This window comes from Francisella sciaenopsi, assembly GCF_045862875.1.
Classification (GTDB): domain Bacteria; phylum Pseudomonadota; class Gammaproteobacteria; order Francisellales; family Francisellaceae; genus Francisella; species Francisella sciaenopsi.
On sequence record NZ_BTHG01000001.1, the window covers coordinates 1 to 57,671 of the forward strand.

Below are 57,671 nucleotides of genomic sequence, written 5' to 3' on the forward strand. Positions count from 1 at the left end.
AATGAATCTGTAAATAATGAATCTGTAAATAATGAATCTGTAAATAATGAATCTGTAAATAATGAATCTGTAAATAATGAATCTGTAAATAAGAAATCTGTAAATAAGAAATCTGTAAATAAGAAATCTGTAAATAAGAAATCTGTAAATAAGAAATCTCATAAAAATTTCACAGATTTGTTCGCTAAAAACTCATCAGATGCTATTAATTTGAGAAATATTAAAAAAGTTCTTAGTCATATTTATAAGCAAGAAAATGCAGATAAAATTATAGAAGTTATTGTTGATATAACTTCTAAAAATATAACAAAGGATATAACTTTTAATAATATAAAGAATTATTATAGATATCTAAAAGTTAAAGAGAAAGTCGAGGTTTATTTAGTAGCTTATGAATTATTATTTAGTTATCCAAATTTTGCAATTTTAGTACATAACTGTAAAGGTGATAATATAGATCACAAGAGAAAAATGAAAAAAGGATATTTTCCTAAGAATATTCAAGGTTCAGTTAAAGACTATAGTGAAGCCAAAGCTTTAGATGAGTATAAAAAAGGGTTGAAAATAAAACCAAAATATATTTCAAAAGCAGTCTTTTTATTTGAAAAATTACCAATAAGTGAATTAGAAAAGTTAAGTTTTTCCAAAGTAGGTGATATTTTAAAAAATATTGATCGATTATCTACTATAAACGATAATGACTTACTTAAAGATTTAGTATTAGATGATATAGGAATAGAAATAGAAAAATACTTTACTTGTGAAACAGAAGAAAGTTATCTTTTTTGTAAAAGAAAAGCTCTGAGTATGATTGCTAAAAAGATTTTAAATAATGATATTAGTTTTCCATATGAAGAAATTATTTGTATATTTATTGAAAATATTCAGAATAGTGTTCTTTTTTTACAAAAGAATCAGTACTTTTGGAAAGAGATCATAGAATACTTTATTAAAGAGAAATCTTTTGAGTTATTGATAAAGCAAATTTATGAAGAAGTAGACAAAAAAAGCTACTATGGATTTCAGCTTGTAGATATTTTAAGGATACTATCTTTAGTTGAGTTTTACTTAGCAATCCATAATGATTGTAAGCTTAATTTTACTGAATTTAAGAATCTAAAAAAATGGAAAGATAACTTTAATAGTAATTTACAAAATAGGAATACTAATCTGAATTTTAATTATAAAGATAGTGAATTTTATCTTTTTGAGTTAAATGCCAATTTAGATAAGCAAAAAATTGCTAAAATAGAGGAGCAAATTCCTGAAACGCCTATACCTATAGATAATGACATTAAGGATAAATTTTTGATAGAGCAAATAAAAGAAGATTTTGAATCTTTGTTTACCACAGAGATAGAAGGCTTTAAGAATCTTTCTTAGCTATATTTTCTGAGACTAATTTAGCTGTTTCTTGAATAATTTTTTCATTACTTAGAGCTTTTACATCACTAGGGTTTGTATATAGAATACTTAGAGCAAAAGGCGGTTTATTCTGTGGCCAAATTATCGCTACATCATTAGTAGCCGCATACTCTCCACAAGTTCCTGTCTTATCACCAATTGTCCAATTTTTAGGCATACTATACGCTATTCTATTTGCACCAGTATTGTTTTTTTGTAAATATCCTATGAAGATTTCACGATGTTTTTTATCTAAAATATTACCAAATGCTAGATTATAGATATCTTGAGTTATAGATTTGGGCGTTGTTTTGTTGATATTACTATCTGGTTTTGTATGATTGATTTTAGGCTCATCATTTTTGATAATAGTATCTTTATCTCCAAGTTTTATTATAAATTTGTTGAAGTTTCCTAAGCCTCCAATCTCTCTAACAAGAATATTTGCTGCAGGATTATCACTTAGAATAGCTGCATAATTGAGCTGTGATATTGTCAAAGTTTTACCAATATTTTTGCCTGTTACTGGAGCATAACCTAGAGTACCAATATCGTCTTGTGTTATTAGGATCTTTTTCTCCAAAAAACCTTTGTGTTGCATATCATACTCTAAAACGGCACCAACTAATAAAAATTTAAAAACACTACAGATTGGGAAGTGGTAATTTTCATTGTAGCTGATATTAGTTTTATCATCTGTATTGACGGTATATATACCGAGTTTACCATGATATTTATCTTCCAGATTCTTAAAAGAGTCATCTAGAGTAGTGTTTGCTAGTAAAAATGTTGGAACTAAGGATAAGGATGTAAATAGTAGACGTTTCATTTGAGTTTAACATATTGTCATGAGTCAGTAGTTAGAGTTTATAGAAGAGTTATTCTAAACAAAATGCTATCTAGCAATTATTTGTGATACTCTCAAGATATATTAAACAATATATTCAAATTTTAGTCGCCATGGTAAATTCAGGAAAGGATTTTATTACGAAATCTATCTTCTTCCTCCTGCCATTCTCATGCCAATTGGTGCTGCTGCTTGCGTAATTCTATTAGCATTGATATTTTGTTGTATATAATGATCAGTTTTCTCTCTATCTATATTGTCCCATGTTCTGTTAGCAGCATTATCTAACCCATAATAAGGTCTACGGAAGAAATATCCACACTCATAAGGAATATAGCTATATGATGAGTAATTGTTATAATATTGAGAACAGTAACCTGAATAATAATTATTTTCTAATTGATCGTTATCATTACTACTACTATTAGTTTGATTTGAAATATTGATGTTATTATTTATGGTAATTTCATTAGAATTTGAAGGCACACTAACTACATTTATACCTCCAAGATCGAGCTTTTTAGAGTTTTTAGTTGGTTCGTTAGAAAAAGTTGGTACTCCATTATCATCTTTTTCATATATCTCAGAGGCAAAACTATAGCTCAGAGCAAGCCAAAAAATGCTAACTAAAAATATCTTATTTTTCATTTATTACTTACCTCTATAAACTAGTCTTCTTTCTTTGTTAGTTCTTTTAATATTATTCCAACAACTATGCTAAATATTATAAATCCAAAAGTTAAAGCCATTACAATTCTCATCCAAATAGAGTGTTAGTCATTGAGATAAATCGTTTGTTCAAGCAATGTGCGAGTATCTTTAGGCAACTCTTTTAAATTTATTCTAATAAGTTAGAAATAAATAATTAAAATTTAATCAAATTATCATAGAACCTAACTTTCTGATCTTTTTATAAAAATGCTGCAAATCTTTTATTAGTATATAATATACTATATAATCTTTGTTTAAAAAAAAGTTCGTTATAAATGAAATTTTCTAAAGTATTGTTTTACTTATTTACTATATCATCAGTCACTTCATTGACATCTTGCGAATCAATCAAAGATGCTTATCAAACTTATTATAAAAATATAGGAAGTTCCGATATTACTTCAAAATCTACATATACTTGCTCGAAATATGAAGTTGGTAGTGTAATTAAAAATAGTTTTGGAAATAGCTATACTCTTGTTGTAGGTAATATTTCTATTAGAGATGGATATGTTATTAACTTATTAACAAAAAATATATCTTTTAATTATGAAAACCATAATATTAATCATGTTTGTACCTCTCATGTTACAGATATGAGTTATTTATTTGATGGTGCTGAGGAAATAAGTTCGAATATAACTGATTTTGATACATCGAAAGTGAAGAATATGAGTTATATGTTTGCTAATACTAGAAACTTCAATCAGCCTATTGGTAGTTGGGACACTTCTAAGGTAGAAAACATGGATCATATGTTTTATAGAGCAAGAGGTTTTAATCAGCCAATTGGTAATTGGAAAGTATTTAATGTTAAAAATATGGATTATATGTTTGCTGGAGCATATAAGTTTAACCAGCCTATAAATGGATGGAATGTTCTGAATGTATTAGATTACTCTCACTTTATTTCAGCAACATCTGCATTAAATCCTCAGTATAAGCCTAATTTTGTAGTTTATGACTTTTCAATAGGTTTAAAAAAATAATAATCATATCTCGCAAAAACAAATTATTTATATTCTTAAGCATAAAAATTTCTAAAAGATAAGAGTTCTTATAGGGTATTTTTTATAGGAAAAGAAATTATTTTTGTGACTTCTCTTTGATAACTATACCAATAGCTATACTAAATATAATTAATAACCATATTAATGACATACCAACTTTCATCCAAATAGAGTGATAGTCATTGAGATACACTGTTTGCTCAAGCGAAGCACGAGTATCTTTAGGTAACTCTTTTACAATTATTCCATCTGGATTGATAACTGCTGTAATACCATTACTTGTAGTTGTAAGGACATATTTGATATTCTCAATAGCTCTTACTTGAGATATCTGTAGCTGTTGCTCACGTGCTATGGAGTCACCAAACCACGAGTCATCACTTATTATAGAAATAAGTCTAGCGCCTTGTAGTTGATCTCTAACTTGCTCAGGATATGCAACTTCATAGCAAATAAAATTAGCAATAGGTGAGCCAAAGGCTGTCATAATGGGTTGTATATTATCACCTGCATTAAAACTACTAAGACCAACACTATCTACATATCCAAAAAACTTAATTGGAAAATATTCACCAAATGGGACTAAGTGATGTTTATTATAAACGCCTTCACCTTTGCCAATAATGATAGAACTATTATAAATTTTGGTTCCAACAGTTGATTGATCAGCACTCAAAGATCCTATAAGCATAGCATTATTATTTTTATTTGCAGACTCTGTCAAACTCCTAAAATATTCACTCATGAACTGTCGATAATTAGGGATAGCATTTTCGGATAGTATTATTAAAGAATCTTTGTATTTAGATGCAGCTTGTTGATAGTACTTTTGCATTTTTGCAAAGTTATCACGATCCCATTTAAATCCTTGGACAAAATCGCCTTGAATTAAAACCACTTTTTGAGGTTGATTCGTTAGCGTTTCAGGCTGACTGTATCTGATAAGATAACCACCTAAATACAATGCTACTATAATAGTTACGACACCGATTGTCTTCTTAGTAGAAGTGTTATCACAGATGAAAAAAACTATTAAGCAAGCAATCAAAGCAATTATATAACTTACTAGATAGACACCGCCAATATTTGCATACCAAATCAAAGGAGATTCTGTCTGTGAGTAACCAAGTGAAACCCAAGGAAATCCGCCCCATAGTAGGTTCGCTTTGACAATCTCAAATAGTGTCCATAACGCAGGATAAATTAATAATTTAGCAAAATTATTAGCTTTGCGCGTAAGGATATAACTAAATGTACCAAAAGGTATTATATGTAAGAAGCTAAGTAAAATCACCAATGCAATAGCAGCAGATAGTCCAGCGGTTACTGATTCAGTAAATAGATGAATACTTATATATACCCAAGATATACTAGTACCAAAAAAGCCTATTCCAAATAACGCAGATGTAAAAAATGCGTCACAAATTCTAGCAGATCTATTCAATAAATAAAAAAAAGCTACTAGAGCTATAACGGCTAATATATCAATACGAAATGGAGCAAAGGCTAATGTAAGTAGTGCACCGCTTAATATTGGTGGAATAATTTTTAGAATAATCTTTTTCATTACTTCTTAAATTTTTCGACTAAAATTTTGATAATTTTTCTATTATCGGCTTCTTGTACTATAAAATTCAAGCCATCAACAACAATACTATCATCTTTTTCTGGTAATCTTTCTAAAGTCTGAATTATCATCCCAGCGATAGTATCATAATCACCATCATCATCTATCGAGGTTGCAAAATATTCGTTGAAATCTTCTATTGAAGTCGTAGCATCAATTATAAATTTATCATCAGCAATCTTTACGATATTTTGACTAGAAATATCAAACTCATCTTCTATATCACCAACAATTTCTTCTAAGACATCTTCAATAGTTATTAATCCAGAAATTGCACCATACTCATCAACAACAATGGCAATATGATTTTGACTATTTTTAAAGTCTTTTAGCATTGCATTAAGTTTCTTTGTTTCCGGTATAAAAATAGCAGGGCGAAGTATAGTTTTTATATCTTCTGCTTCTAATTCTTCATCATCAGAAGATTCAATTTCTTTTTCAAAAATTAGTTTTAGTAGGTCTTTTGAATGTAGTATACCTAGTATCTCTGATTTATCCCTACAATAAACTGGCAAACGAGTATGGCTTGAGTTTATAGTTTTTTTTAGGATTTCATTAATTGACATCGACATATCTATAGCAACTATTTTTGTATGAGAAATCATAATGTCACCAACATCTAAAGATGATATTTTCATAGCACCGATTAGCATATTCTGTGATGTTTTATCAATAACCTCATTATCAGCTGCTCTATTAATAGCATCAATAAGAGCATCTTCGCTTTTTATATTAAAAATGCTTGATGTAAGTCTTTTTATAAAATGATTATTTTCTGCCATTTTAATTCTCTTGTTCAATGTATGGATTGGCTATTCCTAACTCAGCTAGTAACTCAATCTCTAAATTTTCCATTTCCTCAGCTTCTACATCATTAATATGATCATAACCTAGTAAGTGTAATAATCCATGGATAAAAATATGTTGCCAGTGTGCATCTAATTTTTTATTTTGCTCTTTGGCTTCTTTTTTGAGTACTTCTGGAGCTATAACAATATCTCCCCAAAAATCAGCAGCTATATCTTCAGGCAAGCCTTCAGGTTTCTCAAATTCAAAAGAGATAATATTTGTCGGCTTATCTTTATTACGAAATTGTTTGTTAATTTGCTGTATTTCTTGATTTGATACAATACTTATATTTACTTCAGCTTGTGAAATATTATGCTTATTAGCTACGAGAGCAAAACATTTTTCTAGTAAATCTTGATTAGGTATGGGGTGCTCGTCATCATTAATGACATTTAAGTTTAGACTATCCATTTTTAGTATTCTCTTCATGCTTGTCATAAGCATTTACAATTTTTTGAACTATTTGGTGGCGTACAATATCAACTGATTTTAAATAACTAATAGCTACACCATCAATATTATCAAGAATTGATAGAGCATGTCTTAAACCAGAAGTTACATTCTTAGGTAGGTCAACCTGAGTGATATCTCCTGTTATGACAGCAGTAGTATTAAAGCCAATTCTTGTTAAAAACATCTTCATTTGTTCTTTAGTAGTATTTTGACTTTCATCAAGCACTATAAAAGAATCATTAATAGTTCTTCCACGCATATATGCTAAAGGTGCTATCTCGATGGCTTGTTTTTCTATTAGTTTTGTAACTTTTTCGACGCCCATGAAATCAAACAATGCATCATACATTGGACGTAAGTAAGGATCAACTTTTTGAGCTAAATCTCCTGGCAGGAAACCAAGCTTTTCACCAGCTTCAACAGCAGGGCGGACTAGCACTATTCTTCTAACTTCACCTCTTTCATAAGCAGACACAGCACAGGCAATCGCCATATATGTCTTACCAGTACCTGCGGGACCAACACCAAATGTAACAAAATTATTTTTGATATTATCAAGGTAAATTGCTTGGTTCTGTGTACGTGCTTTGAGTTTTTTACTTCGTAATTGAACTTCAGCTTCTTCAACTTTTTTTTGAGCTTTATTACTTGAGTCTATTTTTTCTTTTGCAGTAGCATTTAGGATCGTTGTGATTTGCTCTAGATCAAGTTCAGTATTTCCAGCTAAAATTTCAGCATAACATGATTTTATAAATCTTTTTGCTTGAGTATTATTAGCGCTTGATTCACTTGTTATTTCAAATTCATCAGCACGGTGTTTAATTTCAACACCAAAATAATTTTCAATTGCACGAATATTTTCATCAAGGTTGCCACAGAGTAGCATCATGGCATCGTAATTATAAGGCTCTAGAACAAATTGAGTTTTATTCATAAATTAAATAAGTTCTCCTCTAAGAGAGTTTGGTAAGCTTTCTGTTATTTTAACCATAGCAAACTGACCAATCAAAGACTTATCTCCTATGAAATTAACAATTCTATTATTTTCTGTTCTACCAGCTAGAACATTATCATCTTTTTTAGATGTACCTTCAACTAAGATTCTTTGCTCTGTACCAACCATTTGTCTAGAAATGATTTGAGCATTACTGTTTAATAAATCTTGTAGTCTTTTTAGTCTATCTTTCTTTACTTCCATTGGAGTATCATCTGGTAAGTCAGAGGCTGGAGTGCCAGGACGCTTGCTATATATGAAGCTAAATGACTGATCAAAATTCACATCTTTTACTAGATCCATAAGTTTTTGGAAATCTTCTTCAGTTTCACCTGGGAAACCAACAATGAAATCAGATGAAATAGTAATGTCTGGTCTTATTGCTCTTAATTTTCTAATTTTTTGTTTGAATTCTAAAATTGTATGATTTCTTTTCATATTTATTAGAACTCTATCTGAGCCATGTTGCACCGGTAAATGCAAATGATTAGCTAGTTCAGGTACACTACCGTAAGCATCGATCAGATTTTGTGAGAACTCAACAGGATGAGAAGTTGTAAATCTAATTCTTTCGATACCATCTATCTCAGCGATGAAGTGAATTAGTAATGCTAAATCTGCAGTTTCGCCATTTTCCATTGGACCTAAGTAGTGATTTACATTTTGTCCTAATAAAGTAATTTCTTTAACACCTTGTTCTGCTAGAGCTGCACATTCTCCAAGCACATCTTCAAATGGTCTGTTAACTTCTGGACCACGAGTATATGGTACTACACAGTATGAACAGTATTTATCACATCCTTCCATAATTGATACGTATGCTTTAGCACCTTCAGCTTTTGGTTCAGGTAAAAAGTCAAATTTTTCAACTTCTGGGAAAGATATATCAACTTGAGATTCTTGAGTGCTTTGTTTCCTCTTAATCATCTCAGGTAATCTATGAATAGTTTGAGGACCAAATACTAGATCTACAAATGGAGCTCTTTTGATAATGTTTTCACCTTCTTGAGATGCAACACAACCACCAACACCAATTACTAAATCTTCTTTTTTCTTTTTAAGATTTTTCCATCTTCCTAACTCATGAAATACTTTTTCTTGGGCTTTTTCTCGAATAGAACATGTATTTATTAATATTATATCTGCTTCTTTGTAGTCATCAGTTTTAACAGTATGAAAATGCTCATCTAATACTTCATGCATTTTTTGCGAGTCATATTCATTCATTTGGCAACCTAAAGTTTTTATAAAAACTTTTTTTTGTTCTTTCATTGATCTGAAACCTTTATAATTTATGCTGTTATTTAATTTATTCTCTAAATACTAAAAGTTGTTTATAGTAAAATGCTCGCAAATTCTATCATAAAATTTAACTAAAAGCACGGCAAGTCTCTAGACTAATGATTATCATTAATGCAAAATACTCGGAGTCAATTATTTTATATTCTCATTTGTAATGAAACAAAATCAGTTTACTGAAGATAGTATTTGGCAATACTGTATTGAACATACGAGTGATTTATCAGCTAACCTTAATCTTTTAAATAATTCTACAAAAGAGTTTGTTCATGGTGCTCAGATGTTATCAGAAAAGGTAGTAGCTAAATTATTACAGTTTTTTGTATTTACATCTAAAGCAAAAGTTTGTGTAGATGTCGGCACATTTACTGGAATGTCAGCTATTGCTATGGCAGAAGTATCAGCTAATACAAAAGTGTATACAATTGATAGAGCTAATCAATCAGGTGAAGTTATAGCTAAAGAGTTTATAGCAAAGTATCCTAATATTGAGTATTGTCAGGGTAATGCTATTGATATATTACCGACTCTACCAGATCAGATAGATATAGCATTTATTGATGCTGATAAAAAACAAACGCAACAGTATTTTGATATTTTGATTGATAAACTGTCTGATAAGGGAGTTATCATAGTAGATGATATACTTTGGCGTGGTGAGGTAATAAATCCTCAAGATAAACGAGCAAAAGCATTAGATGATTTTAATAAATATGTAGGTCAAAAAGATGATTTAGAAACATTAGTTTTACCTATTCGTCATGGGATTAATATTATTAGGAAAAAATATAAAGGGTTTTAATAGTGGCAAAATTATATTTTAGATATTCAGCAATGGATGCGGGTAAAACATTGGATCTCTTAAAAGTAGCTTATAATTATGAGGATAGAGGTAGAAAGCCTTTAGTCTTAACTTCAGCGATAGATAAAAGAGCGGGCTTAAATAAAGTTAAATCACGGATAGGTATAGATCAAGATGCTTATTCATTGACGGATCAAGATAACATCTTTGAGTTTGTTAAAGATTATAATCAAAAACACAAAGTAGATTGTGTCTTAATTGATGAAATACATTTTTTTACCCAAGCTCAAGTTTGGCAACTTTCTGATATTGCAGATCAGCTAGATATACCAGTTATCTGCTATGGGCTACGAACTAACTATTTAGGTCAACCTTTTGAAACAGCAGCTTTATTGCTTGCAATTGCAGATACTTTAGAAGAGGTCAAAACTATCTGTCACTGTGGTAAAAAAGCTAGTTTTAATATGATGGTGCAAAATGGTAAAGCTATAAAAGAGGGTAATCCAATAGTTGTTGATGATGATTCTCTAAAAGATATCGATACACGATATGTCTCGGTGTGTCGCAAGCATTGGAAAAAAGGTGAGTATCAATAATTTTATTCAATAAGCATTAGAATGTGCTGGGCGTTTCTTACGCCTAGCTGAGCCGCTTTTTTATAGTAATACATAGCTTTTTCTTTATCGTAAGGTACACCATTTTGCTCTTCATTATAATACAAAGAAGCCAGCTTATAATAAGCAGGACCATATCCTTTGTCGGCAGCTTCATTGAAGTAGTTAAGAGCTGTTTTATACTCTTTTACATTGTAGTAATATTCGCCAGCATAATACATAGCATAAACATCACCATCTTTTGCTGCTTGTTCTAATTTGTATAATTGTCTGAAGTCTCCTTTTTGAGCAAATATTTGCATTCTTTGGATTTTTTCTTCATGAGTTAATTGAATTCTATCAACGGGAGTCTTAGATTTTTCAGTTTGATTTATTTTTTCTTTTGTAGGCTTATTTGAATTATCTGATTGCTGTTCTGGAGCATTCGCTAATTTTGGAGTTAGAGAAGATTCTTTGACTTTTATATTTTTAATTGCTGCAAGAGTACTTTGTTTAACTAGTTTACTTTCATTGTTATAGAAAAGATAAACAATACCTTCATATTTGTTGCTATTTGCTTTTTCGCCAAAGTCAAACCGTAAAGATGACCTAACATCTATATATTTTGATAATATTAAAAAATCATCAATATAACTATAGTCTAGATTATCATTAGTATTTAATAGCTTCATATCTATAGATGCTTTTAGTGTATCTGAATAAAATTGTTGTAATTGACCTTTATTTACTTTTGAGAGATTTAAATAGATTAATCCATTAAGATTAGTTATTTCTTGTTTTGGTGTTGATAAGGCAAATTCAATTTTTTTCTGTACTTGTTCAACTCTTCTAACATTTTCTAGTTGCTTTTTACGCAAGTTTTGTTGTATTTCGATACGTTTTAGTCTTTCACTCTCTAGAGTTTCTAGTCTTTCTTGTTTAACTAGATTCTCAACTTTTACTATTTCCTTTTTAGCTAGTTCAGCTACCTTAGGATCCGAGCTGTATAATAATGTTTGCCATAGCATTAGAGCCCTATAGTTATCGCCTTTGTCTGTAAAGTTACGGGCTTGAACAATTATCGCTGGTTCATAACCATTAGCAGCAGCTATTATAATGTATTTATCTAGGGTTTTATCATTCTCATTAGGTAATTTACCATCTTTATAAGCTAGATATATTTCATATAATATTTCTGGATCAGTAGTTGATATTAAATTGTTATTAGAATTAATAATATTTGCTAAGTCTACTATTGAGTTCTTATAACCTAAGTCATACGATTTTTTGAAGTATTCTATAGCTTTTTTATTATCTTTATTAACACCTAAACCATCTTTATAAAGAGTTCCTATTTGATAAAAAGCTTGAGGATAATTTAAAGAAGCTGATTTTTTATAGTACTTATAAGCATCAAAGTAATTTTTTTCAGTTCCAAGTCCATATTGATATGAGTATCCTAAATAGAAAAAGTCTTGAGCAGTAGCTTCATTATTATCAACGATCTCTTTGAGAATACTAAAAGCATTGTTATAACCATTGGTATTATGATTTTTGATATCTGTGATAGCAGCATTATATTCTTTGAGAAACTTGTTATGTCTATAATCTAAGTAGCTATTTATACTGTAGACACCACCACTGATCACAGCTACAATCAGTAGAGCACCAAGAATATTTTTTCTATTGGCTCTAATATGAGTAAATTTTTTAGGTTTTTTTGAAGAGTTTTCTAATTTAGACATTAATTATTATTTTGAGTAAATATATCCATCTATGCTATATGATAGCTTTATATTGATTTTAAGACAATTAGAGATTATCTTCTTGCTCATCTTGATTAATAATAAGTTGTTCTTTTTCTTGTTGTATTGTTTGAGGATCTTCTAAAGAGATTTTACCAAAATGGCCAGCTCTAAAATCATGGACAATATTTTTAGCTGCTTGTTTTACATTGTAGTTGGTTTTTGTGGCAGAAATATCTTTAATTATTTCTTGAGGATGTTTTTCTAAGAAATCTTGCTCAGTTATGAAATTATATCGCGATAAGAAATTTTTTGTATTTTTCTGTTTGAGAAAGTCTATAAGATAGTATGCAGTACCTTCGTAGTCCATAGCTGTATCACGAATAGAGCCTATACTTGCAATTCTATAACCACTAGCTTCACTTTTAGGACTAGGGAACATAATTCCTGGAGTATCAAAAACCATGAAATTTTTGCTAATATCAATACGCTGTTGAAGTTTAGTTACAGCGGGTTCATTTCCTGTCTTAGCAACTTTACGACCTGCAAGCTTATTTATCATTGTGGACTTTCCAACATTAGGTAATCCAAATATAATAGCTCTTGTAGGTTTTAAGACAGTTCCTCTTGAAGGACATTTTTTCTGAGCTAAATCAAGTATTCTTTTTACTATATTTTTATCTTGTAAGGTATTAACTGCGATAGCACTTCCTTTGTAAAAATCAAGCCACTGTTTAGTTATTTGAGGATCAGCTAGATCACTTTTTGACAAAATTCTTATTATGGGTTTGTCACCAACAATATCTTCTAAAACATGATTACTACTAGAGTCAGGAATACGTGCATCAACTATTTCAATAGCAATATCAGTGGAAGGCATTTTTTTGCGAAACTCTTTGGTAGCTTTATGCATATGCCCAGGAAACCAATGTAACATTGTGGATAAAAAATATAAATTTGGTTAATATAGAGTGTGATTTTACCCATTGGAGAAACTATATGCAAAGTTATATTATAAAAGGTGCCAAAATTTATGCTCAGAATGGTTTTGAACATAAGGATATTGTAATCAAAAACAATGTTATAAGTGCTATAGATGAAGATATAAAGGCCGCTGAATATAATTTGCCTGTAATAGAACTAAGTTCTGATGATTATGTAATTCCAGGGTTTATAGATATTCATATACATGGATCAATGGGCGCAGATGTTATGGATGCTGATATAGATGCGTTACAGACAATATCAAAATCACTATATAAGCAGGGAGTTACAAGTTATCTTGCTACAACAATGACAGCTTCAAACGACCATATTTTAAGAGCGATGAATGCAATCAAATCTTATAATTTGCATCAACATAGAGATAGTTCAAAAATTGTTGGGGTTCATTTAGAGGGTCCATTTATATCTCCTGGTAAAATTGGAGCACAGAATCCAAATTATTTACAGCAGGCAGATGTTGCTAAGATGGCAAGTTGGCATAATGCTTGTAATAATTTAGTCAAGAAAATAACAATTGCTCCAGAAATAGAAAATGCTAAGCAAGTTATAGATTTTTGTAATAATTATAATATTGTCAGTTCGATTGGCCACACAAGCTGTACTATGGCACAGGCTCTAGAGGCGATAGATCATGGATGTTCGCATGCTACACATTTATTCAATGCAATGAGTCCTATAGATCACCGTAACCCAGGGGCTGCTACGGCTTTACTGATGTCAAAAAAAGTTTTGGCAGAATTAATAGTTGATGGCATACATCTTCATCCAGATATGGTCAAGTTTACTTATGAAATCAAAGGTAGTGATAATATTGCCCTAATTACGGATGCAATGTCAGCACAATGTGCCGGAGAGGGTATATTTGATCTTGGTGGTCAAAAAGTAATTGTTAAAGATGGTCAAGCAAGATTAGAAAATGGTGTGTTAGCAGGAAGTGTGTTAACAATGAATAAGGCTTTAGAAAATTTTATTAAATTTACAAACTGTAGCTTACATGATGCAGTTAAGCTGACAAGTACAAATCAAGCTAAATCTCTGGGTTTTAAGAAAGGTGAGATCAAAGTTGGTTATGATGCTGATTTTGTGGTTTTAGATAAGTATTATCAAATCAAACAGGTTTTTAATTAGAAGATGAATTTTTTAATAATAGATACTTCGAGTAAATGCTGTTCTGTGGTGTTATCCGTAAATGGTCAAGTATATAACGACACTAGAGAAATTCCTCGTCAACACAATAAATATGTACTAGAAATGATTAAAGGTGTATTTGATAGTGCTTGTACTGATATCAAATCGCTAGATTTTATAGCTTATGGTATTGGACCAGGTAGTTTCGTCGGAGTAAGACTTGCAGCAGCAGTCTCTCAAGGTTTTGCAGTCGGTTTAGATATTCCTGTGGTAGGATTCTCGAGTATGTTTGCGCTAGCCAAAAGTACACCAACAACATCAGAAAAAGTAGCTGTGATTCTTGATGCTAAAATGGGTGATTTTTATTTGGGACTTTATAATTTGCAAACAAATCAAATAATTTCTGAGAATGTTTATAAACTTGAGGAATATTCGAAAGAGCTATATTTAGGTTATGAATTGGTTGGGGAATCTGTTGCTGAGCTAGAAATAATTAATAAGGATTTTAAGATTGATGTGGGTAACATTGTAGATCATGTCCTTGACAAGTACCAAAAGCAAAAATCAAGTCAAAGTTTAACTCAAGAAACCTTTCCTGTTTATTTGAGAGGGACTAGTCACTGGAAAGCTAAAGGAGAGTGATTTTATGTGTAGATGGTTAATGTACCATGGTGATAAAATTAAAATGAGTGATTTGTTGGTAGATCCTGAGAATTCGCTCATACACCAAAGTATACATTCATCTCAAGGAGCTGTTTCTGTTAATGGAGATGGTTTTGGTATTGGTTGGTATACAAGTTTACATAAAGAACCAGGAGTTTTTAAGGACTCATTACCAGCTTGGAATAATCAAAATTTGATATCTATAGCTAAACATATCAAAAGTAGAAACTTTATGGCACATATTCGGGCAAGTACTATAGCTCCAACATCTCGAGTAAATTCTCATCCGTTTGTATTTGATAATCATCTTTTTATGCATAATGGCTCTATAGGTGATTTTGATGATATTCGTCAAGAGATTGAGCAACATATTAAACCACAGTATTTTAAAGCAAGATTTGGATCTACTGATTCAGAAGCTATTTTTCTATTGGCTTTGTCAAATGGTATGGATGATAATCCAACTTCAGCTATAGCTAAATCTATTGAGCAAATAACTAATATCCAAGCTCGAAATGGTCTAAAAGAAAAGGTTAAAGCAAGTATCGCATATTCAAATGGGCATACATCCTATTCGCTAAAAATGTCTACCATTGGTAATGAACCATCATTATACTATATAAGTTATAAAGATATTATAGAAACTCTAAAACTGTCAAAAAAGCAAAAACTCAAAACTGGCTATCTGGTACTGTCAGAACCATTAGTGGACTCTGAGTTGTACACATATATAGACAATTACTCTTGCATTGAGATTAAACATAATGAGTTTAAAGTAGAAAAGTTATAAGGAACTAAAATGGCATCACTAAACACAAAGATTCAGAATGTTTCGACTTCACCAACTAATGCGATGGCAGCATTAGCAAAACAAATAAAAGATCAGGGGCATGATGTTATTTCACTCGCTATCGGAGAGCCGGGCTTCAGTACTCCAGATATCATAAAACAAGCTGGTATAGAAGCTATCAATAACAATATTACAAAATATACCAATGTTGATGGTCTTAAGGAGCTGCGAGAAGCAGTTTCAGCTAGATATAAAAGAGAGTATGGCGCTGATTTTGCTGTTGATCAAATTTGTATAACATCAGGAGCTAAGCATAGTTTACACAATATATTTAACTGTATTTTAGAAGAGGGAGATGAAGCTATTTTCTTTGCGCCTTATTGGGTGTCATATCCGGATATGATTGCTCTTACAGGAGCGAAGCCGGTTGCAGTTAAAACTAAGTTTGAGAATAGTTTTGAGATAGATGTTACAGACTTAGAAAAGCATATTACAGAAAAAACAAAGGCTGTTATTATTAACTCGCCAAATAACCCAACGGGATTAATTTACTCAAGAAAGTGTATTGAGGATTTAGCTAACTTGCTTAGAAAGTATCCTAATATTTGGATAATTGGTGATGATATATACGATCAGCTTTATTTTAATAATAGAATTACTCTAATAACAGAAGTAGCTCCTGATCTAGCAGATAGATATGTAATCGCTAGTGGAGTTTCAAAAAACTTTGCTATGACAGGATGGAGAGTTGGTTTTACTATTGCTCCGAAACTACTAAACGATGCAATGAAAAAGTTTCAATCACAATCAGCTACATGTGCTTGCTCTATATCTCAATATGCAGCCATTACTGCTATGGAAATGCCGGCTAAAGATTTGCAATACTTTGTTGACTCATACAAGCAAAAAGAACAGTTTGTTGCAAAGTGTTTGAAAGAGATGCCTTATGTTAATGTGAAAAGCGCTGATAGTACTTTTTATCTTTTTCCAGATATTCGTGATTTAATCAAGCACACGAGCTTTAGTAGTGATATGGGATTATGTAATGCACTGCTTGAAGAAGAGTATGTTGCAATGATGCCAGGAACAGCATTTGGCTTGTCTGGATTTGCTAGAATAAGCTGCGCAAATGAAATGCCAGAGTTAGAAGAGGCTATGAGTAGACTTTCTAAGTTTGTTAATAGACATGTTTCTAAATGATTTTTAGTCTACAAAATTTCTTAAATTGTAATCTTATACATTCAAAACTTTACTAAATATTTTCGACTCTAAAGCTTATACCTGCTAAAATCAATGTATTATTTCTATTGTGAAGCTTTTATGAAAAAATGTGGTTATATTTCAATTATTGGTAGACCAAATGTTGGTAAATCAACGTTATTAAATAATATACTAAAATATAAAGTTAGTATTACTTCACGTAAGCCTCAGACAACAAGACATCAAATAACTGGAATTAAAACACTTGGAGATACTCAGTTTATCTATGTTGATACTCCAGGTATTCATATAGATGAGCCTAAAGCGATTAATAAGTTTATGAATAAAGCTGCAACAGCTATGGTAAAGGAAGTTGATGTGATTTTATTTGTGGTTGAGTTAGGCAAATGGACTGAGTTAGAGGATAATATAGTAGAGAAATTAAAATACTCGCAAGTTCCAATATTTTTAGTAGTTAATAAAGTTGATAAGAAAAAATCATTGGAAGCATCAATGTTTATTGAGTCAATTAAAGAGAAATTAAGCTTTTATGATGTGATATATGTATCAGCCAAGCAAGGACATAATGTAAATGAGCTAGAGTCAAGAATAGAGAAGCTTTTGCCTGAATCAGAATATTTCTTTTATGAAGATGATCAAATTACCGATAGAAGTATTAAGTTTATGGTTGCTGAAATAATTCGTGAAAAAATCATGCGAACTATAGGTAATGAGGTGCCATATCAAATAACTGTAGAAATAGATAGCTATAAGCTTGATCAAGAAAAAAACATAGTTGATATTTATGCTAGTATTCTTGTCGAAAGAGACAGTCAGAAAGGCATAGTTATTGGAGCAAAAGGATCTAAGCTTAAAAAAATAGGTACTGATTCTCGTATAGATATCGAAAGATTAGTTGGTATGAAAGTTAATCTTAAAACACATGTTAAAGTAAAAAGCGGCTGGTCAGATGATGAAAGAGCTCTGAAGTCACTTGGATATGATCTAATCTAAAATTTGTTATATGCAGCGATTAGAAATCAAAAAGTCGCAAAAATACAGAGTAATTGTTTATTCTTGTTTGATATTTCTAACAAGTTTCGTGATTGGCACTTATCATAACCAAAACATTATTTTTTATTTAGGAGTATTTTTAATTTCATTATCAATATTTTTTGAATCTCAACTGAATAGGCAAATAATCGAAGCAATTGTATTACCAAATGAATCAGATAATGAATCTTTAATATTTATAATAAATAGTAATGAATCTGATTTTTGGGATATTAGGAAACATATTATTATAAATACTTGGATCTATATTTACGCAGTTCAGCAAGGTTCGAATAAAAAAATCAAAAAATGGTTACATAAGTCAAATTTCAAAAATAAAAATGATATTCGTGATTTGGCTAAATATATTTCATTCATTAGAGATATTAAAAAATAATATATCAGAAAATCTTATATTTGATATAAGAATCTTATATTTTTCTTAAACATGCTGTTTTGTTAGGATTTAGATATTTATAGTCTTGGTTTATATTAAATGGAACTAAAAGTGTTTAAGAAAACTTTATTGTTAGGTTTGGTAGTGAGTGTTAATGGTTTATATGCTGATATTAATTTGTATGGTCCTGGTGGTCCTCATACGGCATTGATTGATGCTGCAAAGAAGTTTGAAGAGAAAACGAACATAAAAGTAAATGTTAATTTTGGACCTGAGTCAACATGGAGGGATAAAGCTAAAAAAGATGCTGATATTTTATTTGGACCATCGCAACAGTCAGCAACAGCTATTATTTATGATTTTAGGGATAAGTTTGAATTAAAAGATTTACAATCAATGTATTATCATGATGCAATAATTTTAGTAAAAAAAGGCAACCCAAAAAATATTAAAAGCTTAGATGATTTGATTAAACCAAATATTAATATTGTTGTCATAGATGGAAGTGGTTATAGTAATACTTCTGGTACAGGTGTTTGGGAAGATATTGTTGGTAGAAAGCATGATATAAATTTTACACAAAAGTTTAGGAAAAATATTACAAGTTTTGCTCCAAATAGTGGCAGCGCTTTTAAAGCTTTTAAGGATGATAATGCAGATGCTTGGATTACTTGGAGAGATTGGGCTATTTCTAATCCTAATGAGGGACAAGTAGTAAATATTTCTTCGAAATATAATATTTCTAGGGATTTTAATATTGTAGTTAGTAAAGATAATAAGAACTCTGAAGTTAATAGATTTGTGAATTATTTAACGAGTAATGAGGGTCTAAAATCTTTTTATAGTTATGGTTGGTATATATCTAGATAAAATAAATCTTATTTTTTAATTAATTTTTAGCGTATTGTTGGATATAATCTTGTAGATAATAGTCATATGTTTTTTATAATGTTAAGCGACTTTAAATCACAGCTAAGAGGCTTTTTAAAAAGTAAACAAATTGTTGAGAACGAGTTACTTCGTTACGCATATTCTACAGATGCTAGTTTATACAGAATGGTACCTAAATTGGTGCTTATTGTAAAAAAAGAGCAAGAAGTAATACAGGTCATTAAATTAGCTAATCAGCATAATATTAAACTAACGTTTAGAGCTGCTGGAACTAGTCTCTCTGGTCAAGCAGTTACTGATGAAGTGCTTGTGGTTTTAGCATCTGATGCATGGTTAGATTATCAAATTATTGATGATGGTCAAAAGATTAAGCTTGAGCCTAGCATAATAGGAGAGAATGCTAATAAGTATCTTAAAATCTATAATCGCAAAATTGGTCCTGATCCTGGTTCAATTAATAGTGCTAAGATAGGTGGTATTATCGCAAATAATGCTAGTGGAATGTGTTGTGGTACAGCCAAAAATTCTTATGCAACTTTAGATTCCATGCGGATCGTATTTGCAGATGGTCAGATATTAGATACATCTGACTCTAGTAGTATTAAAAACTTTAAAGATAATAATCAAGATATTATAAATTCAATATTATCAATTCATAATCAAATCAAAAATGATGTGGAGCTTGTTGATTTTCTTAAAAAGAAATTTTCAATAAAAAATACTAGTGGCTATAGCCTGAATGCCTTTTTAGATTTTGATGATCCCATAAAAATAATAGAAAGATTGATTACTGGTTCAGAAGGTACTCTTGGTTTTGTGAGTAATGTGACCTTAAATACTGTTGCTGATCATAGATTTAAAGCTTTGAACTTGATATATGGAAGTCTTGATGAACTAGTAAAACTTACTACACAGTTAGAACCTTATGCACCATCATCTGTTGAGTTACTTGATAATTTATCATTAAAGTCAGTAGCAGATGTAGCAGAGTTACAGCCCTTTTTGATAAATCTTGAGAATACTGATATTGCTGCAATTATGGTTGAAGTGTCTGAAGATGATCAAGATAAATTAGATAGTAAACTTGAGATAATAAATCAAAGTATTGGGCAGACAAATATAGTTCATCAAGTAGGTTTTAGGCAAGACGAACGAGAGATTCAAACTATATGGAAAGCACGAAAGGGCGTTCTACCTACAATTGCTGGACAAAGACCAAATGGTAGTAGTGTATTGATTGAGGATATAGCTGTAAACATAGCGAACCTACCTGGTTTAATAACAGATGTTAAACAATTATTTATTAAATATAATTATACTAATGCGGCAATTTTTGGACATGTTTTAGCTGGCAATATACATTTTGTGCTTACTCCAGATTTTAATGATGAAAGGCAGTTGATTGAATATGATCAATTTATGCAAGATATTACTTCATTAGTGGCAGAAAAATATAATGGATCATTAAAGGCAGAGCATGGTAGCGGTCGAAATATCTCACCATTTGCGATAGTGGAATGGGGTGATAAATGTTTAAATATTATGTGGCGTATCAAAAAGCTTTTTGACCCTAAAAATATTCTTAATCCAGATGTTAAACTTACCAAGGACAAGAGTTTGCATATCAAGAATCTTAAAGAGTTAAATAGTGTTGATGAAAAAATCGATAAGTGTATGGAGTGTGGTTTTTGTGAGCCCGTTTGTCCATCAAGAAACTTAAGTTTAACTCCAAGACAAAGAAATACTGTTATACGTAAGATTCAAACTCTCGATGGTAACCAAAAACAGCAGTGGCTCAAAGACTATGACTACTATGGTATACAAACATGTGCTACCACGAGCTTGTGCAAAACACGTTGTCCGGTCGATATTGATACAGGTGATTTTATTCTTGGTCAGAAAAAACTACAAAACAAGCTAGTTAACCATGACAAAGAAATAAATAAAGCTAAACAAAAAGTTATGTTGGGAAATTTAGCTGGCAATCTAATTGGAAAGAAAAATCTTCAGAATATGACTAAGCTATTACACAATAACTTTAAATCTATTCCCGTATATTTAGAAACTATGCCAAAAGTACAATCAGCAAGTTTCATAAACTCTCTTGAAGACAAGTTAAAACCGAAAGTACTGTTAGTGCCAGCTTGTCCAAATAGAATTTTTGCTAGTAATAAAAAATATTTGAAATATCCAAGTCAATTGATACTAGAAAAGCTAGGTTTTGAAGTCAATTATCCTCAGAAGGTTAAGAGTCAGTGTTGTGGTCAAATGTATAATTCACAAGCGAATAATATCCAACAACATACTTCTGAAGAGTTATTAAGACAGAGTGTAGATTCTGCTCAATATGATTATATTGTGACTGATAATAGCTCTTGTGCTAATTTTGCTGAAGGTCAAAATTTAAATATTGTAAATATTAATAATCTGATTATAGATAAGCTAGATAATATTAAATTAACACGAAAGTTTAATAAAATAGCTTTGCATATTGATTGTTCTACTCGTAAGCAGAATATGGATAATAAATATTTAGAAGTTTTGAAAAGATGTAGTACTTCTGTAATTGTTCCTGAGCAAATCTACTGTTGTGGATTTGCAGGAGATAAAGGATTTACAACCCCGGAGTTAAATGCTTCAAGTTTAGAATCTCTTAAGTCACAAGTTAAGGGTTGTGAAATTGGAGTTAGCTTTAACCGTAACTGCCAAATAGGTTTGTCATATCATGGGCAGTTGGAGTATATATCTTTTACAGAATTATTATTAGAATGTTTAAATTAGAAATTATTTAAGTTGACTAAAAATGTCTTGAGATACTTTTTCTACGGCTTGATCACCATCTATTTTTATATATTTTGGCGTTTTTGTATTTGTAGATGAGAAGTTTCTATAAAAATCAATTAGTTTAGAAGTTTGAGCATGGTAGACTGAAAGTCTTTCTCTAACAGTATCTTCGTTATCATCGGTACGAGTTATTAAATCTTCTCCAGTAACATCATCTTTACCTTCAACTTTAGGAGGGTTAAACTTAGTATGATATGTTCTACCAGATGCCGGATGAACTCTTCTACCTGTTATTCTTTCGATTAGAAGACTATCTTTAACATCTACTTCAACAATATAATCGATATTTACACCCAATTTATCTAATTCTTCTGCTTGAATTATTGTTCTAGGTACGCCATCTAGTAAGAATCCATTTTTACAATCATCTTTAGATATTCTATCTTTAACAATTTTGATTATAAACTCATCTGAAACTAATTGTCCAGCATCTAGCACCTTTTTTAACTCTTGACCTATTACACTTCCAGACTTGATAGTTTCTCTGATCATATCACCAGTTGATATGTGAGCAATATTATATCTGTTTTCGATTATTTTTGCTTGAGTTCCTTTACCAGCTCCAGGAGCACCTAAAAGTATTATACGCATAGTTAATTTGACCTTAACGTTTTGAAACTATAGTTTACTTAATATGGATTTAATTATAAAATAAACAGACTTATATATCTAGAAATAGAATATCTAATTTTAGGCTATAGTTTTTTATAAGAAATTTTATGATATCGTTACTACTTGAAAAAAGACGCAAAAAAGTACAAGAAACAGTTCTAGGTATTGAATACGATAGATGTTCACTAGCTAGCGTGAAGCTTGAAAAAAGACGAGATGATTACACATTAGTAAGCTGTAATAGTCATGTATTTGCTCCAGAAGCTTATTTTGAAGGTGAATTGACGACTGAGTATGTTGGTAATGTTGTTACAGAAATTATAAAGGAAAATAAGCTTGGTCGTTTTATCAAACTAGGATTTACTAGTTACAATGAAATTGATGTCACTAAAGAAGAAATTACTTGTGATAAAAGAGCATTGGAAATAATAAAAAAAGAGGGTGTGTTTTTTTATATAAATGAATATTTCTTGAAAAAACGCTTTCCGGACAGTTATACAGACATTGCGTATGACTATTATGATCAACTAGAGAGTAACGGTACCATAGTTGTATATTATATTTCAGATAATGAAAAGATTAAAAGATTATATAGTATTTCTAGCAAAGCAAAACGAGCACTATCTGTTTGTGTTCTAGATAAACTTGCGATTAGTAATTTTGTTTCAGAACTTTTTCTTAGTGAGATATCGCAATATTCTAGTGATAGTGTTTTTTTAGGGCTATATTCTGATAAGTTGTCTATTTATAGTTTTTCTCCTCAAGGTGAACTAAAAAGTTATGAATCAGTTAAAATATTTGATGAAAATATCAGTGATGTAACATATGTTGATGAGGTTATTCAGCTGTTATTAAGGTTTATGGATTTTATGTCCTTAGAGCTTGGTGAAAATAGCTTTGATAGTTTTGATGAAATCCAAGATAATAATGTTTATGTATATGGAATTAAACAAAATTTTGAGAATATCTTCGAATCAATAAAGGATTTATCTCAAAAGAATTGTAAAATACTTGATCCATTCATAAATATAGATTGTCAAAAATTTGGAGATATAGAGCAACCATATAGGTATGTTTTACCAATAGCGATTGCTATGAAGGAGGCTCTGTAAGTAATGAAAGATCTTAATTTCGTACGTGGTCGTTGGCGCCAAAAACAGCTTACTTATATAGGCATAGATCTTGGTTTTATGATATTTGTAGCTTTTGTATCTATGTTTATTCTTTCGGTAGTATTCTCATGGTCTAGTGATGAGGATATCAAAGTAGAGAGATACATCCAAACTCAAATAACTAAGCTTAATAAAAATGTAGCTGAATATCCAACTGTGAAAAGTCAAAGAGATAAACTATTAGATGTATCTTCAGACTTAGCTAATATCAAAGCTAGCCAATATTATATACTACTTGGCTTAGAAAAAATCTCTAGAGCAATTACTGATCAACTATATATTACAAATATGAATTATGTTGCTAATACTGATATTTTTGTTATTACAGGTGAAGTGAGAGATTTGAAATTACTTTCAATTTTTATGAAAAACTTAGAAATTGAGTTTAGAGTTAAAAAGGTTGAACTTAAGAATTTAGGATCAGAGAAAAATGGTCAAAGAAGTTTTTCATTAGAGTTTAAATTTGGTGAGGGTAATGCATTCAAGGGAGAAAGTGTAAAATGGTAGATAAAATAAGAAAGCTCCTTTTATCTAACAAGTACGCTATAAAGGTTATAGACGCTCCATTAAAGATTAGATTACCTGTCTATATAATCGTTCTTGGATTATTTTTATTTATTTTCTATGGTATTTTAGTTAGTCCTGTGATTTCACAAGCGAATCAAAGAGAAAGTCATATAAATTCGATGGAGTCTCAAATACCAAGACTTATTAAGAAAGAAAAAGATTTAGAAGCTCTCAAAGAGCAAGTGAAGATATTAGAAAAGCATAATATTGAAGAAAGATTTAGTATTCCTGAGCGTCATTCTGTGCCTATTTTTTTATCCGCATTAAATGAAGCTATTCGTAGCTCTGGTATTACAATTATTGATTTATCACCAGCAGGAGTTGAAAAGAATAAATATTTAGACTTGTATGCGTTAGATTTTAAAGCTAAATTGGTTGGTGATTTTACTCAGTTGATTAAATTATTCGTAGCTTTAGTAGATATGAAAGATATCGCCGTTATAACTAATATAAATATTAAAAAAGAGTCTGATTCTAAAATAGTTACTGAACTAAATTTGCAGACCTATTCACGTCAAGGGGTAGGAGCGTAATTTAGATGGGTAAATATCAAAGATTAAAGCTTTTATGTCTAGTGTTAATGATAGTGAGTTATGGCAATTGTTATGCTAGTTATGAAACTAGAATAGACCAAGTTAATCAACTTATTCAGAATAGTACTAAAAGTATGAAAAGTACAGAAAAACTAGATATTCCTGAATATAAGGGTGATACATTAACTTTTGAAAGATTATCAAAAATTCGCAATGTTTTTAGTATAGATCATACGCTACCATTTGAGAAAAAAATACCAATACAAAGAAATAATGAAGATCTACAGAAGAGGGAAGTTGTTAAATTAAAGCCTATTTTCATTCCAGAGGAATTGAAAGATGTAATGAATGCAAAGCCTACTGAATTACAAAAGGAATCTTTAAATTCATTTAAATATAAGGGAATGGTTTCTCAAAATAATGAGATATGGGGTATTATAGAAAGCTCAGTTGATGCAAAGCCAGTATATGTAGAAAAAGGCGAATTAATTGGACAGAATTATGGGAAGGTTGAAAATATTACTAAAGAAGGAATTGTGGTTGGTGAGTGGAAAAAAAATGAACAAAAGAGAGTTTGGGAAAAAACTCCAGTTGTTATACATTAGGGTGAATTAATGTTTTTTAGAAATAATAAATTATTAACTGTTCTGACTCTATTTGGAGGACTATTAGGTTGTGAAACTTCATTTGCAGATTCTCAAGATAGTAGTCAAACATCAGCAAGTCAGCTTCAAGAGACTAAGCCACCAGAAACAAAAATTGTTGGAAGAGATGAAAATAAAGCTACAGATTATAGTAAACATATTAAAGATCTAGAGTTTCATCGAAGTTTAAATGGTAGTGCTGTGTTTGATGTTGCTTTTGAAGAAAATATTAGCAATTTTGCTGGATATAAGACCAAACTATCTCAAGATGGTTACACTCTTACTATAACTTTTAATGATACTACTATTTCTGATAAATGGGTTAGCAATATTGATACTAAAGTCTTCAATACAATAGTAGATTCGATCAAGATTCTCAAAGATAATGGAAATGTAGTTTTTGTTATACACTCTTTAGATAGAATTGCTTTAAGTGATTTTAAAGAAGGTAATACTTTCAAATTTAAAATTGATAGACGTAATAGTCGTGTTGAAGGCTTTAATGTTAATGAACCTATATCAATATCATTTAAAAATACGCCAGTACAAACAGTTTTACAGGTTTTATCGGAATTTGCAGGCTTAAATTTAGTTGTAAGTAGTAGTGTTCGTGGAGATATGTCAATTGATCTTAAAAATGTTCCTTGGAATGAGGTAATGAATATTGTTCTTGTTAGTAAGGGATTGGCTACTAAAAAAATGAGTAGTATCCTGTATGTTGCTACAGCAGCTGAAATTGCAGCACAAGAGCAACTAGAGCTACAAACAAAAAGATCATTAGAAAATAATGCAACATTAGTAACAGAGTTTATTCCTTTGAATTATACTACAGCCCAAGCAGCGCAAACAGTTATTACCTCTATGGCAAAACAAAATGGTGGGATTATGTCACCACGAGGTAGTATAACTTCAGATACTCGTACAAATACTCTTATTGTAACTGATACCGAAGAAAAAATACCTCTAATTAGAAATGTTATAAATGAAATTGATATACCAAATGATCAAGTACTTATAGAGGCAAGAATTGTTGAAGTTTCTAGGACAAGTGGTTTAGAGTTGGGTTTTAATTATAGCGTTAAGACTACCAATGGTAATGTTAACTTAGGACTTAATACTTTTGGTACAGCTACAGATGCAGATAAAGACATTGTTGCTAGTACCGCAAAACTGATGTATACCCTAGCAGGGGGTCTCCATTTGGAAATGGAGATACGAGCTCTTGAGAATGAATCATTAGCTAATCTAGTATCATCACCTCATTTGGTTGTTTCTAATAATGAAACAGCATTTATTAAAGATGGTAAAGATGTACCATATCAACAAGCAACGGCTTCAGGCGCTGCATCTGTAGCATTCCAAGAGGCTGTGTTGGAGCTTCAAGTTACTCCCCAAATTGCACCAGATGGTAATATTGTGATGGAAGTGCTTGTGACGAAAAATAGTGTTGGAGCATCTTCAGGTAAAACCTCAACAGGCGAGGATTTGCCTCCTATTATTAATAAACGAGAAGTAACTACCAAAGTAATGGTTAAAGATGGTGAAACCGTAGTAATTGGTGGTATATATACTAAAGAGCAAGCAGAAACACGTAATAAAATACCTTTTTTAGGTGATATACCATATTTGGGTTATTTATTCAGTTATACTAAAATAGATGATAGAGATGCTGAACTTTTGATTTTTATAACGCCTAAGATTATTGAGACTAAAGTCCAAAAATGATAGCAGATAATAGTTGCAATAATATTAATATTTAGGTATCTTATAGCCTATAATTTTTTATGTACAAGGGGTGATTAGTAACAAACTATCACGGTGTGTAATCAACTTATAATTTTGAGTCAAAAATGATAAGAACAAAAAATATTTTCTTAATTGGTCCAGTTGGTGCTGGAAAATCTACTATTGGTAAGCAATTAGCAAAACAGTTAAAGTTAGAGTTTATAGATTCTGATGATACGATAGAAAAAAAATGTGGTGTTGATATTAACTGGATTTTTGACCTAGAGGGTGAAGAAGGCTTTAGAAAGCGTGAGCGAGATGTTATTGCTGAAATTTTAACAGAAAAGCAAAATATAGTATTAGCGACGGGTGGTGGTGCTATACTTGATCCAGATACAAGATCATTATTATCATCGCGTGGTAAAGTTGTTTATCTAGAAGCTACTATTGAGCAACAATTAGAGAGAACAGCTAAAGATACAAAGAGACCTCTTTTAAGAGTTGATGATAAAAGACCTGTACTAGAGCAATTAATGGCTGAAAGAGAGCCTCTATATAGAAGTATTGCTGATGTCGTTGTAGAAACAAATGGAGCAACAGTAAAAAATATAGTCAACAAAATATCTACATTCTTAGTTGAAGAAACAATTCTGTGATTAGTGAATTATTAGTAAATCCAACATCTAGTGAAAGTTATATTATTATAATTGATTCTTCACTAGATATTTCTCGTATTATTCCTCATATTGAAAATAAACAAGTCTTAGTTGTCACAAATACTACAGTTGCTGGTTTATATCTTGAGCGATTTTTAGAGTCGATGCCTGATAGATTAGATATTAAAGTATGTGTGCTTGAAGATGGTGAACAATATAAATCTCAAGCAAGCTTAGATAAAATATTGTCATCTTTGTTAGAAAACCAATATACTCGCAACTCTACTGTGTTAGTAGCCTTAGGTGGTGGTGTTATTGGAGATATCACAGGTTTTGCTGCTGCAGTATATCAGCGAGGAGTAGATTTTATCCAAGTTCCTACTACATTATTGTCACAGGTAGACTCTTCTGTTGGTGGTAAGACAGCAATAAATCATCCTTTAGGTAAAAACATGATAGGAGCTTTCTATCAGCCAAAGCTTGTTTATACATCTGTACAATTTTATCAAACTTTACCTCAACGAGAATATATATCTGGTATGGCTGAAGTTGTTAAGTATGCTTTTATCTCAAAAGATTTTTATTATTGGCTTGATTTAAATAGAGATAAAATTTTAGCTAAAGATGCTTCTACCTTGATAGATATGGTCAAAAGAAGTTGTCAGATTAAGGCTCAAGTTGTAGCAGAAGATGAAAAGGAAACTACGGGCGCTAGAGCAATCCTTAATTTTGGACATACATTTGGGCATGCTATTGAGAAGTGTCAAAAATATCTAGGTTTAAAGCATGGAGAAGCTGTAGGTGTTGGAATGGCTCAGGCTATAGATTTTTCTTGCTACCTAGATATAATTTCACAGCAACAAGCAAAAGATTTTAAAAAATTTATAGTTAGTTTTGATATTTCTATTGATTTCCCTAGAGATATTTGTCAAAAAGAGTTTTTAGATGCAATGCTTTTGGATAAGAAAAATAGTAATAAAGAGTTGAAATTTATTCTTATAAAAGATATTGGAAATTTAGCTTTGCAAAAGCAATCTAAAAGAGATTTAGAATTATTCTTGACAGTTTCTAATAGAAAATAACGGATTATATTGATAGCATATTTCTATTGGTCACTTCTAAAAATTTTAAAATATGAAAAATAAAATTTTAATAACAGGGATGTTATTACTTTCACTATCAGGAGTTTCTTTTGCAAGCTATACTGTTTTAGATGATAAAGGTAAAGCTATAACTAACTGTGCTGATTTAGAGATAGAAAAAGATAATCAAGATAGATTTTCTAGAGCTGTTTTCTCAAAATGCAATAATAGAGAGGTATTTTCTTACACTGGGAATTTTAGATATCAAGAAAGATAAATAATAGTAATTTAAAAGCTAATCTAAATAAAAAAGTTACTTGAGGTATTAAAAACTTATTAGTTTAACTAATTTTTATTATCTATCAAATTTCTAGTAGCTTTTTTTAACTCGTTTCTATAGTAATCAAGGTTTTTTGAAGATTCAACTTTTAGATCTTTGATTTGTTGAGTAAGAAAAGCGATTTGACTCTCTAAACCTTCTTTTAAGTCGGAAATGCGCTGTTTTGATTGTTCTTGAATAAGATCACTGTATGACTTAGCATCTTTAGCTAATCTTTCTGCTGTTTCACGACGGATACTTTCTTTTACTAATGCTGAATATAATTTTTTAATTTTGATTTCATCATCAGATTCATTTAGTAGAGTCGACCACTCATCCGAAATATTGCTAAATAAATCTAGTTCATCGATATCTTGAAGTATTTTTGTAACATTTTGACTAATAGCCATTAAATTTTAATCCTTTTAGTATTTTTTATTTGAATAAACTTATTTTAGATAGGTAATAAATAGTTATGAATAAACCTAAAATTATAGAGCAAATAATACCGGATTGTTTAGCTAAATAAAAGAGTATTTTTTGAAATAATTCCTTTAACGATATTGGTTGTCTTAGGTGTATAGTATAAACTAGTGTAATCCTTATATTTAATAAGCTTGACTATCATGATAATGAAGAAAGATGATCTCATATTCAGCTCAGTAGAAAAAATAAAATACTCTGCACGCAGAGGTATGCTAGAACTTGATATAATATTAGCACCATATTTAAATAACTGTTATATGCAAGAAGATCTTGCTGGTAAAAAATTGTTTGTTGAATTTTTGACTAGTGAAGATAATGATATGTTTGATTGGCTGTTTAAAGGAGCTACTCCGCCAGATAGATATAAAGAGCTTATTAACAAAATTATTTTAGAAAAGAAAAAGTTTAATGAAAATAGATTAAAGTAAGTATAAAAGGAAGCAATATGAATAACTTATTGAACCATTCAGGTGAGTATCCTATTTCAAATGAAATAATGAATATCTCTAGATATTGGCTGATAGAAGAAAAAGAGGCTGTAACTAAACTTGTAGATAAAGCTCATATGTCTAGTGTGCAAAAAGCACAAGTAAGAGAAAAGGCATATGGTTTAGTGGAAAAAGTTAGAAAAAATAGGCTAAAAAAATCTGGTATTGATGCTTTTATGATTGAGTATGATTTATCCTCTGAAGAGGGTATCGTATTAATGTGTTTAGCTGAGGCGTTATTAAGAGTACCTGATAAATACACTATTGATCTACTCATCAAAGATAAATTAACTAGTGCCGCATGGAAAAGTCATGTTGGTAGAGAAAAGCATTTGTTTGTTAATGCTGCTACATGGAGTTTGATGTTAACTGGTAAAATTTTGAAGAATCCTCATGGAGCATATAGAAAGGTTTTTCAAAACTTGCTAAAAAAATCAAGTGAACCAGTAATTCGTCAAGCTATGAAGCAGGCTATGAAAATAGTTGGTAAGCAATATGTGCTTGGTGAAACTATTGAAGAAGCATTAAAAGTATCAGAAACTAAAGTTGCTAGAGGATATAGTTATTCGTATGATATGTTAGGTGAAGCTGCGATGACTATGGCGGATGCTGATTATTACTATAGTCAGTATTTGCATGCTATAAATGAGCTAGCAAAATATGCAACAAATAAAGAGATTAAAAAGAATCCTGGTATATCTATAAAGTTATCTGCTCTACATCCACGTTATGAAGTTGCAAAGCATCAAAGAGTGCATGAAGAGTTATATCCAAAGTTATTTAAACTTACTCAGTTAGCTAAAGAATATAATGTAGGAATGAATATTGATGCTGAAGAAACTGAGAGATTGCAAATATCACTAGAATTGGTAGAGAGATTGGCTCATGAGCCATCTTTGGATGGATTTGATGGGATTGGTATAGTTGTTCAGGCTTACCAGAAAAGAGCTCCTTATGTATTAGATTACTTGGCTAATCTTGCTAAAAAAACTAATCGAAGATTTATGATTCGTCTTGTAAAAGGTGCATATTGGGATGCTGAGATTAAACACGCACAAGAGCAAGGTTTAGCTGGTTATCCTGTATTTACACGTAAATATCATACAGATGTTTCTTACCAAGCATGTGTGAAGCAACTTTTTGAAAATCATCAATATATTTATCCGCAGTTTGCTACTCATAATGCCCAAACTGTAGCTGTAGTGATGGAGTTGGCTAATGGCAATAAAGATTTTGAATTCCAATGTCTACATGGTATGGGTGACCCTTTATATGACAATATAGTTGGTAAAGAAGGTTATGAAGATATTCCATGTAGAGTATATGCTCCGGTTGGTGGACATAAGCACTTGCTTGCTTATTTAGTTAGAAGATTACTAGAAAATGGTGCTAATAGCTCATTTGTAAATAGAATCGTCGATGAGAATCTACCGATTGAAGAGTTAATAGAAGATCCTGTTAAAAAAGCTATTGACTATGGTTGTGGCCAGCATCCTAATATACCGTATCCAAAAGATATAGTAGCTCCGAGGTTAAATTCACAAGGTCATAATACTAATGACTTCGCAGTATTAGCAGATATGTATAAAAATATTGAGAAATATACTCTTAAAAATACATATAAAGCAAAACCAATAGTTTCTAATGTTGATATTGACAAGAGCACAGCTGAAGTTGTTATAAATCCAAATACTGGCGATATAATTGGTACTGTAATTAATGCTGATGCTAAAATGTCAAAAAGAGCGTTAAAAAATGCTCAAAGTGCATTTGAAGATTGGAATAATACTCCAGCTAGTCAAAGAGCTGATATCCTAGAAAAATTCGCGAATTTATTAGAAAAGAATACTGATGAATTTATTGCTATAGCGATGATTGAAGCAGGTAAAACTTTATCAAATGCTATTGATGAGGTTCGCGAAGCTGTAGATTTCTGTCGTTACTATGCTGCTCAGGCGCGTAGAGAATTTAATGGGCCAATTGAATTGCCTGCATTATCAGATAATCTAAAACAGATTGAGTTTACAGGTCGAGGAGCAATGGTATGTATTAGCCCTTGGAACTTCCCGCTAGCAATATTCTTAGGTCAGATTACAGCTGTTTTAGCTGCTGGCAATACTGTAGTAGCTAAACCTGCTGAGCAAACTCCTATTATCGCTTATAAAGCTATCAAGTTATTATTCAAAGCAGGTCTTCCTAAAGGCGTATTACAGTTTACTCCTGGAGATGGGGCAACTGTTGGTAGTGCTTTAGTTCAAAGTCCTGTATGTAAAGGAGTTATATTTACAGGATCAACTGAGGTTGCTGGGATTATAAACCAAACATTAGCATCAAAATCTAGTGAGATAGTACCATTTATAGCAGAAACTGGTGGTCAGAATGCTATGATAGTAGATTCTTCGTCTTTACCAGAGCAGGTTACTGGAGATGTTATACGTTCAGCTTTTGATAGTGCTGGTCAGCGTTGTTCGGCATTGCGTATATTATGCTTACAAGAAGACATCGCAGATAATTATATCAAAATGATTATTGGTGCGATGAAAGAGCTTAAAATAGGTGATTCAAAGTATATTGATACAGACGTTGGTCCTGTAATAGACAAAGAAGCAGCTGATAACCTAAATGCATATATAGAAGAGAAGAAAAAACAATTTAAACTTGTATACCAAGCTCAACCAAATGAGGATACTCAAAAAGGTACATTTGTAATGCCTACAGCATTTGAAATAGAGAAGTTATCTGACCTTGGTAGAGAACAGTTTGGTCCAATTCTTCATATCCTTAGGTTTAAAGCAAATGAACTTAGCAACCTTATAAAGGATATTAACTCTACTGGTTATGGCTTAACTGCAGGTGTTCATAGTAGAATTAGTGAGGTTATGAACTATGTTAAAAATAACATCAAAGCCGGTAATGTCTATGTAAATAGAAATATTGTCGGTGCTGTTGTCGGTGTCCAACCTTTTGGAGGACAAGGTAAATCTGGTACTGGCCCTAAAGCAGGTGGTCCATACTATATGCATCGTTTAGCAAATGAAAAATTATCAGGTGTTGGTGCAGTAGAAGAGATTTATAATCCTGAAAAAATTGCTAATGATGAAATAGCTACAAATAAACTGATAAAAGATAAGTATAGTATTACTAATATTGTAGCTGGTGAGAAAGCTAAGAAGGATAAATTTGTTGATCTAAAATCTGCTGCTGGTAAGAATATTGGTAAAAAGTATGTTGCCTCTGTAAGTACCGTCGATAAATCTATAGAAGTAGCTTATGCAGAAGCAGATGCTTGGAATCATATAAATGCTGAAGATAGGGCTTTAATTGTTGAAAAATTCTTAGATTTATTAGAAAAAGAGCGTCATCTAATAGCATCATGCTTGGTTACGGAGTCAAATGTATCTGTAGAAGATGCTCATATTCAGATTGATAAAACTATACAGCAAGTAGCATATTATTGCTTACAGGCTAAAAAAGAATTTGCACATCCTGAGTTGTTACCTGGACCTACAGGTGAAATTGATGAGCTAAGCTTAAAAGGGCGTGGTGTAGTAGTTAGTATGTGCTCAAGTTGTGACTTATTAATAAGATTTGTAGGTCAAACAGCAGCTGCATTATTAGCCGGTAATACTGTTGTAGCTAAACCTGCATATACAGGTAGTTTAACAGCTTATAATATTGTTAAGTTAATGCTTAAGGCTGGTGTTAATCCTAAAGTTATTAATTTAATTTTATCTGATGACGAAGAGATTACTTCAGCATTACTGTTCAATAGTAAAGTAGCTTTAGTAGCTTTTTCAGGAAGTATCTCTGCAGTTAAACAAGTTCATCAAGCTTTAGCATTACGTAGAGGAGCAATTATCCCGTTTGTTGCAGAAAGTGTTGCTAAAGACGGCAAGTGTACTAGCTTGGCAATAGAAACAGCATCACCTCTATATTTACGTAGATTTGTTGTAGAAAAAACTGTCAGTGTTGATACTACTGCATCTGGTGGAAATGCATCTTTAATGAGTTTAGAGGAATAAAAAATATTGTAAACTCATATTCTTGATGGTAATTTAAAACTTACCTTGTCAAATTTTTTGTCAGTCAATGATTAAAATTTATCAAAAAGTTATAGCCAAAAAATATGTCAAATATATTTTTTGTCTAGTTTTAAATCAATTATAAGGAAAGAATATGAGTGATAATGTATCTGTAAAAAAGATGTCGTTGTTTAGTGCTGTATTGATTGGTACTACTTGTATGGTCGGTTCAGGCTGGCTATTTAGTGCTCAGCTTACAGCTAAGAGTGCTGGTAACTGGGCTTTTTTAGCCTGGATTTTAGCAGCATTAATTGTTGTAATGATAGCGCTATGTCTTGGTAAAGTTGTATCTTTGTATCCAGTAAGAGGAGCTACAACTAGATCAAGCGCGATATCCCATAATAGTATTTTTGCAATGCCATTTGCTTTCGCAAACTGGTTTGGTATTGTTGTAGTTATTTCATCTGAAGCATTGGCGACTACTCAATATCTATCTGGTGTTAAGTCTATGCAATGGCTAATGAGTGATGGCGTTTTGACTACAGCTGGAATGACTTTTGCACTAGCCGTATTATTTGTGTACCTAGTTATTAATTTTTATGGTGTCAAATTGTTAGCTAGAGTCAATAATGCTATAACAGTATTTAAGATGGCAGTACCATTTATAATCGTTATTATATTTATAGCCTATGCACTTATGCATAGCTCTGATCATGTTAGTATGTTTTCCGAAGATATTCCAAATAACTCTCAGTTTGGATTTGGTTCAGCATTGACAGCTATTGTTGCCGGTGGTTTGATCTATACTTTCAATGGATTTCAGACTGTTGTTGCTTATGCTAGTGAAGTAAAGAATCCTGGTAGAAATATTCCTTTAGCAATTATTTTAGCATTAGTAATAGTTTTAGCCTTATATTTAGGTTTGCAATATGCATTTATGCAGGCAGTTCCTCATCAATACTTATTAGAAAAAGGTGGCTGGGCAGGATTAGATTTCGATTCACCATTATTACAATTAGCAACACTATTAGGACTTGGTTATATATCATTCTTACTTATAGTTGATAGTGTAGTTAGCCCATCTGCTACAGGATATACATATTTAGGTGCTTCTTCGAGAATGCTATACGCAATGTCTTCAGAAGGACAAATGCCTAGATATTTTGCTAAGATTACTCCTGTAGTAAATATCTCGCGTAGATCTCTTCTTGCAAACTTTATTTTATCAGTTATATTTTTGTTTTTCTCAGATAACTGGACTGGTTTGATGTTGGTTGTGACAGGTTTTCATATTATTGGATATATGGCAGCACCTGTAAGTATGGGAGCTTTAGCGCCACGTACTAGAATATTTGGTTTAGTTGTATTTGTGGTTTTGACATTATTACTTAATACAGTAGAGATTCAGACACAAATAAATATGAGTGCAATACTTGTAGTTCTAATAACTATATATGCAAGCCTTGAGTTTAGAAGAATTGGTATTAAAAATCTTTTAATGCTTATCTTACCATTTATAATTTTTGTTTGCTTAACTACACCTATAACAAACTATTTTGCTGATGCTATTGTTGGTGCGGTATTCTATTGGTTTGTGACTGATAAGCGTTATGTAGCATTTTGTAGATCTACAGCAAATGAGAAAAATATTATTGTCGATTAATGCTTTTAGCTATAGTCATTAAACTTTTATCTATCTATAATACATCTCTAATATTATCAATTTATTTTGAATAATGAAAAATGCAAAATGGATTTTAGTAATACTGTGTTTAGGTTACTTTATAGATTTTTATGATTTGACTGTCTTTAGCGTCTCTTATGTTGATCTACTAAAACAACAATTTGGAATTTTTGATTCTACTAAAATTCAACAAACTTATTACTTGATAAATAATATTCAAATGGTTGGTATCTTGGTCGGTGCGATCCTTTTTGGTATATTAGCTGATAAGTTTGGGCGTATTACGGTCATAAAATATAGTATTTTGCTTTATTCTTTGACTACTTTATTGTGTATATTTGTAAATAATATCTACATTTTTATGCTACTAAGATTTTTAGCATATTTGGCCCTAGCAAGTGAGTTTGCTGTATCTAGTGTTTTGATAGTGGAATTTTTTCCGCCTAGATTAGCGGCTTGGGGAATGAGTCTTTTATATATTCTTGGAGTATTAGGAGGTGTTGCGGCAACACTTTTCGGTGTTTTCTCTTATAAAGTAATGTTTATTTTTGGTGGATTTGCCGGCTTAGGGATATACGCATTTCGGAGAGTATTAGAAGAGTCACCACATTTTATAGCGTTGTATAAATCTGATAAATTTAAAAATGCGGGAAGTATTAGTTTCCTTATTAGAAATTATAATAAACCGCTGATTCTTAACTTTCTAATTACGTTACCTTATTTCTTTGTAATAACTGTAATGTTCGCATTGGTGAAATTCATCGCGAATGATGTCGATTTTGCAAGTTTAGTTAAGCTGTTTTTATTTGGATTTTTTGCAGGAAATATTATTAGTAGTATTCTTAGCGGAATATATAACCAATATTTTAAATCACCAAGTTTATTCTTTGTAATAAATATAGTTATATTTTTGGTGAGCATTTTTGCATATAAATATGTATCTAGTGATTTTATATTTTTCTATGGAATACTTATTGGGCTTATTGGTGGTGGTTATAATATTATGTGGGCACAATATGCAGCAACTGAATTTCCGACAGAAGTCCGTTCATTAGCTACTAATATGATATTTGCTTTAGGTAGAAGTAGTAGTATTTTCTTTGGGATTATTTTTGCTTATTGGATTACTAATGAAAGTACATTTAGAATGAATGTAAATATCTTAGCTGTAGTAGTTGCTATTATGGTCTTACTAATAATTATGTTTTATAAAAGAGAGAAGATATTAAATAGAGATTAATATTTATGAGTAATAAGATTTTATTTGGGATTACTGGTAGTGTATCAGCTTTTAAAACTATAAATTTGATAAGACTTTTTATTAAAAGCGGTGTTGAATGTAGAGCTATAGTCACTAAAGGAGCACAGCAATTTATAAAGCCTGAGCTTTTAGTGGCGTTAGGCTGTAATGTCTATACTGATGAATCTTTGAATATGAGTGAATATAGTCAAAGTATGGCACATATCAATTTATCACGTTGGGCTGATAAAATATTTATAGTTCCAGCCTCAGCAAATACTATTGCAAAATTAACTCACGGTTTAGCGGATGATTTATTAAGTCAAACAATATTAGCTAATGATGATAATTCTAAAGTATATATAGCTCCTGCTATGAATGTAAATATGTGGCAAAATCAACTGACTCAGATGAATATCACAAAGCTTCAAAGTATAGGGTTTAATTTGATTGCTCCAGATCAAGGCATTCAAGCTTGTGGAGATATAGGGAGTGGCAGATTACATGAGCCTGAAGTTTTGTTTGAGTTATTGAGTGTTGCTCAAGATTTCAAAGCTAAAAAAGTAGTGATAACAGTAGGAGCAACTGTAGAAGATATTGATGGAGTAAGATATTTATCAAATTATAGTTCTGGAAAAATGGGCTTTGCATTAGTAAAAGAGCTTGTTAATAGAGGAGCGAAAGTTACTGTTCTTAAAGCAAAAACATCTGTAGATTTAGATTTAAATCACCCCAATTTAAATATTATCAAAACATTAAGTGCTGATGATATGAATAAAACTATGCTACAAGAAGCCAAAGATAGTGATATATTTATTGGTTGTGCGGCGGTTGCAGATTATAAAATAAAACATAAATTTGATAATAAAATCAAAAAGACTGATGAAAATTTAACTTTAGAATTTATTAAAAATCCTGATGTTTTAGCAAATTGTAAAAAATCATATCCAAGTATTTTTGCTATAGGATTTGCGGCTGAGTCTGAAAATATAGTTGAATATGCTCGATCTAAGCTTGTCAAAAAAAATCTAAATATGATTGTGGCAAATTCTACAAGTGTTTTTGGAAAAGATAATTCTTCTGTAACAATTTTGTCAGAAAAGATAAGTAAAGAATACATTAATAAAACTAAATTAGAGATTGCTAAGTTAATATTAGATTTTGCTAAGGAGATAATATGAGTATTAAAGAAGTTCATATAGCTAATAAGCCATATAATTTAATAACATTAAAAAATGATAATGTTGAAGTTACTCTCCTAGATTTAGGGGCAGTTATTTATTCACTTAAAACAAAAGATAGAGATAATAAGCTAGAAAATATTGTATTACAGTATCAAGATATTCAAGAATATTCTGGTAATCCATCATATTTTGGAGCAACTGTAGGTAGAGTTGCTGGTAGAATTAAAGATGCTAAAATTACTTTAAATAACAAAACATATAATTTAGAAAAAAACTATCAAGATAAACATACTCTTCATGGTGGATTTAATTGTGTAACTCATCAGAGGTTTGATTTTGAAATCATAAATAGTAATAAAATTAGATTTACAGCTATACAAAAGTCATCCGTCGATAAGTTTCCAGGGGATATAAACATAAATGTAACTTATGAGCTGTTAGAAAAATCTTTAGTTATAAAATTTAATGCTATATCAAATGAAGATACTGTTTTAAATATGACGAATCATTGCCATTATAATTTATCAGGGGATTATAAAACTACTATAGTTGATCATAAGCTTAAGGTACCAGCTACAAAATTTGTTGATGTCGATAACGATTTAATACCTACTGAGATAGCTAATTTGCCAGAGGAAATGGATTTTAATATAAGCTCGAGAATTGGAGATAAGCTAAAAAAACAAGACTCTAAATATTTTAGTAAAGGTGGAATAGATCATTGTTATATTGTTGATGGAGCAATTACTCTTGAAAATCATACTAATGGTAGAAAATTAAAAGTTTCAAGCTCATATCCTGCAATGCAAATTTATACATGTAATTTTAGCAGAGGGCATATCCTTTCAAATGGTAATATACTAAAACAATATGATGCTATTTGTTTTGAGCCACAATATGTCGGACCTTTTGATGGCAACTATGATAATCATCCTGCTAAATTGAAAAAAAATCAAGAATATAACCATTTTATAAAATTAGATTTTTAATTTATTAGCTATATTTTTTCTAAATATTTGTTAATGTTTTATATGTAAAACATTTTATAATTTTATATATAAAATAGTATTTACGATAAATTAGTAATCAATATGAATTTCGATAAGGAATCTTTAGGCAGGTATATAAAAAAATAATACCATTTATAATTGCATTAAAATATTAGTAATTACTTCCAATAATAAAGAGCATCACTTCCAAGTTCTCTTTCTATTTCTAATAAGCGATTATATTTAGCTATACGCTCACTACGGCAAGCTGAACCAGTTTTTAGGTGTCCGCCATCCATAGCTACTGCAAAGTCAGCTAAGAAGTCATCTTCTGTTTCTCCTGATCTATGTGATATAAAATAACGCCAGCCATTATCTCGACACATTCTTACAGCCTCTATAGTTTCAGAAACAGTACCTATTTGATTAAGCTTAATTAATGCTGAGTTTGCAGTTTTTTCTTTTATACCACGAGAAATATATTCAGTATTTGTGACAAATATATCATCTCCAACTACTTCTATATGTTCACCAAGTTCAGCTGTGAAATTTCTAAAACCATTCCAGTCAGCTTCAGACAAAGGATCTTCCCATAGAATAATTGGATATTTTTTTACCCATTCTTTAGCTAAATTTATCAAATCATGATTGGTTTTTTTACCAATTCCAGACCATTTTAGATCATATTTATCATCAATATTTGGAGAGAATGAACTCGCTGCTGAATCTATAGCTATTGAGATATCTTTACCTGGTGTATAGCCTGCTTTTTTAATAGCCTCTATAATTAGTTCAATAGCTGCTTCATTACTTTCGACATTTGGAGCAAATCCGCCTTCATCTCCAACACTAGTTACTAGGTTACGTTCTTTAAGAATACTTTTTAATATATGAAAAGTCTCTGCTACATAGCGTAAGCCCTCACTAAATGATTTAGCGCCAATAGGTACGGCCATAAACTCTTGGAAATCAACATTATTATCTGAATGTTCACCACCATTTAAGATATTCATACATGGTACAGGTATTCTTCTAGCTCCAGCACCACCAAGATATTGGTATAAAGGTATTTTATGAGATAGTGCAGCAGCTCTTGCAACAGCCATTGATACTCCTAGTATTGCATTAGCTCCAAGTTTTGATTTGTTTTTTGTGCCATCTAGCTCAATCATTATACGATCAATTTGTGATTGTTTATGAGCATTTATTCCAATCAATGCAGGAGCTATAACTTCACTAACATTTGCAACTGCTTTTAATACACCTTTGCCACCGTAACGTGATTTATCTCCATCACGTAACTCCACAGCTTCATTTTCACCTGTACTAGCTCCAGAAGGTACAGATGCTGTAGCTTGTGTACCATCTTCAAGTTCTATATAAACTCTAACAGTTGGGTTACCTCTAGAGTCTAAAATTTCCATAGCTTTAATGGCTTTTATTTTATCACTCATAACTATTCTCCTCGATTACAACTATACTAATAATCTCAAATATAAATGCTATAGACTATAGATAATTAATAATATGGATAACATTAGCTTAGCTTCTTATGCAATTCTAATGCCTTGTCTCGAGATTTCTTGAGATTTATTACAGGTTTTGGATAGTTATCACCTAACTTAACTCCTGCTTCTTGTAAGATTAGTTCGCTTGCTTCCCATGGCTTTGTAATTAGTTTATTTGGTAGAAACTTAAGTTCAGGTACATACTTACGGATATATTCATAAGCTTCAAATTTTTCAGCTTGTAGTACAGGATTAAAAATTCTAAAGTAAGGAGCAGCATCTAGACCACAACCAGCAACCCATTGCCAGTTAGCATTATTACTAGCAAAATCAGCATCGAATAAAGTATCAAAAAACCATTTTTCTCCATATTTCCAGTGGATAAGACAGTTTTTTATAAGAAAGCTAGCAACTATCATACGTACGCGATTATGCATATAGCCAGTCTGCCAAAGCTCTCTCATACCAGCATCAACTATTGGAATACCTGTTTGTCCAGTTTGCCATTTCTTGAGAAGAGTAGGGTTGTTATCCCATTCAAAATTATCAAATTTTTGGTTGATGTTTTTATTATGTAATTCAGGATAATAATATATTTGGTAGTAAGAAAAGTCACGCCAAACTAACTCTTTGATAAAGTGCTCTTCATTGTTACCGATATAGTCTAGACTCTGCACTGCATTAAAAATTTGGTTAGGTGATAGCTCACCAAAATGTAAATATGGGGATAATTTAGAAGTTGAGTCTGTACTCATGAAGTCTCTAGCTGTTTTGTATTCTTTCACTTTATTATCTAGAAACTCCTCAAGGATTTGATGCGAGGCATCTTCGCCAATTTGCCATTGATCTATTATGTTTTGCCAAGAAAGTTTTGGTTCTAGTAGTTTTAACGAGTCTAAGTCATCAGCAGTTTTTAGCTTTTTTAGAAAGCTAAAGCTTGGTTTGACAGTATTTGGACGATATTTTCTAATTTTGATAAGCTCCTTGTAGAAAGGGGTGTAGACTTTATAATGTGTATCATCACCTTTTTTACATTGCCATGGTTCGATAAGTAGACTTCCATTAAAACTGCTTACATTTATATTTTGCTCTTGGAGAAAGTTTTTAATTTCAGTATCTCTAACTATGCTATATTTGTCATAACATCTATTCCAATAAAAATCTGTGATATTATTTTCTTTGACAAGTTTTTTTATTATTTCTAGGGGGTTACCACTAAAAAAATGGAGTTTATTATCTAGAGATTTATTTAAACTATTTAGAGAGTGATGCAACCAAAGTTTGCTAGCTCCACCAATCTTTTGATTCTCGTCTAGTATAAATATCGTAATTGTTTCATCTGTTTGACTAGCCTGATGTAGAGCAGGATTATCCGCAAGGCGTAAGTCTTGACGAAACCAATGTATAGAAGTTGTTTTATGAGAATTAATTTTCTTTTTCATATTCTGTAAAATTAGTGTTTTTCAAATAATTTGCCCAAGAATTTTCCCATTGAGAAATGGTTTTACCAGTAACTTTATTTATAGCCTCTTTTGTATTATTGGCATTATAGATTTGCATAAATTTATTAGCACCTAATTGTGTAAATAAATACTCAGTGAAAGAACCTGATAATATATAGAATATTTTCTTCTTATGAATTCTTTCTTCCTTAGGGCCCTTAAAGAAAACTAAACCATTTTCACCAACTTCATATTTATCTGCTAATATACTGCTTAGGTTGCCATTTGAGGATATACTTTCGATATGTTTTTTTGCTAAGAAATTTAGGTTCTTACCAAAGTTAGGGAATGTTGGTTCACCACCAAGCTTTTGATTAAGATATACCGCTAGTCCTTCCTTGATCCAAACACTACGCCAATGCCAAGCGATAATATGAACTGTTTCATGTACATAAGGAGATCTACCTTGAGCATACCACGTAATAAAAGTTGTTGGATGAGCTTTATCAAGCATATGATACCCTGTTATAGCATGTGATGCTTCATGAGCTCCATATACATAGTAATGTATAGTAAAGTTTCTTTCATTCTTAGGAATTTCTAAAGTATTACGAATTTCTACAATAGCTTTATCAATTTTTTGTTGTAGATTTAATGCCTGTTGTTTAGTTAAATAGTCTTTTTGAACCCATATTATTGATACTGGTTTATTAGAGTTTGCTTGAGTTGTTTGTTTTGATGTATACTCTTGGCCTCCATCTTGGATTTCTTTGATTATGGAGTCATTCCTTTCTATATTACCGTATTTACCATAAGAGAAGCATAAGCTACTAGAGAGAAGTATTGATACTATTAGGATTAAGCTTTTAATATAGATTCTCATGATCTTAACATTAACTTACTCATTTATAATGATATTGTATAACATTTCAACATGCTCTCGAGAATCATTTAGGCAAGGTATTAAACTAAATTCTTTACCACCTTTATCTAAGAAATCCTGTCTCTCAGTGATAGCTAGTTCTTCTAAAGTCTCTAAACAATCAACACTAAAACCAGGAGCTATAACTACAACTTTTTTATTTTGTTTAGCAAATTCTTCTAGTTTGATAGTAGTATATGGCTCTAGCCATTTTTTAGGTCCAAAACGAGATTGAAATGATAATTCAAAATCTATATTTGGGTAATTATCCTGTAAATACTCTTTTACTAAGCGATAAGTTTTATGGCAATGACAATAGTAAGGATCACCTTTATCAAAATATTCTTGTGGTAAACCATGAAATGAAAATAAAACTGTATCAGGGGTATAATCTAAGTTCTGTAAATGATCTTTTATTTGCTTGCTAATAGTCTCAATATGAAATTTATTATCATAGTAAGGGTTTATTCCTTTGATAGTAGGTTGCCATCTTAGCTTTGATAGGACTCTGTATATTTCATCATAAACAGTTGCTGTGGTAGTCGCAGAATACTGAGGATATAGAGGAAATACTATTATTTCAGTTACACCCTGATCTTGTAAGCTTTTAATCTTACTTTCAATACTTGGATTACCATATCGCATAGCGTAATCAACTATATGGTTATCTAACTTTGCATTTAATTCTTTGGCAAGATTTTCTGTATAAAGTAATAATGGAGATTTATTATGCTTTTTATCCCAAACTGCTTCATAAGAGTGAACATTCTTTTTTGAGCGAATAGGTAAAATAATTAGGTTTAATATTAATTTCCATAATATTGGATTAGCTTCTATGACTCTACGATCAGATAAAAATTCCCTAAGATATTTTCTAATAGATTTTACATCATAGTTATCTGGAGTGCCTAGATTAACTAATAAAATAGCTTTTTTGTTATATTTAGTACTGTATTGTTGCATATCTTTCGTGTAGACATTTATTCTAAAGATAATTGTAGCAAAATATCTATAGTCTAAAGTTAAATTTTTTTCATATAAGTAACTAAAAAAGGTTATAATTAATTTTGGGCTAAAGGCCTTTTAAAGGAGATATAAAAAGATGAAAAAAATAATTCTAATTACTATAGGTTTATTAAGTGTGGCGATGAGTTATGCTTATATGCGACCAGCGAATCCATATACAATGTATTATGGGCCGGAAGTTGAGCAAGAGAGAGCGCAAGGCGCTGCGTATGTACCACCAGATAGACAGTTTATTAACTCAAGATATGGTGAGTATATAGACAATAGACAAGTAGAGTTCAGTCCTGGTGATGATGCAAATAGACTATTTTGGTCTTATAGTCAGCCATAATAACGAGGAGATATTTTCTAAGTTTAAATTCAAAGTATTTTGTGTGATCAGAGTATTAGATATAAATAATTATCAGATTTTATATAACCCACTTTTTTGAAAGAAATCTAGAAATATGAATACTAAAAAAGCTCGAAAATTAATTAAAAAAAGAAAAAGACTAGAGAATTCTAAATTTTTGGGTTTTGTAGCACATAGAGTTACAAATAAAAGTCTATGGGTTGCTAATTATAATACTGTTGCAAGAGGTGTCTTTATAGGATTTTTTTGGATGATGATTCCATTACCTTTGCAAATGACTCCAGTAGTTATTTCAGCTATAATTTTGAGAGCTAATATACCAATAGCAATTTCGACGGTATGGATTAGTAATCCTTTAACATGGGTGCCAATGTATTTGGGTAATTATATATTTGGATGTTTTTTGCTTGGAGAACAGGTTGATATCTCTAACTGGGAAACATTTGGTTCTTATATGCTAAATCATTTACATGAATTTTGGAAACCACTGTTTTTAGGTAGTTTTGTTGCTGGTCTTTTAGTAGCGAGTGCTGGATATTTAGCGGTTCATGCATTGAGGGTTATTAATCATTTCTGGTTAAGAAGATTAGATCAAAATAAAGATTGTTGAAATAAGGTCAATTAGTGGATATCAAATAAGTAATTTAATCTAGCTGTTAATTAGTATATTTAGTATTATTTCACGATATATGAAGTTTTGAATTATTTTTTATAAAATGCAACAATGGCACCAGTTAGAATTTACGCTAAAATCTAAATATTTTGACATAGTCGAGAATTACCTCTTTGATAATGATGCAGGTTCTGTAACAAGAATAGATAAATCCGATGATATCGTCAGCATTACAGTCTTATATGAGAACCATCATGATATAGATAGTATTATTGCTAACATTCAAAAAAAGTTTGAAAAGATAATTGAAAGTGAAATAAATTACGAAATAATTAAAGATCAGCAGTGGGAAGCTGCTTGGTTATATGATTATGAACCTATAGAGATTGGTAAGAATATAGTTGTCTATCCAAATTGGCGACAGCCGCCTCAAGATAATAAACGTACTTATATAATAGTTGATCCAAGTATTGCTTTTGGCTGTGGTAATCATGAGACGACTAAAATGTGTCTAGAATGGTTAGAGCAGCATGTTAGCAAAGATTCAACCGTTCTGGACTATGGTTGTGGTACTGGAGTACTAGCCATTGGAGCTGTTAAACTAGGAGTAAAGTATGCCGAAGGTATAGATATTGATCCAAACTCAATAGAGTCATCTATCAAAAATGCTCAAGAAAATAGCGTAGCTGATAAAACCCACTTTAGTGATAGCGCTCCTACGCAGCAATTTGATTTGGTAGTAGCTAATATTTTCTCAAATGTATTAATAAGTCTAGTTGAAAATATTACAGGTAGTTTAAAGCCTAGTGGAAGATTAGCCCTGTCTGGAATCATAGAAAATCAAGTTGATGAAGTTCAAGAAGAGTTTAAAAAACATGGCATAAGCTTTGACCAACCCAAGCAAATGGGGCAATGGTTTCTATTAGATGGTGTGAAAGATGGGCTTTAAAATAGCAGATATAGAAATTGAAAATAATGTCGTACTTGCACCAATGGCGGGATTTTGTGATAGTGCATTTCGTACTATATGCAAAGAGCATGGGGCAGGACTAATATATACTGAGATGGTTAGTAACAAAGCCGTAGTTGAGCGTAATTGGGAAACTATGGAAATGCTCTATATGGAAAATAGTGAAAAACCATTAGGTATACAGATATTTGGTACAGATATTGATAGTTTTGTTGGTGCGACAAAATATATCGCAGAGAATACAGAATGTGATTTTTTAGATATAAATATGGGTTGTCCTATGCCAAAAGTTGCTAAAAAATTGCAAGCTGGAGCTGCACTTCTTAAAGATGTCGATAGAATCCATGAGATACTAACAGCTGTAGTAAAGGCAGTATATAAACCAGTAACTGTAAAGATGCGCATTGGTTGGGATGATGAAAATATCAATGCTATAGAGGTTGCTAAAGCATGTGAAAATGCTGGTGTAAGTGCTATTGCGATACATGGACGTACACGTGAGCAGATGTATACCGGTAAAGCAAATTGGGATATTATCCGTGATGTTAGAAAAGCTGTAGATACAGTTGTGATTGGTAATGGAGATGTATTCTGTCCTCATAGCGCTAAGGCTATGATAGAGCATACAGGAGTAGATGCTGTGATGGTGGGGCGTGCATCTCGTGGTAACCCTTGGATTTTTAGGCAAATTGCCGAGTATCTCAATACAGGTGAGCTAATATCACCACCAACACCAGTTGAGCGTGTTGAAGTATTAGGAGAACATCTAAGAAGACTCATTAAGCTAAAAACTGCTAAAGTAGCAGTTAAAGAAATTCGAACTCATGCAAGCTTTTATCTTGCTGATTTACCAGGCTCAAAAGAGTTTCGCATGAGGTTAAACCAATTGGCGCATGAACGAGAGATTTTTGCAATTCTTGAGCAATATAAGAATTGTTTATAAGTATTTAATGAGGTTTTATAAATGAGTGATAATATAAATAAATTCATTCTTGAGTTATTAAATGAAAGCTCAAATGGAAACTATATTTTTCGTGGTGAGAATATGAAATATAATGTTCCATGTTGTTCTAGTTTATATAGAAAATGTGAACAATACATAAGTAATGGATTTAAGGGGGTATTACCTCAGCTTCAATTACAAATGTTAGATAAAGCAAAAAGGTATTATTCAAATAGCGAATCTAATATTAAAGTATTAAGTGATTTACAGCATTATGGAGCAAAAACAAATCTTATTGATTTTACAAAAAATATTCTAATAGCATTATTTTTTGCTTGTAATGATATTAAAGCTAGCGAAGATAAAGACGGTATTATTTATTTTCTAGATTATAAAAAAATAGGGCGGTTGCAATCTTTCCAAAATATAAACTCCATGCAAGGAGTTTATTCATTTGAAGCTCCAATAAATACAAGAGCATTATTTCAAAGTAGTATTTTTGTTATAAGTTCTACAGGATTTTTAGATAAAAAATTGTATAAAACAATAATAATTCCTAACAAAATCAAAAAAGATATCCTTTCTTTTTTAAGGAAAAATTTTAATATACATACTAATACTATATATGATGATATTCATGGATTTATAGCAAATCAAGAAAACTCATTAAGCACTTTTTTATTCTATGAAGGAATGAATTTTTTAGAAAGTAAGGATTATGAAAAAGCAATAATTAAGCTAGAAAAAGTTATAGAGCTAGATGAAATGGCTAAAGATGAATATAGTATGCACATAGGTTACTGTTATCTAGAATTAAAAGATTATCCAAAAGCAATCGCTAGTTTAGAGCAAGCTTCTGAGCAAACAGAGGATGTATTATCTTTAAAAGCCATGGCAAATGCTTATTTAGGTGATTTTGAAGCAGCTAATAATATAGCTAAAGTAATGGAAAGTAAGAATGTTAGAACTGAAGTTAAATATAATATCGCATGCGCATTAGCAATTTTAGAAAGAAGAGAAGAAGCATTAGAGCTTTTAGAAGAGGTCTTAAAAGACAATTATGTTATTGAACATATTCAGAATGATGCAGATTGGGATAATTATAAAGCAGATTCTGATTTTCAAAACCTTATAAGTAAATATACAAAATAATATGTTATAAATTAATCAACCAAAACAATTAGAACAATTCCATCTGCTTATCATCAACCTCTCCAAGTCGTACACCTATACCAATTAGTCTAATCGGGTGATTTTGTTTTTGATGTAACTCAATTATTAGATTTTTTATCACTTCTTTATCTAGTGTTTTTGCTACTCTAGTCAGGCTAGTTTTATTAAATTTTGTATCTGTAAATTTGACAACAATACCAATTATAGATTTATAATGCTCTTCAGTCATGCGACTGGTCAATTTATCATATAGGTTAGGTAGTTTTTCTAGGCAAAGCTCGAGAGTCTTTAGATCTTCTAAATATGTATTTTCTACACTTACAGACTTGCGGATACGTACTGGATTAACTTCACGGTTATCAATACCTCTGGCATAGTTATATAAACTACTTCCAAATTTACCAAATTTATCTAGAAGAGTAGTTAGACTTAGTTGCTGCAAATCTAAGCAAGTTTCGACATTCATACTTTTTAGTTTTTCTTGTGAGACTTTACCAACACCAAAAAGTTTCTTAACTGGTAGATCTTTAACAAAATCATTAACTTGTTCAGGAGTGATTACATATAATCCATTAGGCTTATTTATATCACTAGCTATTTTTGCAAGTAGTTTATTTGGAGCTACCCCAGCTGATCCTGTGAGCCCAGTTTTGTTAAAAATCTCTTGTTTAATAGCCTGAGCAATTAGTGTTGCACTATTTTTATATGCTGCAACATCTGTAACATCCAGATACGCCTCATCAAGAGATAGAGGCTCAACCTTATCTGTGAAAGTCTTAAATACCTCTCTTATAATGGATGATGCAGCTTTATATTTTGCAAAGTCAGTATTTAGAAGTATAAGGTTAGGGCACTTTTGCATCGCAATTGCAGTAGGCATAGCTGAGTGTATACCATATTCTCTAGCTATATAGTTACAAGTAGATATTACCCCTCGCTTAGGGTTGGTACCACCTACAGCAAATGGTTTATCTTTAAGGCTTGGATTTGCTTTTTCCTCAACTTGAGCAAAGAAATAATCCATATCAATATGTATGATTTTTCTTGTTTTACTCATAAGGATATTTGCTGTATAAGTTTTTGGTTGAGAACTATTAGCTATTATACACTCTAATGGTTTATAGTTTTTAATTTAACTTTAGCAAGCTTTATTTATACAACTAATTCTTTAGATTAATTATTCAATTAGAACTATTCATCATATTTTAAGTTATATATATAATTTTATTATATAGAATATAAGTAAAATTTAATTTTTAATATTTATTAATAATCTATACTGATAAATTATTTTTTTATACAAATAGCCTAAGTGAAAATTAAAATTAAAATTAAAGGGTTTTCATTAATTGAAATACTAATTGTAATAGTTATCATATCAATATTATTAGCAGTAGCTATACCCGCATATTCTAATTATCAAATTAGATCAAAGATCACATCAGAAATTGAGAAGTTAGGATCAGCTAAAGCTATGGCATCAGAATATGCTTCTCACAATTATGGTAACTTGGACTATACTATAGATGACATTGGAGTTTTACCGAGTGGGTCTAGTATTGGTGATAATGGAGCTTTAGTACTAGATACAAGTGGTATTGTTGCTGATTCAACAGTATCTTTGGCTCCTAATATCAACTCAGGTACTGTTACATGGAAGTGTAATGCTACAGGACTTAATGATTCACAGCTACCATCAATATGTAGTGATACTATTGAAACAAATAGTAATGTATCATTTGATTCTTCTTTGAGCTCAACTAATAGTATGTTTGGAGCATCTTGTAGTGACTCTGGTGCTAGTGCATGTTATACCAGTGGCAATGATGCATTTGTATTTATTACAGATGGTGGACAGATTTATTCGTATAGGGATCAAGATATTGTTAATACGGATCCTAATGACTTAAACTATGATACTCTTGCTGTAGTTGCATATGATCCAGATTATGGATTTACTTTTCAGCAAGGGGATACTAGCCTTGATGCAAGCTCTATGACTGATATTGAAAATTCTACAGATTTATCTGAGCAACAGAAGCAGGAAATATATACAACTATTGAGGATATGAAACAAACAGTATATTGTGAGAGTAATTCTTCAGCATTTATCTGTCAGTAGTTATAAAGCATCCTGTCTTCAGTAATACAATAGTGAATTATAAAAATATAAGGTAGATAATCCTGAGCTAAATTACATTTAAAAAAGTGGTTAAAGAGTATTATATTTTAATCTAGCATTAGAAATATTGTGATTTTATTTTCTCAAATTTGACAAAAAGATGAATTAAAAGCGTTCATGGTCGAGTAATACCTCAATTTGATAGCGTTTTAAAACTCTTTGTAAATGACTAATTACTTATAAAAATCAGCAAACTCATTAATATTAGCTTAGCTTGGTTAAACTTCATAAAAACTTAAAATTAAAAATAATATATTTGTATTTTCTGAATATAAAATTCTCCATTTTTTTAGAAATTTTTAATAGTTTGCCATATAATAAAAACCATCTTAAACGCTGTAAAAAAAATTGTAAAAAATGAAAAAAAATAGTAGAGGCTTTTCACTGCTAGAAATTCTAGTGGTAATTGTGATAATAGTAATACTTGCAGCTGTAGCAATACCAGCTTATGCAAACTATCAAGTTAGATCAAATATAATCTCAGAGATAGGAAAATTAGGTTCAATAAAGGCAGCTGCAGCAGAATACGCATCAAATAATAATGGAAGCCTTGATTATACAGAAAGTGATTTATCAACGTTACCAAGTGGTGCAAGTATAGGAGCTGGTGGAGCATTAATTTTAGATACTAGTGATATTGTACCAAACTCATCGATATCACTAACTCCTAGTATTAATTCTGGGTCAACTATATTGTGGACCTGTAGTGGAACAGGACTTAATAATTCTCAACTGCCAAATACATGCCAACCAAATTCTAGTAGTTCAGTAGAAAATAACACAGGAGCATCTACAGATAATAGTCAATCATCTAATGGTTATGATTCAAATTTATTAGAAACATCTTCTTATAGGTCATCAACAAATCTGCCATGTGTGGATGGTCATAGTTGTTATATATATAATGGAGATACATATATTGATACTAACCCTACTGGAGAAGGCTCTTATACTGCAACAAGCCAAGATGGTTTTTCAATAAGTAGTTTAACAGGAGCTGATGGTATTCAATATATTGATAATAATGATAATATTGTAAATTTAACGACTGCGGATGATTTTGATAATGCAGATTTAAGTGATAGTCAAAGACAAATGATATTGAATACTATTGGGTCTTTGAATGATTCAGGATACTGTGGGCAAGCAAATTCTTCAGATTGGATGTGTACATATAATCAATAAGTAATTTAGTTATGTTATCTAATTATAAATATCTGCAAATTCATCAATATTTGCATCTTCTTGCCATGAATATTCTAACTCTATACTCTTTTGTTTAGCTACATCATAGCCTAAGATATCGGCTATGAAGCCAAGAGACATATCTATGCCAGCACTTATACCAGAGCTAGTATAAATATTATCATCTTTTACCCATCTAGCTCTATCTATCCAGTTTACATCTGGAGCTATAGATTTTGTCCATTTTAGAGCTTTTTTATTGGAGGTAGCTTTTTTGTTATTAAGCAGATTTGTTTGAGAGAATAAGGATGAGCCGGTACAGACTGTAAGTATATATTTAGCATTTTTTGCTAGTCTAGTTAATTCAGCTACTAATTTTTTATTGTATATTAACTCTCTTGTGCCAATACCTCCAGGTACAAATAATATAGAGTTTTTTAAATTAGTATCTGAGAGTTTTTTGGTATTTATATAGACATTCTGACTACTATATATATTACCTCCCTCTAGAGAATAATATTCAAGTTTGAAGTGTTCTTTGAAACTCCCAAAAATCTCAACTGGTCCAAAAACATCTAAAGTTTCAAATTCATTAAATAAGACAACAATTACATTTTGCATCATAGATATTAGTATAGATAAATGCTTTTGTTAGTATAGCATTATTAGGTCTGTAAAATGATTTATAAAAATACCAAATAGTGTAAACTTTCAATCTATATTTCATAAAGATATTTATTATATGTTGTTGATTGCTATAAAAATAATATTATCAGCTTTAATGGTACTAGGACTAATATATATATCTGAGAAAAGTCCTAGATTAGGTGGCTTATTTTCAGGCTTACCACTAAGTGTTGGTCTTTTTACTTATTTTTATGCACGTGAAAATGGATTACAGTTTCTGATAGATTCAATGCCTTATGCACTTGTAGGGTTTGCTTCTATGCTGTTATTTACTGTTGGCTTTTATTTCGGTAGTAAGCTTTTCTCTAATCAACGATTTATTAATACCATTAGCGCCCTTGGTATAGGATTTGTCGCTTATTTCACAAGTGCTTACATTTTTACAAAGTTTAATATTACTTTGTCATTAGGACTAATAATTTTTATAATCACAATGATATTAACTATTATCTTCTTTAAGATAGTTGTCAAAGAAAATTTGGCTACAGAGAATATTAAGCTTGAGTCTGTTAATATATTTAAGGTTATAGCTTTTAGAATTTTTTTAGTAGCTTCGTTTGTCCTATTAATCACAGGGATTGCCAATATAGTAGGACATGAATGGGCAGGGATATTTTCCTCATTCCCAGTAATGTTAACTTCTGTGATTGCTGTTTTAATTTTTAGATACAGGAATTTATTATTTCCAGGAGTACTAAAACACTTCTCATATGGAGTGTCTATTTTAGTAATATATGATTTGTTAATTTTTTGGTTATATCCAATTATAGGAATTAACTGGGGAACAGTTGCTGCTTACATTATTTGTTTTATTTATCTAGCATTTCTAAATAAATTAAATCGATAGTTTACTTTTAGTTAAAACTCTTTTATATAAATACTTAATGTATATAATCTTAGATAATTAAAATATTTATATTAAAGCTAATGATTTTCTTTAAAAATGTATCTTATCAAGTAGAGATAAAAGAGCTTTTTGATGGTATTAATTTCTCAATTTTTCCTAATCAAAAAATAGGTCTTGTGGGCAAAAATGGTACAGGCAAAACGACACTTTTTAACCTTATACAAGGTAATCTAACACCAGATAAGGGCGACATTGAGATTGCTAAAAATACTCGCATAGTTACTGTCAAGCAAGAGGTTGATGATTTCGAAGCAAAAGTTATAGATTATGTAGTCAATGGTATAGAGTCTTTAAAACAATTGAAGATCCAAATGCAAAAATCTTTAGAGTCTGAGAATTTCGTGGATTATTCAAAATACCATGAAGAGTATGAATCTTTAGGAGGCTATGCAATAGAATCTCAAGCTGGTAAACTGCTGTCAGGTTTGGGTTTTAGCGTTAGTCAACTCCAACAAAAGGTAAAAGAGCTATCAGGTGGTTGGCAGATACGCTTAAATCTTGCTCAAGCACTGCTGCAAGAGTCAGATATTTTATTACTTGATGAACCAACCAACCATTTAGATTTAGATGCTGTACTATGGTTAGAAGAGTATCTACAAGAATATAAAGGTTCTTTACTACTTATTTCACATGATAGAATCTTTCTAGATAATGTTGTCAAGCAAATATTTCATATCGATAATAAGAATATAGATACTTATACTGGTAACTATTCATCTTATGAAAAGCAGTCTTATGAGCAAAAAGTACTACAACAAAAGCAGTTTGAGAAACAACAAAAGCATATAGCTCACTTACAAAGTTTTGTTGATAGGTTTAAAGCTAAAGCATCAAAAGCAAAACAAGCACAAAGTCGTGTCAAAATGTTAGAAAAAATACAGCGAATAGAAGCTGTTAAGTCAGATTCTGAATTTGGCTTTGAATTTAAGCAAGTTAAAGAGCATCTTGGAGGTACTTTGGTCAGTTTACAAAATACTGATCTTGGTTATGGTGATAAGAAGATCTTAAATAATGTAAAATTAAATATCTATAATGAAATGCGTATAGGTCTATTGGGTCTAAATGGGGCTGGTAAATCAACACTTATTAAATCTCTTATTGGAGATATTGAGATTTTATTAGGTAAGATAGAAAAACATCCAAATCTTAGAGTTGGGTATTTCTCGCAACATTCATTAGATATGCTTGATTCTGAAGCTTCGCCATTATTACATATGCAACGCTTAGACTCACAAGCAACTCAAGAAAAGCTTAGAACTTTTTTAGGCAGTTTTAACTTTGTGGGCGATAAGGCTTTGGCAAAGGCAGGAACCTTTTCTGGTGGTGAGAAGGCTAGATTAGCTCTAGCAATGATTGTATATCAAGAGCCTAACTTTTTATTACTAGATGAACCAACAAACCACTTAGATATTGGAGTTCGAGAGGCTTTAACTGTAGCATTACAGAGTTTCCAAGGAGCTATAATATTAGTTTCGCATGATAGATTTTTATTAGAGTCAACAGTTGATGAGTATATGCTTGTTGGTGAAGGGCAGGTTAAGCCTTTTGATGGTGATATGAAGGATTACTATAAGTACATTCTTGAAGTTAAAAAAGCTGAGAATAATACATCAAATATAGCAGTACAATCTAATAATGATTCTAAAAAACAGGATAGAAAATTATCTGCTGATAAGAGAAAGCAACTTAAGCCACTTCAGGATAAAGTCAAAAAACTTGAAAGGGCGTTAGAAAAATTACAACAGCAAGATCAACAAATGCAAGATGCTCTCCAAAATCAGGATTTATATGATGATAAACAAAAACTTCAGCAAACTTTACTTGAGCATTCTCAGTTAAAAGAGAAAATAGAACAAACTGAATTAGAGTGGTTTGAAGCTTTAGAAGAACTGGAGGTTTTAAAAGAGTAAATAGTAGTTATGTTTTAAATACTAGTTAAGATTTTACTGAAACTCATTTTCTATTTCTTCTAATGTCTTTCCTGCAGTTTCTGGAATAAGTTTTTTAACAATCAATAAATATACAAATGAACTTATAAAAATAATTCCAAACATAATATTAAAGCCGTATCTCTCGCCTATTTGTAAGAAATATCCGATAAAGAAGAATGCAAATAACATTGAAACTACGCCTGCTATGAAAATACCAATAATTCTTACTCTGTTAGGTAATAGTTCATTTATAAGGGTTACGATGACTCCAGAAGGACCAAATGCTAATCCGGCAATACATGTTATCAAGAATAAAATCACTAGTATGTAATTATAATCAAAAGTAGGTAGGCTATATAATATTACTAGCAGTATCATGCTTATTAATGCAATTGTTAGTCCTGTAAAGATAACTTTTTTTCTTCCCCACTTATCTATATAAAAGATGGTTAATATGGTGACCCCAAAGTTAACAATTAAAATTAGAGAGTTTGCTATATGAGTTATATAAATGTTATTTGTTAATGGTGAAAGAATTAGCTCTGAAGAAAAAATAATAAAATTAATACCAGTTAACTGATTTAAGATTAAGATTGTTGTTACTAATAAAACAGGCCAAATATCTTTGCCAATTAAAATTTTTTGTAAAAAAGTATTAGGCTGGTGTTCTCTGAGGCTAACTCTAACTTCTTCGATATGCTTTTGTATTTCCTGCTTTGTCAAAGTGGGTTGAGTTTTACTTATGACTATATATGCATCATCATATCTCTTTCTTAATACAAGCCAAGTAGGGCTAGGGGGTAATATGCAAATCAATCCGAGCAAAACTATTACAAGAAATATTGTAATGTATAAATATTGATACCAGCTAAGAGCATTATAAAAGAAAAATATTATAACTCCTGATAAACACATTCCAGCTGTCCAGAATAGTTGAAATAAAGTTACATACATACCTCTTCTATTAGCTGGAGATATTTCTGTAATATATATAGGAAATGCATAAGTACAAAGTAGAATAGCAGCTCCTTGAATAAATCTAGCTATTATTAGAGTATTATAGCTATTAGATATTACAAAAAGATAAGTCCCTATGATATACATTATTGCAAAAGAAATTATCATTGCTCTTCGACCAATTCGATCTGTAGCTAGCCAAACAATTTTTGCTAAAATACCCCCTAGGAATACTAAGCCTAATAAAATAGATAACTGGTGATTATCTAAGTTGAAGCTATATTGAATATCTTTACCAATGCCTCCAACAATTGCTAAGGCATAGCCACCAATGATAGCGGAGATGATATATACAGGAAGAATAAACTTAAAACTGTATCTAAAATTTAAATTCATAATCCTAACTCCGTATATATTGAGTCTATTAATTGTCCATACATGCCTGTTCTATAAGTTTTACCTTCAAAAATTCTAGGATAGATAATCGGACTATGCACACTGTTCGCCATAATTATAATGGTAATCTTATTTTGAAAATCAGAAATGAAACATTGTCCTGTGAATCCAGTATGTCCTATAGTTTGATCACTACATTTTTCACCAAAAAAAGGTCTGTTTTTGCGTCCTTTTGCTGTCCAAAAACCTAATCCAAAAGAAGGGTTAATGTTAGATGGTTGACTAAATTCTTTTATAGTACTTTGAGTAAAAAAAGTATTTTCTTGATATAATAAGCTTGTTAATTTGGTAATGTCATCAATAGTAGAAAATAATCCTGCATGACCAGCAATACCGCCCATTGAATAGAGTGCTTTCTCATCATGGACTAAGCCTCGAAGAGTATCAGTTTTTATATTGTTAAAACTAGTTGTACCACAATTAGTATGACCGTCAATTTGAGTTGCTACTATTTGATTTGGCAAATAGCCTTTTTCCAAAGGATTAAAACAGGTGTTTTGAGCTTCTACTTTCGAATAGATATTCTCTTCTAAGAAATTATCCATTCTTTGATTTGCTATAGTCTCAATTAAACATCCTAATATTTTCATACCTATATCTGAGTAAATACAATATTTTTGTGCTGGTTCAACGACTGACATTTTTGTTTTTAAAAACTTGATAGTAGTCTCTCTATCTTGGCTATATAGAGAATCTGCAATGTAGTTAT

54 protein-coding genes and 1 pseudogene (1 of these 55 running past the window's edge) are annotated in these 57,671 nt (G+C 30.9%); 35 read left to right on the forward strand and 20 right to left on the reverse strand.

Translation table 11 applies throughout. The annotated features are described in order from the left end of the window. A partial coding sequence (locus ACKTR7_RS00005) for a hypothetical protein (RefSeq protein WP_407876442.1) occupies window positions 1-1,383 on the forward strand: 1,383 nt, incomplete at its 5' end. On the opposite strand, the gene bla is transcribed toward ACKTR7_RS00005, so the two are convergent. From bla to ACKTR7_RS00020, 3 genes and pseudogenes are all read right to left on the reverse strand, one after another. After that, window positions 1,367-2,233 carry a class A beta-lactamase gene (gene bla / locus ACKTR7_RS00010; protein WP_407876443.1) on the reverse strand — a complete coding sequence of 289 codons (867 nt, stop codon included), beginning with the start codon at window positions 2,231-2,233 and terminating at the stop codon, window positions 1,367-1,369. The two genes, ACKTR7_RS00005 and bla, sit on opposite strands and share 17 nt — an antisense overlap. Window positions 2,234-2,398: 165 nt before the next feature. Continuing rightward, window positions 2,399-2,899: a hypothetical protein gene (locus tag ACKTR7_RS00015; RefSeq protein ID WP_407876444.1), complete on the reverse strand. Its 501-nt coding sequence runs from the start codon at window positions 2,897-2,899 to the stop codon at window positions 2,399-2,401. Window positions 2,900-2,919: 20 nt separating this feature from the next. Continuing rightward, window positions 2,920-3,087, reverse strand: a pseudogene (locus tag ACKTR7_RS00020) (apolipoprotein N-acyltransferase); the annotation flags it as partial. 150 nt (window positions 3,088-3,237) lie between these two features. Between ACKTR7_RS00020 and ACKTR7_RS00025 the strand changes: the two are divergent. Beyond that, window positions 3,238-3,951 (forward strand): BspA family leucine-rich repeat surface protein, encoded by a 714-nt coding sequence (locus tag ACKTR7_RS00025; protein WP_407876445.1) that lies wholly within the window; start codon window positions 3,238-3,240, stop codon window positions 3,949-3,951. Between the two features lie 97 nt (window positions 3,952-4,048). Here the strand turns inward: ACKTR7_RS00025 and lnt are convergent, their stop codons facing one another. From lnt to miaB, 5 genes are read right to left on the reverse strand one after another with little or no spacing between them, the layout of a single operon-like run. Then, window positions 4,049-5,539 (reverse strand): apolipoprotein N-acyltransferase, encoded by a 1,491-nt coding sequence (lnt, locus tag ACKTR7_RS00030; RefSeq protein ID WP_407876446.1) that lies wholly within the window; start codon window positions 5,537-5,539, stop codon window positions 4,049-4,051. Beyond that, window positions 5,539-6,381, reverse strand: coding sequence for an HlyC/CorC family transporter (locus ACKTR7_RS00035; RefSeq protein WP_407876447.1), 843 nt, complete (start codon window positions 6,379-6,381; stop codon window positions 5,539-5,541). Before ACKTR7_RS00035 ends, lnt begins: the two co-directional genes overlap by 1 nt. Before the next feature lies 1 nt (window position 6,382). Next, complete coding sequence (ybeY, locus tag ACKTR7_RS00040) at window positions 6,383-6,859, reverse strand: rRNA maturation RNase YbeY (RefSeq protein WP_407876448.1); 477 nt, start codon at window positions 6,857-6,859, stop codon at window positions 6,383-6,385. Continuing rightward, window positions 6,852-7,835: a PhoH family protein gene (locus tag ACKTR7_RS00045; RefSeq protein ID WP_407876449.1), complete on the reverse strand. Its 984-nt coding sequence runs from the start codon at window positions 7,833-7,835 to the stop codon at window positions 6,852-6,854. The genes ybeY and ACKTR7_RS00045 overlap by 8 nt, the downstream gene beginning before the upstream one ends. 3 nt (window positions 7,836-7,838) lie before the next feature. Continuing rightward, complete coding sequence (gene miaB / locus ACKTR7_RS00050; protein ID WP_407876450.1) at window positions 7,839-9,167, reverse strand: tRNA (N6-isopentenyl adenosine(37)-C2)-methylthiotransferase MiaB; 1,329 nt, start codon at window positions 9,165-9,167, stop codon at window positions 7,839-7,841. A 184-nt stretch (window positions 9,168-9,351) separates the two neighbouring features. Here miaB and ACKTR7_RS00055 point away from each other — a divergent pair, with 184 nt between their 5' ends. Together ACKTR7_RS00055 and ACKTR7_RS00060 are read left to right on the forward strand one after the other, a co-directional pair. Further along, window positions 9,352-9,996 (forward strand): O-methyltransferase, encoded by a 645-nt coding sequence (locus ACKTR7_RS00055; RefSeq protein WP_407876451.1) that lies wholly within the window; start codon window positions 9,352-9,354, stop codon window positions 9,994-9,996. Between the two features lie 2 nt (window positions 9,997-9,998). Continuing rightward, window positions 9,999-10,592, forward strand: a complete 594-nt coding sequence (locus tag ACKTR7_RS00060; RefSeq protein ID WP_200147560.1) for a thymidine kinase — start codon at window positions 9,999-10,001, stop codon at window positions 10,590-10,592. A 2-nt stretch (window positions 10,593-10,594) separates the two neighbouring features. Here the strand turns inward: ACKTR7_RS00060 and ACKTR7_RS00065 are convergent, their stop codons facing one another. Together ACKTR7_RS00065 and ylqF are read right to left on the reverse strand one after the other, a co-directional pair. After that, complete coding sequence (locus ACKTR7_RS00065) at window positions 10,595-12,334, reverse strand: tetratricopeptide repeat protein (protein ID WP_407876452.1); 1,740 nt, start codon at window positions 12,332-12,334, stop codon at window positions 10,595-10,597. A gap of 67 nt (window positions 12,335-12,401) precedes the next feature. Beyond that, complete coding sequence (gene ylqF, locus ACKTR7_RS00070; RefSeq protein WP_407876453.1) at window positions 12,402-13,271, reverse strand: ribosome biogenesis GTPase YlqF; 870 nt, start codon at window positions 13,269-13,271, stop codon at window positions 12,402-12,404. Window positions 13,272-13,333: 62 nt separating this feature from the next. Here ylqF and nagA point away from each other — a divergent pair, with 62 nt between their 5' ends. From nagA to ACKTR7_RS00110, 8 genes are all read left to right on the forward strand, one after another. Further along, entirely contained in the window at window positions 13,334-14,467 is a 1,134-nt protein-coding gene (nagA, locus tag ACKTR7_RS00075; protein ID WP_407876454.1) for an N-acetylglucosamine-6-phosphate deacetylase, read from the forward strand. Between the two features lie 3 nt (window positions 14,468-14,470). Continuing rightward, on the forward strand, window positions 14,471-15,109 hold the full coding sequence (gene tsaB, locus ACKTR7_RS00080) for a tRNA (adenosine(37)-N6)-threonylcarbamoyltransferase complex dimerization subunit type 1 TsaB (protein WP_407876455.1): 639 nt from the start codon (window positions 14,471-14,473) through the stop codon (window positions 15,107-15,109). A gap of 4 nt (window positions 15,110-15,113) precedes the next feature. Then, complete coding sequence (locus ACKTR7_RS00085; RefSeq protein WP_407876456.1) at window positions 15,114-15,920, forward strand: class II glutamine amidotransferase; 807 nt, start codon at window positions 15,114-15,116, stop codon at window positions 15,918-15,920. Between the two features lie 9 nt (window positions 15,921-15,929). Then, window positions 15,930-17,120 carry a pyridoxal phosphate-dependent aminotransferase gene (locus ACKTR7_RS00090; protein ID WP_407876457.1) on the forward strand — a complete coding sequence of 397 codons (1,191 nt, stop codon included), beginning with the start codon at window positions 15,930-15,932 and terminating at the stop codon, window positions 17,118-17,120. A gap of 120 nt (window positions 17,121-17,240) precedes the next feature. After that, the gene (gene era, locus ACKTR7_RS00095; protein ID WP_407876458.1) at window positions 17,241-18,134 is read left to right on the forward strand and encodes a GTPase Era; all 894 of its coding nucleotides are present in this window, start codon (window positions 17,241-17,243) and stop codon (window positions 18,132-18,134) included. A 10-nt stretch (window positions 18,135-18,144) separates the two neighbouring features. Next, a complete protein-coding gene (locus ACKTR7_RS00100) occupies window positions 18,145-18,570 on the forward strand; it encodes a hypothetical protein (RefSeq protein ID WP_407876459.1) in 426 nt (141 codons plus the stop codon). Between the two features lie 111 nt (window positions 18,571-18,681). Further along, window positions 18,682-19,440: an extracellular solute-binding protein gene (locus ACKTR7_RS00105; protein ID WP_407876460.1), complete on the forward strand. Its 759-nt coding sequence runs from the start codon at window positions 18,682-18,684 to the stop codon at window positions 19,438-19,440. Window positions 19,441-19,518: 78 nt separating this feature from the next. Further along, entirely contained in the window at window positions 19,519-22,242 is a 2,724-nt protein-coding gene (locus tag ACKTR7_RS00110; protein ID WP_407876461.1) for an FAD-binding and (Fe-S)-binding domain-containing protein, read from the forward strand. 3 nt (window positions 22,243-22,245) lie between these two features. Here ACKTR7_RS00110 and adk read toward each other — a convergent pair whose 3' ends face one another. Next, window positions 22,246-22,896, reverse strand: a complete 651-nt coding sequence (adk, locus tag ACKTR7_RS00115) for an adenylate kinase (protein WP_407876462.1) — start codon at window positions 22,894-22,896, stop codon at window positions 22,246-22,248. A gap of 128 nt (window positions 22,897-23,024) precedes the next feature. Between adk and ACKTR7_RS00120 the strand changes: the two genes are divergently transcribed. From ACKTR7_RS00120 to ACKTR7_RS00155, 8 genes are all read left to right on the forward strand, one after another. Next, the gene (locus ACKTR7_RS00120; protein ID WP_407876463.1) at window positions 23,025-24,029 is read left to right on the forward strand and encodes a type IV pili; all 1,005 of its coding nucleotides are present in this window, start codon (window positions 23,025-23,027) and stop codon (window positions 24,027-24,029) included. Window positions 24,030-24,032: 3 nt separating this feature from the next. Next, on the forward strand, window positions 24,033-24,596 hold the full coding sequence (locus tag ACKTR7_RS00125; protein WP_407876464.1) for a PilN domain-containing protein: 564 nt from the start codon (window positions 24,033-24,035) through the stop codon (window positions 24,594-24,596). Beyond that, window positions 24,590-25,189: a type 4a pilus biogenesis protein PilO gene (pilO, locus tag ACKTR7_RS00130; RefSeq protein ID WP_407876465.1), complete on the forward strand. Its 600-nt coding sequence runs from the start codon at window positions 24,590-24,592 to the stop codon at window positions 25,187-25,189. The genes ACKTR7_RS00125 and pilO overlap by 7 nt, the downstream gene beginning before the upstream one ends. A 5-nt stretch (window positions 25,190-25,194) precedes the next feature. Then, on the forward strand, window positions 25,195-25,794 hold the full coding sequence (locus tag ACKTR7_RS00135) for a pilus assembly protein PilP (protein ID WP_407876466.1): 600 nt from the start codon (window positions 25,195-25,197) through the stop codon (window positions 25,792-25,794). Window positions 25,795-25,803: 9 nt separating this feature from the next. Next, complete coding sequence (locus tag ACKTR7_RS00140) at window positions 25,804-27,558, forward strand: type IV pilus secretin PilQ (RefSeq protein WP_407876467.1); 1,755 nt, start codon at window positions 25,804-25,806, stop codon at window positions 27,556-27,558. Between the two features lie 125 nt (window positions 27,559-27,683). Then, complete coding sequence (gene aroK, locus ACKTR7_RS00145; protein ID WP_044526331.1) at window positions 27,684-28,214, forward strand: shikimate kinase AroK; 531 nt, start codon at window positions 27,684-27,686, stop codon at window positions 28,212-28,214. Continuing rightward, complete coding sequence (gene aroB, locus ACKTR7_RS00150) at window positions 28,211-29,296, forward strand: 3-dehydroquinate synthase (RefSeq protein ID WP_407876468.1); 1,086 nt, start codon at window positions 28,211-28,213, stop codon at window positions 29,294-29,296. The genes aroK and aroB overlap by 4 nt, the downstream gene beginning before the upstream one ends. Window positions 29,297-29,348: 52 nt before the next feature. Beyond that, the gene (locus tag ACKTR7_RS00155; RefSeq protein WP_407876469.1) at window positions 29,349-29,573 is read left to right on the forward strand and encodes a hypothetical protein; all 225 of its coding nucleotides are present in this window, start codon (window positions 29,349-29,351) and stop codon (window positions 29,571-29,573) included. A 68-nt stretch (window positions 29,574-29,641) separates the two neighbouring features. Here ACKTR7_RS00155 and ACKTR7_RS00160 read toward each other — a convergent pair whose 3' ends face one another. Further along, entirely contained in the window at window positions 29,642-30,025 is a 384-nt protein-coding gene (locus ACKTR7_RS00160) for a kinesin (protein WP_407876470.1), read from the reverse strand. Between the two features lie 216 nt (window positions 30,026-30,241). On the opposite strand from ACKTR7_RS00160, the gene ACKTR7_RS00165 reads away from it, so the two are divergent. The 6 genes from ACKTR7_RS00165 to ACKTR7_RS00190 all read left to right on the forward strand — a co-directional run bounded on the left by ACKTR7_RS00165 (window position 30,242) and on the right by ACKTR7_RS00190 (window position 39,708). After that, window positions 30,242-30,529, forward strand: a complete 288-nt coding sequence (locus tag ACKTR7_RS00165) for an FAD assembly factor SdhE (RefSeq protein WP_407876471.1) — start codon at window positions 30,242-30,244, stop codon at window positions 30,527-30,529. Between the two features lie 17 nt (window positions 30,530-30,546). Continuing rightward, the gene (gene putA / locus ACKTR7_RS00170) at window positions 30,547-34,611 is read left to right on the forward strand and encodes a bifunctional proline dehydrogenase/L-glutamate gamma-semialdehyde dehydrogenase PutA (protein ID WP_407876472.1); all 4,065 of its coding nucleotides are present in this window, start codon (window positions 30,547-30,549) and stop codon (window positions 34,609-34,611) included. 154 nt (window positions 34,612-34,765) lie between these two features. Continuing rightward, complete coding sequence (locus ACKTR7_RS00175; protein WP_407876473.1) at window positions 34,766-36,274, forward strand: APC family permease; 1,509 nt, start codon at window positions 34,766-34,768, stop codon at window positions 36,272-36,274. 73 nt (window positions 36,275-36,347) lie between these two features. Beyond that, the gene (locus ACKTR7_RS00180) at window positions 36,348-37,535 is read left to right on the forward strand and encodes an MFS transporter (RefSeq protein WP_407876474.1); all 1,188 of its coding nucleotides are present in this window, start codon (window positions 36,348-36,350) and stop codon (window positions 37,533-37,535) included. A 5-nt stretch (window positions 37,536-37,540) separates the two neighbouring features. Then, window positions 37,541-38,716: a bifunctional phosphopantothenoylcysteine decarboxylase/phosphopantothenate--cysteine ligase CoaBC gene (gene coaBC / locus ACKTR7_RS00185; protein WP_407876475.1), complete on the forward strand. Its 1,176-nt coding sequence runs from the start codon at window positions 37,541-37,543 to the stop codon at window positions 38,714-38,716. Further along, window positions 38,713-39,708 (forward strand): aldose epimerase family protein, encoded by a 996-nt coding sequence (locus ACKTR7_RS00190; RefSeq protein WP_407876476.1) that lies wholly within the window; start codon window positions 38,713-38,715, stop codon window positions 39,706-39,708. Before coaBC ends, ACKTR7_RS00190 begins: the two co-directional genes overlap by 4 nt. Before the next feature lie 179 nt (window positions 39,709-39,887). On the opposite strand, the gene eno is transcribed toward ACKTR7_RS00190, so the two are convergent. The 4 genes from eno to hemH form a co-directional block, all read right to left on the reverse strand. Next, a complete protein-coding gene (gene eno / locus ACKTR7_RS00195; protein ID WP_407876477.1) occupies window positions 39,888-41,162 on the reverse strand; it encodes a phosphopyruvate hydratase in 1,275 nt (424 codons plus the stop codon). 83 nt (window positions 41,163-41,245) lie between these two features. After that, on the reverse strand, window positions 41,246-42,658 hold the full coding sequence (locus tag ACKTR7_RS00200; protein WP_407876478.1) for a cryptochrome/photolyase family protein: 1,413 nt from the start codon (window positions 42,656-42,658) through the stop codon (window positions 41,246-41,248). Beyond that, window positions 42,642-43,541, reverse strand: a complete 900-nt coding sequence (locus ACKTR7_RS00205; RefSeq protein WP_407876479.1) for a hypothetical protein — start codon at window positions 43,539-43,541, stop codon at window positions 42,642-42,644. Before ACKTR7_RS00205 ends, ACKTR7_RS00200 begins: the two co-directional genes overlap by 17 nt. 15 nt (window positions 43,542-43,556) lie before the next feature. Further along, complete coding sequence (hemH, locus tag ACKTR7_RS00210) at window positions 43,557-44,543, reverse strand: ferrochelatase (RefSeq protein WP_407876480.1); 987 nt, start codon at window positions 44,541-44,543, stop codon at window positions 43,557-43,559. Between the two features lie 139 nt (window positions 44,544-44,682). Here hemH and ACKTR7_RS00215 point away from each other — a divergent pair, with 139 nt between their 5' ends. The 5 genes from ACKTR7_RS00215 to ACKTR7_RS00235 all read left to right on the forward strand — a co-directional run bounded on the left by ACKTR7_RS00215 (window position 44,683) and on the right by ACKTR7_RS00235 (window position 48,636). Next, window positions 44,683-44,937: a hypothetical protein gene (locus ACKTR7_RS00215; protein ID WP_222829802.1), complete on the forward strand. Its 255-nt coding sequence runs from the start codon at window positions 44,683-44,685 to the stop codon at window positions 44,935-44,937. Window positions 44,938-45,052: 115 nt separating this feature from the next. Beyond that, complete coding sequence (locus ACKTR7_RS00220; protein ID WP_407876481.1) at window positions 45,053-45,568, forward strand: DUF2062 domain-containing protein; 516 nt, start codon at window positions 45,053-45,055, stop codon at window positions 45,566-45,568. Between the two features lie 106 nt (window positions 45,569-45,674). Then, window positions 45,675-46,520, forward strand: a complete 846-nt coding sequence (prmA, locus tag ACKTR7_RS00225; RefSeq protein WP_407876482.1) for a 50S ribosomal protein L11 methyltransferase — start codon at window positions 45,675-45,677, stop codon at window positions 46,518-46,520. Next, a complete protein-coding gene (gene dusB / locus ACKTR7_RS00230) occupies window positions 46,510-47,484 on the forward strand; it encodes a tRNA dihydrouridine synthase DusB (protein ID WP_407876483.1) in 975 nt (324 codons plus the stop codon). Before prmA ends, dusB begins: the two co-directional genes overlap by 11 nt. 21 nt (window positions 47,485-47,505) lie before the next feature. Further along, on the forward strand, window positions 47,506-48,636 hold the full coding sequence (locus tag ACKTR7_RS00235; RefSeq protein WP_407876484.1) for an FRG domain-containing protein: 1,131 nt from the start codon (window positions 47,506-47,508) through the stop codon (window positions 48,634-48,636). 28 nt (window positions 48,637-48,664) lie between these two features. Here the strand turns inward: ACKTR7_RS00235 and dinB are convergent, their stop codons facing one another. Further along, window positions 48,665-49,714, reverse strand: a complete 1,050-nt coding sequence (dinB, locus tag ACKTR7_RS00240; protein WP_407876485.1) for a DNA polymerase IV — start codon at window positions 49,712-49,714, stop codon at window positions 48,665-48,667. 255 nt (window positions 49,715-49,969) lie between these two features. Here dinB and ACKTR7_RS00245 point away from each other — a divergent pair, with 255 nt between their 5' ends. After that, a complete protein-coding gene (locus ACKTR7_RS00245; RefSeq protein WP_407876486.1) occupies window positions 49,970-50,779 on the forward strand; it encodes a pilin in 810 nt (269 codons plus the stop codon). Between the two features lie 417 nt (window positions 50,780-51,196). Further along, window positions 51,197-52,024 (forward strand): prepilin-type N-terminal cleavage/methylation domain-containing protein, encoded by an 828-nt coding sequence (locus ACKTR7_RS00250; protein ID WP_407876487.1) that lies wholly within the window; start codon window positions 51,197-51,199, stop codon window positions 52,022-52,024. Between the two features lie 18 nt (window positions 52,025-52,042). Here ACKTR7_RS00250 and ACKTR7_RS00255 read toward each other — a convergent pair whose 3' ends face one another. Further along, window positions 52,043-52,645 carry a DJ-1/PfpI family protein gene (locus ACKTR7_RS00255; RefSeq protein WP_407876886.1) on the reverse strand — a complete coding sequence of 201 codons (603 nt, stop codon included), beginning with the start codon at window positions 52,643-52,645 and terminating at the stop codon, window positions 52,043-52,045. Window positions 52,646-52,766: 121 nt separating this feature from the next. On the opposite strand from ACKTR7_RS00255, the gene ACKTR7_RS00260 reads away from it, so the two are divergent. Beyond that, entirely contained in the window at window positions 52,767-53,558 is a 792-nt protein-coding gene (locus tag ACKTR7_RS00260) for an MFS transporter (RefSeq protein ID WP_407876488.1), read from the forward strand. Between the two features lie 80 nt (window positions 53,559-53,638). Continuing rightward, complete coding sequence (locus ACKTR7_RS00265; RefSeq protein WP_407876489.1) at window positions 53,639-55,528, forward strand: ABC-F family ATP-binding cassette domain-containing protein; 1,890 nt, start codon at window positions 53,639-53,641, stop codon at window positions 55,526-55,528. A 33-nt stretch (window positions 55,529-55,561) separates the two neighbouring features. On the opposite strand, the gene ACKTR7_RS00270 is transcribed toward ACKTR7_RS00265, so the two are convergent. Both ACKTR7_RS00270 and ACKTR7_RS00275 read right to left on the reverse strand, forming a co-directional pair. Next, complete coding sequence (locus tag ACKTR7_RS00270) at window positions 55,562-56,902, reverse strand: MFS transporter (protein ID WP_407876490.1); 1,341 nt, start codon at window positions 56,900-56,902, stop codon at window positions 55,562-55,564. Further along, a protein-coding gene (locus ACKTR7_RS00275; protein ID WP_407876491.1) for a serine hydrolase crosses the window boundary here: on the reverse strand, window positions 56,899-57,671 show its 3' portion. 382 nt of this gene lie beyond the right edge of the window; only the last 773 of its 1,155 coding nucleotides appear in the window; its start codon lies beyond the right edge, outside the window — the gene reads right to left on this strand; it ends in the stop codon at window positions 56,899-56,901. Before ACKTR7_RS00275 ends, ACKTR7_RS00270 begins: the two co-directional genes overlap by 4 nt.

Excerpts from the sequence above, each read along its gene's own strand:
- ACKTR7_RS00235 (WP_407876484.1), top strand. The coding sequence starts at position 47,506 with ATGAGTGATAATATAAATAAATTCATTCTTGAGTTATTAAATGAAAGC.
- coaBC (WP_407876475.1), top strand. The coding sequence starts at position 37,541 with ATGAGTAATAAGATTTTATTTGGGATTACTGGTAGTGTATCAGCTTTT.
- ACKTR7_RS00045 (WP_407876449.1), bottom strand. The coding sequence starts at position 7,835 with ATGAATAAAACTCAATTTGTTCTAGAGCCTTATAATTACGATGCCATG.
- dinB (WP_407876485.1), bottom strand. The coding sequence starts at position 49,714 with ATGAGTAAAACAAGAAAAATCATACATATTGATATGGATTATTTCTTT.
- ACKTR7_RS00175 (WP_407876473.1), top strand. The coding sequence starts at position 34,766 with ATGAGTGATAATGTATCTGTAAAAAAGATGTCGTTGTTTAGTGCTGTA.
- ACKTR7_RS00015 (WP_407876444.1), bottom strand. The coding sequence starts at position 2,899 with ATGAAAAATAAGATATTTTTAGTTAGCATTTTTTGGCTTGCTCTGAGC.
- ACKTR7_RS00180 (WP_407876474.1), top strand. The coding sequence starts at position 36,348 with ATGAAAAATGCAAAATGGATTTTAGTAATACTGTGTTTAGGTTACTTT.
- putA (WP_407876472.1), top strand. The coding sequence starts at position 30,547 with ATGAATAACTTATTGAACCATTCAGGTGAGTATCCTATTTCAAATGAA.
- ACKTR7_RS00085 (WP_407876456.1), top strand. The coding sequence starts at position 15,114 with ATGTGTAGATGGTTAATGTACCATGGTGATAAAATTAAAATGAGTGAT.
- aroK (WP_044526331.1), top strand. The coding sequence starts at position 27,684 with ATGATAAGAACAAAAAATATTTTCTTAATTGGTCCAGTTGGTGCTGGA.
- miaB (WP_407876450.1), bottom strand. The coding sequence starts at position 9,167 with ATGAAAGAACAAAAAAAAGTTTTTATAAAAACTTTAGGTTGCCAAATG.
- ACKTR7_RS00100 (WP_407876459.1), top strand. The coding sequence starts at position 18,145 with ATGCAGCGATTAGAAATCAAAAAGTCGCAAAAATACAGAGTAATTGTT.
- ybeY (WP_407876448.1), bottom strand. The coding sequence starts at position 6,859 with ATGGATAGTCTAAACTTAAATGTCATTAATGATGACGAGCACCCCATA.
- ACKTR7_RS00035 (WP_407876447.1), bottom strand. The coding sequence starts at position 6,381 with ATGGCAGAAAATAATCATTTTATAAAAAGACTTACATCAAGCATTTTT.
- eno (WP_407876477.1), bottom strand. The coding sequence starts at position 41,162 with ATGAGTGATAAAATAAAAGCCATTAAAGCTATGGAAATTTTAGACTCT.
- dusB (WP_407876483.1), top strand. The coding sequence starts at position 46,510 with ATGGGCTTTAAAATAGCAGATATAGAAATTGAAAATAATGTCGTACTT.
- ACKTR7_RS00160 (WP_407876470.1), bottom strand. The coding sequence starts at position 30,025 with ATGGCTATTAGTCAAAATGTTACAAAAATACTTCAAGATATCGATGAA.
- ACKTR7_RS00190 (WP_407876476.1), top strand. The coding sequence starts at position 38,713 with ATGAGTATTAAAGAAGTTCATATAGCTAATAAGCCATATAATTTAATA.
- ACKTR7_RS00065 (WP_407876452.1), bottom strand. The coding sequence starts at position 12,334 with ATGTCTAAATTAGAAAACTCTTCAAAAAAACCTAAAAAATTTACTCAT.
- bla (WP_407876443.1), bottom strand. The coding sequence starts at position 2,233 with ATGAAACGTCTACTATTTACATCCTTATCCTTAGTTCCAACATTTTTA.
- ACKTR7_RS00090 (WP_407876457.1), top strand. The coding sequence starts at position 15,930 with ATGGCATCACTAAACACAAAGATTCAGAATGTTTCGACTTCACCAACT.
- adk (WP_407876462.1), bottom strand. The coding sequence starts at position 22,896 with ATGCGTATAATACTTTTAGGTGCTCCTGGAGCTGGTAAAGGAACTCAA.
- ACKTR7_RS00260 (WP_407876488.1), top strand. The coding sequence starts at position 52,767 with ATGTTGTTGATTGCTATAAAAATAATATTATCAGCTTTAATGGTACTA.
- prmA (WP_407876482.1), top strand. The coding sequence starts at position 45,675 with ATGCAACAATGGCACCAGTTAGAATTTACGCTAAAATCTAAATATTTT.
- ACKTR7_RS00255 (WP_407876886.1), bottom strand. The coding sequence starts at position 52,645 with ATGCAAAATGTAATTGTTGTCTTATTTAATGAATTTGAAACTTTAGAT.
- lnt (WP_407876446.1), bottom strand. The coding sequence starts at position 5,539 with ATGAAAAAGATTATTCTAAAAATTATTCCACCAATATTAAGCGGTGCA.
- ACKTR7_RS00110 (WP_407876461.1), top strand. The coding sequence starts at position 19,519 with ATGTTAAGCGACTTTAAATCACAGCTAAGAGGCTTTTTAAAAAGTAAA.
- ylqF (WP_407876453.1), bottom strand. The coding sequence starts at position 13,271 with ATGTTACATTGGTTTCCTGGGCATATGCATAAAGCTACCAAAGAGTTT.
- ACKTR7_RS00120 (WP_407876463.1), top strand. The coding sequence starts at position 23,025 with ATGATATCGTTACTACTTGAAAAAAGACGCAAAAAAGTACAAGAAACA.
- ACKTR7_RS00270 (WP_407876490.1), bottom strand. The coding sequence starts at position 56,902 with ATGAATTTAAATTTTAGATACAGTTTTAAGTTTATTCTTCCTGTATAT.
- ACKTR7_RS00250 (WP_407876487.1), top strand. The coding sequence starts at position 51,197 with ATGAAAAAAAATAGTAGAGGCTTTTCACTGCTAGAAATTCTAGTGGTA.
- pilO (WP_407876465.1), top strand. The coding sequence starts at position 24,590 with ATGGTAGATAAAATAAGAAAGCTCCTTTTATCTAACAAGTACGCTATA.
- ACKTR7_RS00165 (WP_407876471.1), top strand. The coding sequence starts at position 30,242 with ATGATAATGAAGAAAGATGATCTCATATTCAGCTCAGTAGAAAAAATA.
- ACKTR7_RS00055 (WP_407876451.1), top strand. The coding sequence starts at position 9,352 with ATGAAACAAAATCAGTTTACTGAAGATAGTATTTGGCAATACTGTATT.
- ACKTR7_RS00135 (WP_407876466.1), top strand. The coding sequence starts at position 25,195 with ATGGGTAAATATCAAAGATTAAAGCTTTTATGTCTAGTGTTAATGATA.
- nagA (WP_407876454.1), top strand. The coding sequence starts at position 13,334 with ATGCAAAGTTATATTATAAAAGGTGCCAAAATTTATGCTCAGAATGGT.
- ACKTR7_RS00265 (WP_407876489.1), top strand. The coding sequence starts at position 53,639 with ATGATTTTCTTTAAAAATGTATCTTATCAAGTAGAGATAAAAGAGCTT.
- ACKTR7_RS00155 (WP_407876469.1), top strand. The coding sequence starts at position 29,349 with ATGAAAAATAAAATTTTAATAACAGGGATGTTATTACTTTCACTATCA.
- ACKTR7_RS00140 (WP_407876467.1), top strand. The coding sequence starts at position 25,804 with ATGTTTTTTAGAAATAATAAATTATTAACTGTTCTGACTCTATTTGGA.
- ACKTR7_RS00200 (WP_407876478.1), bottom strand. The coding sequence starts at position 42,658 with ATGAAAAAGAAAATTAATTCTCATAAAACAACTTCTATACATTGGTTT.
- ACKTR7_RS00215 (WP_222829802.1), top strand. The coding sequence starts at position 44,683 with ATGAAAAAAATAATTCTAATTACTATAGGTTTATTAAGTGTGGCGATG.
- hemH (WP_407876480.1), bottom strand. The coding sequence starts at position 44,543 with ATGCAACAATACAGTACTAAATATAACAAAAAAGCTATTTTATTAGTT.
- tsaB (WP_407876455.1), top strand. The coding sequence starts at position 14,471 with ATGAATTTTTTAATAATAGATACTTCGAGTAAATGCTGTTCTGTGGTG.
- ACKTR7_RS00025 (WP_407876445.1), top strand. The coding sequence starts at position 3,238 with ATGAAATTTTCTAAAGTATTGTTTTACTTATTTACTATATCATCAGTC.
- ACKTR7_RS00220 (WP_407876481.1), top strand. The coding sequence starts at position 45,053 with ATGAATACTAAAAAAGCTCGAAAATTAATTAAAAAAAGAAAAAGACTA.
- ACKTR7_RS00205 (WP_407876479.1), bottom strand. The coding sequence starts at position 43,541 with ATGAGAATCTATATTAAAAGCTTAATCCTAATAGTATCAATACTTCTC.
- era (WP_407876458.1), top strand. The coding sequence starts at position 17,241 with ATGAAAAAATGTGGTTATATTTCAATTATTGGTAGACCAAATGTTGGT.
- ACKTR7_RS00125 (WP_407876464.1), top strand. The coding sequence starts at position 24,033 with ATGAAAGATCTTAATTTCGTACGTGGTCGTTGGCGCCAAAAACAGCTT.